At 39.2% G+C, this 57,671-nt stretch carries 56 protein-coding genes (1 of these 56 running past the window's edge); 54 read left to right on the plus strand and 2 right to left on the minus strand.

What is annotated here, in order from left to right; translation table 11 throughout:
- The 6 genes from GXZ13_02830 to GXZ13_02855 all read left to right on the plus strand — a co-directional run.
- Positions 1–694, plus strand: a 694-nt coding sequence (locus tag GXZ13_02830) for a branched-chain amino acid ABC transporter permease (protein NLX74771.1), incomplete at its 5' end; no start/stop codon positions are given.
- Positions 678–1,442 carry an ABC transporter ATP-binding protein gene (locus GXZ13_02835; GenBank protein NLX74772.1) on the plus strand — a complete coding sequence of 255 codons (765 nt, stop codon included), beginning with the start codon at positions 678–680 and terminating at the stop codon, positions 1,440–1,442. The genes GXZ13_02830 and GXZ13_02835, both read left to right, overlap by 17 nt.
- A gap of 6 nt (positions 1,443–1,448) precedes the next feature.
- The gene (locus tag GXZ13_02840) at positions 1,449–2,180 is read left to right on the plus strand and encodes an ABC transporter ATP-binding protein (protein NLX74773.1); all 732 of its coding nucleotides are present in this window, start codon (positions 1,449–1,451) and stop codon (positions 2,178–2,180) included.
- 191 nt (positions 2,181–2,371) lie between these two features.
- Positions 2,372–3,238, plus strand: coding sequence for a methyltransferase (locus tag GXZ13_02845; protein NLX74774.1), 867 nt, complete (start codon positions 2,372–2,374; stop codon positions 3,236–3,238).
- Positions 3,213–3,929 (plus strand): 16S rRNA (uracil(1498)-N(3))-methyltransferase, encoded by a 717-nt coding sequence (locus GXZ13_02850; protein ID NLX74775.1) that lies wholly within the window; start codon positions 3,213–3,215, stop codon positions 3,927–3,929. The genes GXZ13_02845 and GXZ13_02850 overlap by 26 nt, the downstream gene beginning before the upstream one ends.
- 17 nt (positions 3,930–3,946) lie before the next feature.
- Positions 3,947–5,236 (plus strand): MiaB/RimO family radical SAM methylthiotransferase, encoded by a 1,290-nt coding sequence (locus GXZ13_02855; protein ID NLX74776.1) that lies wholly within the window; start codon positions 3,947–3,949, stop codon positions 5,234–5,236.
- A gap of 28 nt (positions 5,237–5,264) precedes the next feature.
- Here GXZ13_02855 and GXZ13_02860 read toward each other — a convergent pair whose 3' ends face one another.
- Complete coding sequence (locus tag GXZ13_02860) at positions 5,265–6,320, minus strand: asparaginase (protein ID NLX74777.1); 1,056 nt, start codon at positions 6,318–6,320, stop codon at positions 5,265–5,267.
- Positions 6,321–6,565: 245 nt separating this feature from the next.
- Here GXZ13_02860 and GXZ13_02865 point away from each other — a divergent pair, with 245 nt between their 5' ends.
- The 7 genes from GXZ13_02865 (at position 6,566) to GXZ13_02895 (ending at position 12,870) form a co-directional block, all read left to right on the plus strand.
- The gene (locus GXZ13_02865; GenBank protein NLX74778.1) at positions 6,566–6,754 is read left to right on the plus strand and encodes a 30S ribosomal protein S21; all 189 of its coding nucleotides are present in this window, start codon (positions 6,566–6,568) and stop codon (positions 6,752–6,754) included.
- A gap of 2 nt (positions 6,755–6,756) precedes the next feature.
- Positions 6,757–7,218, plus strand: coding sequence for a GatB/YqeY domain-containing protein (locus tag GXZ13_02870; protein NLX74779.1), 462 nt, complete (start codon positions 6,757–6,759; stop codon positions 7,216–7,218).
- 184 nt (positions 7,219–7,402) lie between these two features.
- Positions 7,403–7,888 carry a transcriptional regulator NrdR gene (gene nrdR, locus GXZ13_02875; protein NLX74780.1) on the plus strand — a complete coding sequence of 162 codons (486 nt, stop codon included), beginning with the start codon at positions 7,403–7,405 and terminating at the stop codon, positions 7,886–7,888.
- Positions 7,872–10,022 (plus strand): anaerobic ribonucleoside-triphosphate reductase, encoded by a 2,151-nt coding sequence (gene nrdD, locus GXZ13_02880; protein NLX74781.1) that lies wholly within the window; start codon positions 7,872–7,874, stop codon positions 10,020–10,022. Before nrdR ends, nrdD begins: the two co-directional genes overlap by 17 nt.
- Positions 10,023–10,073: 51 nt before the next feature.
- Positions 10,074–10,754 carry an anaerobic ribonucleoside-triphosphate reductase activating protein gene (locus GXZ13_02885; protein ID NLX74782.1) on the plus strand — a complete coding sequence of 227 codons (681 nt, stop codon included), beginning with the start codon at positions 10,074–10,076 and terminating at the stop codon, positions 10,752–10,754.
- Positions 10,755–10,942: 188 nt separating this feature from the next.
- A complete protein-coding gene (locus GXZ13_02890; protein NLX74783.1) occupies positions 10,943–11,962 on the plus strand; it encodes an HD domain-containing protein in 1,020 nt (339 codons plus the stop codon).
- 8 nt (positions 11,963–11,970) lie between these two features.
- On the plus strand, positions 11,971–12,870 hold the full coding sequence (locus GXZ13_02895; protein ID NLX74784.1) for an RluA family pseudouridine synthase: 900 nt from the start codon (positions 11,971–11,973) through the stop codon (positions 12,868–12,870).
- Positions 12,871–12,929: 59 nt separating this feature from the next.
- Here GXZ13_02895 and GXZ13_02900 read toward each other — a convergent pair whose 3' ends face one another.
- Positions 12,930–13,283: a DUF805 domain-containing protein gene (locus tag GXZ13_02900; protein ID NLX74785.1), complete on the minus strand. Its 354-nt coding sequence runs from the start codon at positions 13,281–13,283 to the stop codon at positions 12,930–12,932.
- Between the two features lie 231 nt (positions 13,284–13,514).
- Between GXZ13_02900 and rpsO the strand changes: the two genes are divergently transcribed.
- The 41 genes from rpsO to grdB form a co-directional block, all read left to right on the plus strand.
- Positions 13,515–13,781 carry a 30S ribosomal protein S15 gene (rpsO, locus tag GXZ13_02905; protein ID NLX74786.1) on the plus strand — a complete coding sequence of 89 codons (267 nt, stop codon included), beginning with the start codon at positions 13,515–13,517 and terminating at the stop codon, positions 13,779–13,781.
- A 117-nt stretch (positions 13,782–13,898) separates the two neighbouring features.
- Positions 13,899–16,184: a polyribonucleotide nucleotidyltransferase gene (locus GXZ13_02910; protein ID NLX74787.1), complete on the plus strand. Its 2,286-nt coding sequence runs from the start codon at positions 13,899–13,901 to the stop codon at positions 16,182–16,184.
- Positions 16,185–16,194: 10 nt separating this feature from the next.
- Complete coding sequence (dut, locus tag GXZ13_02915) at positions 16,195–16,632, plus strand: dUTP diphosphatase (protein ID NLX74788.1); 438 nt, start codon at positions 16,195–16,197, stop codon at positions 16,630–16,632.
- Positions 16,633–16,975: 343 nt separating this feature from the next.
- Positions 16,976–18,874: a threonine--tRNA ligase gene (thrS, locus tag GXZ13_02920; GenBank protein ID NLX74789.1), complete on the plus strand. Its 1,899-nt coding sequence runs from the start codon at positions 16,976–16,978 to the stop codon at positions 18,872–18,874.
- A gap of 119 nt (positions 18,875–18,993) precedes the next feature.
- The gene (locus GXZ13_02925) at positions 18,994–19,758 is read left to right on the plus strand and encodes a translation initiation factor IF-3 (protein ID NLX74790.1); all 765 of its coding nucleotides are present in this window, start codon (positions 18,994–18,996) and stop codon (positions 19,756–19,758) included.
- A 51-nt stretch (positions 19,759–19,809) separates the two neighbouring features.
- A complete protein-coding gene (gene rpmI, locus GXZ13_02930; protein ID NLX74791.1) occupies positions 19,810–20,007 on the plus strand; it encodes a 50S ribosomal protein L35 in 198 nt (65 codons plus the stop codon).
- A gap of 42 nt (positions 20,008–20,049) precedes the next feature.
- Positions 20,050–20,400, plus strand: a complete 351-nt coding sequence (gene rplT / locus GXZ13_02935) for a 50S ribosomal protein L20 (GenBank protein ID NLX74792.1) — start codon at positions 20,050–20,052, stop codon at positions 20,398–20,400.
- Positions 20,401–20,500: 100 nt separating this feature from the next.
- Positions 20,501–21,739: a potassium transporter Trk gene (locus GXZ13_02940; GenBank protein ID NLX74793.1), complete on the plus strand. Its 1,239-nt coding sequence runs from the start codon at positions 20,501–20,503 to the stop codon at positions 21,737–21,739.
- Positions 21,740–21,790: 51 nt separating this feature from the next.
- Complete coding sequence (locus GXZ13_02945; GenBank protein ID NLX74794.1) at positions 21,791–22,456, plus strand: TrkA family potassium uptake protein; 666 nt, start codon at positions 21,791–21,793, stop codon at positions 22,454–22,456.
- Positions 22,457–22,597: 141 nt separating this feature from the next.
- Complete coding sequence (gene pheS / locus GXZ13_02950; protein NLX74795.1) at positions 22,598–23,623, plus strand: phenylalanine--tRNA ligase subunit alpha; 1,026 nt, start codon at positions 22,598–22,600, stop codon at positions 23,621–23,623.
- Between the two features lie 12 nt (positions 23,624–23,635).
- On the plus strand, positions 23,636–26,062 hold the full coding sequence (locus GXZ13_02955; protein NLX74796.1) for a phenylalanine--tRNA ligase subunit beta: 2,427 nt from the start codon (positions 23,636–23,638) through the stop codon (positions 26,060–26,062).
- 53 nt (positions 26,063–26,115) lie between these two features.
- Positions 26,116–26,412 (plus strand): hypothetical protein, encoded by a 297-nt coding sequence (locus GXZ13_02960; GenBank protein ID NLX74797.1) that lies wholly within the window; start codon positions 26,116–26,118, stop codon positions 26,410–26,412.
- A 33-nt stretch (positions 26,413–26,445) separates the two neighbouring features.
- On the plus strand, positions 26,446–26,715 hold the full coding sequence (locus GXZ13_02965; protein ID NLX74798.1) for a cell division protein ZapA: 270 nt from the start codon (positions 26,446–26,448) through the stop codon (positions 26,713–26,715).
- Positions 26,715–27,302, plus strand: coding sequence for a CvpA family protein (locus GXZ13_02970; protein ID NLX74799.1), 588 nt, complete (start codon positions 26,715–26,717; stop codon positions 27,300–27,302). The genes GXZ13_02965 and GXZ13_02970 overlap by 1 nt, the downstream gene beginning before the upstream one ends.
- 38 nt (positions 27,303–27,340) lie before the next feature.
- The gene (locus tag GXZ13_02975; GenBank protein NLX74800.1) at positions 27,341–29,701 is read left to right on the plus strand and encodes an endonuclease MutS2; all 2,361 of its coding nucleotides are present in this window, start codon (positions 27,341–27,343) and stop codon (positions 29,699–29,701) included.
- A gap of 97 nt (positions 29,702–29,798) precedes the next feature.
- Positions 29,799–30,341, plus strand: coding sequence for a CDP-diacylglycerol--glycerol-3-phosphate 3-phosphatidyltransferase (gene pgsA, locus GXZ13_02980; GenBank protein NLX74801.1), 543 nt, complete (start codon positions 29,799–29,801; stop codon positions 30,339–30,341).
- 48 nt (positions 30,342–30,389) lie between these two features.
- On the plus strand, positions 30,390–31,610 hold the full coding sequence (locus GXZ13_02985; GenBank protein NLX74802.1) for a M20 family metallo-hydrolase: 1,221 nt from the start codon (positions 30,390–30,392) through the stop codon (positions 31,608–31,610).
- Between the two features lie 113 nt (positions 31,611–31,723).
- Positions 31,724–34,414, plus strand: coding sequence for a preprotein translocase subunit SecA (secA, locus tag GXZ13_02990; protein NLX74803.1), 2,691 nt, complete (start codon positions 31,724–31,726; stop codon positions 34,412–34,414).
- 16 nt (positions 34,415–34,430) lie between these two features.
- A complete protein-coding gene (locus GXZ13_02995) occupies positions 34,431–36,260 on the plus strand; it encodes a hypothetical protein (GenBank protein NLX74804.1) in 1,830 nt (609 codons plus the stop codon).
- Between the two features lie 28 nt (positions 36,261–36,288).
- A complete protein-coding gene (locus tag GXZ13_03000) occupies positions 36,289–37,965 on the plus strand; it encodes an arginine--tRNA ligase (protein NLX74805.1) in 1,677 nt (558 codons plus the stop codon).
- Positions 37,966–38,000: 35 nt separating this feature from the next.
- Positions 38,001–38,306 (plus strand): septum formation initiator, encoded by a 306-nt coding sequence (locus GXZ13_03005; protein ID NLX74806.1) that lies wholly within the window; start codon positions 38,001–38,003, stop codon positions 38,304–38,306.
- An 84-nt stretch (positions 38,307–38,390) separates the two neighbouring features.
- Positions 38,391–38,675: a 30S ribosomal protein S6 gene (gene rpsF / locus GXZ13_03010; protein NLX74807.1), complete on the plus strand. Its 285-nt coding sequence runs from the start codon at positions 38,391–38,393 to the stop codon at positions 38,673–38,675.
- Positions 38,676–38,680: 5 nt separating this feature from the next.
- The gene (ssb, locus tag GXZ13_03015; protein NLX74808.1) at positions 38,681–39,226 is read left to right on the plus strand and encodes a single-stranded DNA-binding protein; all 546 of its coding nucleotides are present in this window, start codon (positions 38,681–38,683) and stop codon (positions 39,224–39,226) included.
- Between the two features lie 18 nt (positions 39,227–39,244).
- Positions 39,245–39,484, plus strand: a complete 240-nt coding sequence (locus GXZ13_03020; protein ID NLX74809.1) for a 30S ribosomal protein S18 — start codon at positions 39,245–39,247, stop codon at positions 39,482–39,484.
- A 78-nt stretch (positions 39,485–39,562) separates the two neighbouring features.
- On the plus strand, positions 39,563–40,516 hold the full coding sequence (locus GXZ13_03025) for a DUF2232 domain-containing protein (GenBank protein NLX74810.1): 954 nt from the start codon (positions 39,563–39,565) through the stop codon (positions 40,514–40,516).
- Positions 40,513–40,959, plus strand: a complete 447-nt coding sequence (gene rplI / locus GXZ13_03030; GenBank protein ID NLX74811.1) for a 50S ribosomal protein L9 — start codon at positions 40,513–40,515, stop codon at positions 40,957–40,959. Before GXZ13_03025 ends, rplI begins: the two co-directional genes overlap by 4 nt.
- A gap of 1 nt (position 40,960) precedes the next feature.
- A complete protein-coding gene (gene dnaB, locus GXZ13_03035; GenBank protein NLX74812.1) occupies positions 40,961–42,322 on the plus strand; it encodes a replicative DNA helicase in 1,362 nt (453 codons plus the stop codon).
- A gap of 52 nt (positions 42,323–42,374) precedes the next feature.
- A complete protein-coding gene (locus tag GXZ13_03040; GenBank protein ID NLX74813.1) occupies positions 42,375–44,198 on the plus strand; it encodes an O-antigen ligase family protein in 1,824 nt (607 codons plus the stop codon).
- An 85-nt stretch (positions 44,199–44,283) separates the two neighbouring features.
- Positions 44,284–44,649: a 6-carboxytetrahydropterin synthase QueD gene (queD, locus tag GXZ13_03045; GenBank protein ID NLX74814.1), complete on the plus strand. Its 366-nt coding sequence runs from the start codon at positions 44,284–44,286 to the stop codon at positions 44,647–44,649.
- Positions 44,649–45,437 carry a GTP cyclohydrolase I FolE2 gene (locus GXZ13_03050; GenBank protein NLX74815.1) on the plus strand — a complete coding sequence of 263 codons (789 nt, stop codon included), beginning with the start codon at positions 44,649–44,651 and terminating at the stop codon, positions 45,435–45,437. The genes queD and GXZ13_03050 overlap by 1 nt, the downstream gene beginning before the upstream one ends.
- Before the next feature lie 47 nt (positions 45,438–45,484).
- Positions 45,485–46,129 (plus strand): HAD family hydrolase, encoded by a 645-nt coding sequence (locus GXZ13_03055; protein ID NLX74816.1) that lies wholly within the window; start codon positions 45,485–45,487, stop codon positions 46,127–46,129.
- 15 nt (positions 46,130–46,144) lie between these two features.
- Positions 46,145–47,092, plus strand: coding sequence for a hypothetical protein (locus GXZ13_03060; GenBank protein NLX74817.1), 948 nt, complete (start codon positions 46,145–46,147; stop codon positions 47,090–47,092).
- Positions 47,086–47,790, plus strand: coding sequence for a YggS family pyridoxal phosphate-dependent enzyme (locus tag GXZ13_03065; protein ID NLX74818.1), 705 nt, complete (start codon positions 47,086–47,088; stop codon positions 47,788–47,790). The genes GXZ13_03060 and GXZ13_03065 overlap by 7 nt, the downstream gene beginning before the upstream one ends.
- Positions 47,791–47,841: 51 nt before the next feature.
- Positions 47,842–48,552, plus strand: coding sequence for a DivIVA domain-containing protein (locus GXZ13_03070; GenBank protein NLX74819.1), 711 nt, complete (start codon positions 47,842–47,844; stop codon positions 48,550–48,552).
- 7 nt (positions 48,553–48,559) lie between these two features.
- Positions 48,560–50,614, plus strand: coding sequence for an ATP-dependent DNA helicase RecG (gene recG / locus GXZ13_03075; GenBank protein ID NLX74820.1), 2,055 nt, complete (start codon positions 48,560–48,562; stop codon positions 50,612–50,614).
- 175 nt (positions 50,615–50,789) lie between these two features.
- Positions 50,790–52,325, plus strand: coding sequence for a ribonuclease Y (gene rny / locus GXZ13_03080; protein NLX74821.1), 1,536 nt, complete (start codon positions 50,790–50,792; stop codon positions 52,323–52,325).
- 11 nt (positions 52,326–52,336) lie between these two features.
- Positions 52,337–53,110 (plus strand): TIGR00282 family metallophosphoesterase, encoded by a 774-nt coding sequence (locus tag GXZ13_03085; GenBank protein NLX74822.1) that lies wholly within the window; start codon positions 52,337–52,339, stop codon positions 53,108–53,110.
- Between the two features lie 180 nt (positions 53,111–53,290).
- Positions 53,291–54,625 carry a sodium-dependent transporter gene (locus GXZ13_03090; GenBank protein ID NLX74823.1) on the plus strand — a complete coding sequence of 445 codons (1,335 nt, stop codon included), beginning with the start codon at positions 53,291–53,293 and terminating at the stop codon, positions 54,623–54,625.
- 110 nt (positions 54,626–54,735) lie between these two features.
- On the plus strand, positions 54,736–55,152 hold the full coding sequence (locus tag GXZ13_03095; protein ID NLX74824.1) for a hypothetical protein: 417 nt from the start codon (positions 54,736–54,738) through the stop codon (positions 55,150–55,152).
- 64 nt (positions 55,153–55,216) lie between these two features.
- A complete protein-coding gene (locus GXZ13_03100; protein ID NLX74825.1) occupies positions 55,217–56,512 on the plus strand; it encodes a beta-aspartyl-peptidase in 1,296 nt (431 codons plus the stop codon).
- A 12-nt stretch (positions 56,513–56,524) separates the two neighbouring features.
- Positions 56,525–57,671, plus strand: partial view of a glycine reductase complex selenoprotein B gene (grdB, locus tag GXZ13_03105; GenBank protein ID NLX74826.1) — the 5' portion only. Its footprint extends 161 nt past the window's final position; the window shows 1,147 of its 1,308 coding nt (coding positions 1–1,147); its start codon is at positions 56,525–56,527; its stop codon lies beyond the right edge, outside the window.

A 57,671-nucleotide genomic window follows, 5' to 3' on the forward strand; every position in this document is an offset into this window, starting at 1 on the left:
AATGATAGTAGCTTATTTAATTGGAATTCCCACACTTAAACTGGTGGGGGATTATTATACTATAGCCTCTCTTGGTTTAGGGGAGGCTATACGTCTTATTATTGAAAATTGGGAAAGCGTAACACGCGGTGCGAGGGGATTCCCTGGTATAGCACCATATACTTCTCTTCCTGTGGCACTTGTTTTTCTGATAATAATGGCAGTTGCAATGTTTTTTATCGTAAATAGTAGTTATGGACGAGCATTCAAGGCTTGTCGCGACGATTACGTGGCCGCATCTCTTTTAGGTTTTAATACCGCTCATTATAGAGTACTCAGCCTGGCTGTATCAGGTTTTTACTGCGGTGTATCAGGTGCACTTCTTGCTGGTTTTATGTCATTTGTACAGCCTGTTATGTTTGATATGGCAAAATCGACAGAGCTTGTCTCTGTTGTTGTATTTGGAGGGCTAGGGTCTATAAGTGGTTCTCTTATAGGGGCAACTATTCTTACTTTAGTTACAGAACTTTTTCGTCCGATATCCCAATATCGCATGTTGATATATGGCTTGGTTCTTGTCTTTGTAATGGTATTCCGACCGGAAGGTATAATGGGCACGAATGAGCTTACTCTTAATTACATAAAAAATATCTTCTCTGCCAAAAAGAAAGCTTCTGAATTTGATAGGAGGACAACAGATGACTGTGCTTCTTGAATTAAAAGGAGTAAGTAAATCTTTTGGCGGCGTTCAAGCTGTGGAGAACATGTCCCTAAAGTTGGAAAAGGGGGAACTTACCGGATTGATAGGCCCTAATGGAGCGGGCAAAACCACCGTGTTCAACTTGATAACAGCAGTATATGACGTTACAAAAGGCGATATAGAATATAAAGGTATAAATATAAATAAACTAAAAACCTATCAAGTTGTTTCTTTAGGAATAGCCAGGACATTTCAAAACCTTAGATTATTTTCCGGCTCCTCTGTTTTAGAAAATGTAATGTCAGCGGCTCAACAGTCACATAAATATAGTTTCTGTGAAGCGATTACTCATCTTGGTCGATGGAATAAGTTTGAGAAAAAGATACAAGACGAAAGTATGCAACTGCTTGAGCGAGTTGGACTCGCAGACCGTGCACATCAGAGAGCAGCGACTCTTCCCTACGGATTGCAAAGACGTTTGGAAATTGCGAGAGCGTGTTCTCTTCGTCCGGAGTTATTGCTTCTTGATGAGCCGGCAGCTGGTATGAACTCTGAAGAAGTAGAACAACTTAACATTCTTATTCAAGATATACATAAAGATTATAATCTTACAATTTTACTGATAGAACATCATATGGATATGGTTATGGAAATTTGTCCCCATATCATTTGTATGAATTTCGGAGCTAAAATTGCTGAGGGATCCCCAGAGTGTATACAGAGCCACCCTGAAGTTTTGAAGGCTTACTTGGGAGAGGAGTAGTTCAAAATGGCTAGTGAGGAAGCGATTCTCTCAATTAGAAATCTAGTGGTAAATTATGGCGCCATAAGGGCTCTCAAGAGTGTCTCTTTGGATGTGTATCCGGGTGAAATAGTTGCGGTTATCGGAGCAAATGGTGCAGGTAAATCTACGATGATGAACGCTATAATGGGAGCAGTTGAAAGATCTGAAGGAACGATTTATTTCAATGGCACACCTCTTTCTAAAAAAAGCTATGAAGTTGTAACGTCTGGAGTGAGTTTGGTTCCTGAAGGAAGAAATGTCTTTGCTCCACTTACGGTAATGGAAAATTTAGAAATGGGTGCTTTCCCTCTTTCAAATCGCAAAGATATTGTCTATGAGCTTGAAAAAGTTTTCACTCTTTTCCCCCGTTTAAAAGAAAGAAAATCTCAATATGCCGGTACTTTGTCTGGTGGAGACCAGCAAATGTTGGCGATTGGGCGGGCTCTAATGGCAAAGCCCAAAGTCTTACTTCTTGATGAGCCATCGCTCGGCCTAGCCCCCATTATAATTAGTGAAATATTTAAAGAGCTAACAGAAATAAACGAGCAATTTGGTATGACAATAATGATAGTAGAACAAAATGCCAAGAAAGCCCTACTGCTTTCCCACAGAGCATACGTTTTACAGACGGGAAATATAGTAATGGAGGGAGAGTCTTCCCTTCTATTGCATAATCCTGAAATAGAAAAAGCGTATCTTGGGGGAAGAAAGGGATAGCATAAATCAACTTAAAATTAAATATAAATTTTATAAAGCGACGGTATTGAACAAGATTTTTCCTTACTGTCGTTTTTTATTTTAGGTTTTAAAATTCTAAAAAAAACCGAAGATATTTTGTGGGATTGTCATATTTATGAGTTACAATAAAAGACGCAATTTCTGGCAAGGAGCTGATTGTAATGAAAAAAATGGAAAAAAATTATTGGTGGTACATTACGATATCAGAAAATAATGGTGCTATAGACATATTGCATTCTCTGGCCGACATAACAGAAAGCATTGGAACCGAGTTGCAGGAGTTTCTTCAAGACAGAGATCATCTTAGAATGTATTACAGAAGTGACAAGGATCTTTCGTATTGGAAAGGTCTCTTATTGGACGCAATGAAAGAATTTCAGTCAGTAAAGATTGAAGATTTTGGAAAAATAGAGAATCAACCGTGGAACGTACAAGCAGAGGACGCGTTTCCTCCCTTACTTGTAGGCAAAGAGCTTGTGGTCCTTGCTCCGTGGCATAAGGGTAAAGAGCCAAAAAATAAATTACCACTCTACATAAATCCGGGGAGTGCCTTTGGTACAGGTTATCACGAAAGCACTCAAATAGCTCTGGAGTTGTTGGAGACCAATATAAAACAAAATGCTATTCTTGCTGATATAGGAACCGGCTCTGGCATTTTAACTATATGTGCTCTTAAAAAAGGTGCTATAAGAGCGTTTGCACGTGATATTGATCCCATGGTAATAGAAGAAGTTCATAAGAATCTAATGCTTAACGACCTTGATTTAGCGAAGATTAACCTCGCAACTGGTGATCTCTTAAAAGACTTTAAGCACAAAGTTGACATATTAACAGCTAATATTCTTATAGGCCCCCTATCAAGCATGCTTTCAGATGTGCCATCTATTTTAAATGAAGATGGAGTTGCAATATTTTCCGGCATGTTAGAAAGAGAAAAACCTTTATTTTTAGAAGCATTAAAACAAGTCGACATGCAGCCAATCAAAGAACTCGTTAAGGGGGAGTGGTGGGGTGTCTCTGCCAAGGCTAAGGCTTGAAAATTGTACTTTTGATGGAAAAATCTGGACAATTGATGTCGAACAATCACACCATCTCGTTAAAGTAAGACGCTGCTACACAGGGTCTTTAGTCGAAGGTTTATTAAGTGGTGAAAGGATAAAATTAAAGCTTCTGTGCTATGGTAATTCGGTTTTTGCGGAAGAAATATCCAGAAAAACAGAAGCTCCTATAAAACCGCACCTTCATTTACTTCTTGCCTTATTAAAAAATGAACAATTTGATGATGCTCTCCGTTTTTCGGCAGAAATTGGTGTGCACACAATCCATATTCTATTGTGCGAAAGGTCTGTTCCCAAATATACGACAAAAAAGACTGAGGATAAAATGAACCGCTGGGAGAAAATACTGGAAGAAGCTACGAAACAAGCTGGTTCTACTAACCCCCCAATCCTGAATTATCCTACAGAAATAACAAAATTTAATTTTAATTTATTGCCAAAAAACAAATATATAACTCTTATCGGAGAAGAGGTCCAAAAAATAAAAGGAATAGAGATCCCTTCAGAATTGGCTGTAGCAATTGGTCCTGAGGGAGACTGGACGCACTCTGAAGTACAACTCTTTTTAGAAAACAGTTTTATACCAATAAGTCTTGGCAAAAGGATTCTACGCGCCAGTACAGCGGTAGCAGTTGCATGCGGTACTCTGATGTTATTGGGTAAAAAATAGTAGGTAAATAGACGAAAATGGAAAGATTAAAGGACAAAACATTTTCTGTAAACACATTTGGTTGCAGAACGAATCAGTATGAGGCCGAGGCTATAACTTTCGCACTTGAGGAAGCAGGAGCCGTATATAAGGAGGAAGAGCCGGATATCCTTATAGTTGTTTCCTGTACCATAACAGAAGCTGCAGAGAGAAAATGTCGTAAGCTTATAAGAAAAAGACTGAGAGAGAGGAGTTCCACGCTTGTAGTTGTTTGCGGTTGTTATGCCCAAAAAATCAACGAAAAAGAACGAAAAAAAATAGGGATTGATATTCTTGTAGGAAGTAGAATGAAACATCGATTGCCCGATATTTTAGCAGATTATTTCGAATTTCCTGAGAGATCCACACCCTACTTGCTTTCAGAAGAAAGTCTTCTGAAAGAAAAATCTTGGGATTTATTGAAGCTTGACAAACCACACCACAGAACAAGAGCCTTTCTTAAAGTACAGGATGGATGCAATCATTTTTGTAGTTATTGTGTGGTTCCGTATGTAAGGGGTTATCCTGTTTCGCGAAATCTAGCTGAAACGGTAGAAGAAGCGGCAAAAATAGTAGAATCTGGTTGCAATGAAATTGTATTGACTGGCGTACATCTAGGACTTTATGAGGAACTGGATGTTTTGGTAAGACGTATTGGCGAAATACCGGGATTGAAAAGATTGAGATTTGGCTCTATTGAGCCATTTGCAATTACTGATGAGCTTTTGAAAGCCCTTGTTGAAACAGAAGTCTTTTGTCCTCACCTTCACTTGCCGCTTCAAAGCGGAGACGATAAAGTGTTAAAGATGATGCGAAGAGGCTACAACACAGACGGATACCGGAAAATTGTAGAAAAAATTCGCAATATATTTGGTGACAGGCTTCACATAAGCACAGATTTGATGTTGGGTTTTCCCAGCGAAGATGATAGAGCTTTTAAAAATAGCATGAATTTTCTTAATGAAATTGAATTCGGGAAAGTACACGTGTTTCCATACTCACGTCGCCCCGGCACAAAGGCAGCGGAACTTCCTCTAATTTCTCAAGATATTATAAGGGAACGTAAAGGCGAGGCATTATCTCTGTCGAGAGAGTTGCTTAAAAAGTACTGCTTAAAATGTATAGGAGAACAGACGTCGATATTGGTTGAGGAAAAAAAGACTGCATTGATAAGCGGTCTTACTCCAACTTTCATCAGGCTTTATAAAAAGGATAATTCTGAAAATATTCTTGATATTGTAGAAGTGACTCCGAGAGAATACAAGAATGGAGCTCTCTATGCTGATTAAGTTAAAGTGAGAAAGCCAGGGGCACTTATCAATATTGATTGAAGAACCCTTGTATCTCCTCCAAAGAATTGGTTTTTGTAAGGGAAAGCATTAACAATATCCTTGCTTTCTGCGGAGTAAGATCGTCAGCCGTAAGGATGTCTATTTCCTTATATTTTTTCATTTGCTGCACAGCACCGCACATAGTTTTAGAGGAACGAACAAGTACGGGCAGAGATTTGGCAGATTTAAGATAAGAAATAGTATTTTTATTGAGACTTCCGTTTCCATTTCCCGCAAAAACGATACCCTGACACGATTTAATAGCATGTGAGATTAAACTTATAGAACTTCCTAAATATCCATATATTATCTCAACATTGGGCAGATCTTCTAAATCATAGATGTTAAAAGAACTCTTCCAAGTATGTTTTTTTATAGATTCGTAATAAAATCTTACAGTACCGCTTTGTACAGACCCTATGCAGCCATATTCACTTCCTTGAAAAGCATTAGCCTTATAAGTTGACGTTTTCCTTACATCTCGTGCACAATAAATCCCGTCATTTATGCAGATTAAAACACCCTTACCGACTGCTTCCTTATTGCACGCAACTAAAATTGCATTATATAAATTTAAAGGCCCATCGGCACTAATAGCAGAATCAGGTCTCATTGCACCAACAAGGACGATAGGTTTATTGCTCCTAACTGTTAAATTAAGAAAATAAGCAGCTTCTTCCATAGTATCTGTACCGTAAGTAAGAACTAGAGCATCTATTGTGTCTTTCATGAGAAGACTATTTATGTATTTGGATAATGCCAGCATCTCTTTTGTAGTAATGTCAGAGCTGTCAAGTTCTGAAAACTGCTCACTATCTATCTCGCACAGGGGCCCCAAATCAGGCAATGACCGAAGCAACTCGCGAATTGAACGCTGTGCAACGGTATAATCTGAAGTTTCAGCGTTGTTTTCTGCAGCAGCGGAGATGGTGCCACCTGTAGCTAAAACATAAACGCGTGGAGTTTTGTTAATTTCTGTTGCTGATACAATAGAAGGGTAGAAGAAAAAAAATACCAAAAGAACAAATAGGAAGTTTATCATTTAATTAACCTCAAATATCTGTAATATTTTTACATTTTTGTAATAAGGCTTTTTATGAATTCTATGTCTATAAAATACTGATGTCAATGAACCAGCGTATGGGAAAGAAAAAAACGAATTTACCTTTTATGCAATTTGAAAACTTGAAACGGAGTGAGTTTTAAGATATACTCACTTGGTATTTATCCCCGCTTGCACGTTTCTTATTTGTTTTGTAAGTGGCATTAGAAAGGGGGGGAATGTAGATGACCACCGTAAGAAGACGCGACAATGAGTCTATTGAGGATGCGCTGAAACGTTTTAAGCGTGAAATCAGAAAGGTGGGCGTGCTTCGTGATGCAAGAAAGCACGAACGTTACGAAAAACCCAGCGAAATCAAAAAACGTAAGAAGGCCGAATTGGCTCGAAATAAGGGTAGAAAGATTGAAAGATAATCATGTCTAAACTTGAAAACAGGCTCCAGGATGACATCGTAGCAGCAATGAAAGATAGAGACTCTTTGAAGCTTGCTGTTCTGCGTATGCTAAAATCTGCAGTCCAGCTGGCTCATATAGAAAAACGTTGTGAAGGATCTTTTACAGAAGAAGACTTTTTTGCAATAGTAAGAAGGCTCATTAAACAACGCCGAGAAGCAGCTGATATGTATGCATCAAATGGAGCTAGCGACCGAGCTGAATCAGAGCTCAAAGAAATAAAAGTACTTGAGGCCTATCAGCCCAAGCAAATGTCCGATGAGGAACTTGCAAGAATTGTTGAAGAAGCGGCATTACAACTTGCAATTTCAGACCCTAAGGATATGGGGAAGTTGATGGGGAAAGTTATTGCTTCTGTTAAGGGGCAGGCAGAAGGCAACAGAGTGAAGATTCAGGTACAGGCCTACATGTCATCTATTAAATGACGATATTTTTATTGTTCAACGCAAAAGAGCGCTAAACTTTGTTTAGCGCTCTTTTATATTTTTAAGGTTATAGTGCTATTATCTCTTACTCCATTTTTCAAAAAAACTCTTTAAATATTAATGCATGTAGTGTATACTAAAATAGTTGCATATATATAGCGTTACAGTCGTTTGGAGGAGTATTATGTACTGTCCTATTTGTGGAGCTTCGGATACCAGGGTAATAGAAACAAGAAGTGTAAATGAGGGTAAGGCTAATCGCCGCAGACGAGAATGCCCGATTTGTCAAGGCAGGTTTACAACTTATGAACGTTTGGAAGAAAAGCCATATCTTTGGGTTGCGAAGAAAAGTGGCCGCAGGGAAGCTTTTGACAGAGAAAAGTTAATAAAGGGAATCCAAAGATCATGTGAAAAACTTCCCATTTCTTTGGAGCAAATAGAAGAAGCTGTTGCTCATATTGAGTCGAGGTTGAGAGCCACCGGCCAGGGAGAGGTCGCAGCTGAGACAATCGGGAATTTTGTTTCTGATGAATTGCGCAAAATAAATAAGGTCGCGTACGTACGTTTTGCCTCTGTATACAGAGAGTTTACGGATATAGAAAGCTTTACAAAGGAAGTAGCTAAATTGAATGAGGACAAGGAGCCGGATTGTAATGACAAAGGAATTTAAGCAGGAATCGGAATTTTATTTGGGACGGCAAGCTCATTTATTTGATGGAAGCAAGGAATCAACTGATCTTGCCCTGATGGTAGATGCTCTTGCACAGGAAAAACGTACTCCTTGGGACACAGGCAAGATTCGTGATGCCCTTATCATAGAAGCTGGTGTTGATCCGGCAACAGCTGAAGAGATAGCCATTGAAGTAGAAGAGGTTTTACTTAGACAGAATAGAACTCATGTGACAACGACCATAATTAGAGAACTTGTTAACGTTAAGCTTTTTCAGCGCGGCTTGGATGCAAAACTTTTAGACCACAGCCGTATAGGTATTCCTGTTCACGATTTAGAAAAAATGATGTTGACCAAAAATAAGGAAAATAGCAATACTTCGCATAACCCAGAATCAATAAATCTTTCAATAGCGGAAATGGTGCTTAAAGAATATGCTCTGACAAAGATTTTTAGCAAAGATGTAGCTGACGCACATCTTAAGGGTGATATTCATTTACATGACTTGGGAATGGTAGATCGTCCTTACTGTTCGGGGCAAAGCATTGCTTATGTTGCAAGATTTGGTCTTAACATCCCCTCTATAACAAGTGTTTCTTCTCCTGCGAAACATGCCGATGTTCTTCTCGCTCATATTTTAAAAATGACGTCTGTTTTACAGAATCACTTTGCTGGGGCCATAGGATGGGATGCCATAAATATGTACTTTGCACCCTATATTGTTGGTTGGTCGTATGAACAGTGCAAACAATTGGCACAACAGCTTATATTTGAATTCAATCAGCTTGCGGGAGGCAGGGGCGGTCAGATAGCATTCACAGATATAAATGTATACTATGAAATCCCAAATCATTTCCGTGATGTTCCTGCGATTGGACCGGGTGGAAAATTTACCGGAAAAACATATGCCGAATACGATAAAGAGGCCAAATTATTTGTAAAAGCTTTATTTGATGTATTTATGGAAGGCGACAGCAGAGGGCAACCGTTCTTTTTCCCGAAGCCTTTGCTGCACATAACCGATTATTTCTTTGAGGAGGAAGGTTGGGAGGAGTTTTTGGATCTTTCTTGTCGCTTAGCTTCGGAGAAAGGTAATACATACTTTGTGTTTGATAGAGGTGGAGTAGCCAAGCTTTCTGAATGTTGTCGTCTCTCGTTTGAACTAACTCCGGAAGACTTGGAAGAAGCTAAACATCCTTGGAAAATGCGTTACTGTGCACTTCAGAACATAACATTAAATTTACCTAGAGCAGCATACAAAAGCAATGGAGATAGAGAATTGCTTTTTGACATAATAGATGAAGAAATGGAACTTGCAGCCAAGGCACATCTTCAGAAACGTGCATTTATCCAACTTATATTAGATCTTGGTAAGGATGGCCCGTTGGCAGCTCTTTGCTCCTCTCACGATGATGAGCCGTATCTAAGAATGCGGAAAGCCAGTCACCTCATTGGAATTCTCGGATTAAATGAAATGCTTCAAGCCATGACTGGATTTGAACTTCATGAGAGTCCAAAAGCAGAAGAGCTAGGGTTGGCCGTAATTCAATATATGGATCTCAAATGCCAACAGCTATCTGAACGCTTAGGATTAAAAATAGTTCTTGAACAGACTCCCGCGGAAAGTACTGCTTTACGTTTCGCTAAATTAGATCTTCGTTCATATCCACAAGAAGCACAAAAATATGTAAAGGGCAATAGTGAAACAGGTGAGATTTATTACACCAACAGTACACACCTAAATTATAAACATGCCAAAGATCCAATAGAGAAAGTGGTAAAAGAGAGCGTTTTTCACCCTATGATTAAAGCGGGTTCAATTACTCATCTTTGGATGGGCGAGCATAAGCCCGATCCAAGAGCATTGGCGTCATTTGTGATTAAAACGTTTAAAAATACAGAAAACGCACAAATTGCATTTAGCCCGGAATTTACGATATGTAATGATTGTGATCATATGCAGAGGGGGCTTGTGTCTACCTGTGAAATTTGTGGGTCGGAAAACGTGGATGGAATAACAAGAGTAACTGGCTATTTTACAAGAACATCTTCGTGGAACGCAGGAAAACGAGGCGAATTAAGAGACAGAGCCAGAGTTCCTATTTCAACGAATGAAAAGCTGTCCTCTAATTAATAACATAAATATTCTGAAATATTTTAATAAAATAGTTGGGCTGTGATAAATATGCAAAATATAAGTGCGGGGGGTTATCTCTCCGCTTCTTTTTTAGACTGGGAAGGACACGTTGCTGCAGTAATTTTTATGTCAGGCTGTAACTTTAAATGTCCATGGTGTCATAATTCAGATTTAGTTTTCAACAAAACCACACCTATAAAGGTTACAGAAATTATAGAAGACATAAAACGGAGAAAACTATTTCTAGATGGAGTAGTTATAAGCGGAGGAGAGCCTACTTGTTCATTAGGCCTCATATCAATGATTCGAGAAATGAAAAAAATTGGTTTGCCAATAAAGCTTGATACAAATGGTTCGCATCCTGAAGTTTTAAAGCGACTATTAGATGAAAAATTAGTGGAATTTATAGCAATGGACGTCAAATCCCCACTAAACGACCAAGATTTGATGAGAATGACAGGGGTTTCAATTTCTTCAGATTTATTAAAAGAGAGTATTGAGCTGATAAAAAGGTTAGCTCTAAATTATGAGTTCAGAACCACATATACTCCGGAGCTACTTTCTCAAGAAGAACTTTTAAAGATACGAAAAGAACTTAACGACGATGTACACTGGGTTGTACAATGTTTTAAGCCGGTGAACTGTATTGATGATAACTGTCTAAATTATAAAGAGGTTAAATCGGAAGATATAAAGAAAATTTTACCCGGTATAAAGATTAGAGGATAACTGTATATATCAAATTTTAAAGTGGCTCAGAGTTGGAGTTTATCTTTGCTTTACTGTTTACAAATATATTAAGTGATGTTTATGTTATACCGCTATAATTATTTTTATGCGAACGTTTTGACAGAGAAAGTATATGATAGATAATATTAGTATGCCAAAACACTCGAAGAAAGATGATAGGAGAAAAAATGAATCTAATTAAAATTGCCGAACTCTCAAAATTAACTCCAGGAGATTCCTTTAAATCAATATTCGTTATAACAGAACTATTTCAGAAGACTGATAAAAATGGAAGATCTTACTATGATGTTTCTGTCTCCGATTCTACAGGCAATATAGAAGCCAAAATATGGTCTGATGCAACCTGGATTGACAGATCCACAGCAGAAAAAGAAAGTTCTGACGAAATATTGTCTGAAGAACAGACACTTGAATTGCTGGGGAAAACTGTAGGAGTACATGGGAAAACTACAGAATACCGCAAACAATTGCAATTCAACTTTAGCAAAATAACACTCTTAAATCAGGATAAATTCCCTGCTGCACAGTATCTTCCCAGATCTCCCATTCCTATAGAAGAAATGCTAACGCGCTACGAAAGTTTAGTCGATTCATGTAGACCTCAAATAGCCAATTTTATAAAATATGTTTATAAAGATCAGGTTTGGCTGCAATTTAGAGATTGGCCTGCAGCTGTCTCGCACCACCATGCCTACGCCAATGGTTTGTTAGAACACACTCTTGCTGTTGCTGACTGTGCTAAATCGATGGCAGAATCAATGAGACGTTCCGGTTACGATATTGACGTTGATATTGTGGTTGCAGGCGGCCTTTTGCACGATTTAGGGAAGATAGATTCTTATAAAATGACGTCAATTCCTGAAATGACATTAGAGGGAGCAGTTATAGATCATGTGGCTAAGGGATATTTGCGTCTTATGCAGTATGCCGAAGAGTATAAATTGGATGAAAGTCTTAAACTTCATTTGGCTCACATAATGCTCAGCCATCACGGACAGAGAGATTTTGGTTCTCCAGTAGTACCAGCCACCCCGGAGGCTCTTATCGTATCCTCTGCTGATGAACTAGATTTTCGAATTTTTTGTTGGAATGAAAGCGTAAAAGATCTGCCGGACAATCAGCCTATATCTCAGTGGCACAACGCCACCGGAAGAAGATTCTGGAAAAGAGAGAGCTCCGAGGAATAAAAGCTGGTATGGGAAATGAGTTTTATATAACGATTGATCAGGCAGGACGTCGTATAGATAGGCTGCTGCGGACAACATATCCCCACGTCTCACTCGGTGCGATTATGAAGGCCATCAGAAAGGGAGAAGTTCGACTCAATGGTGAGAAAGTATCTGTAAGCACCAGGCTTGAGGAGGGGCAGTTCCTTCAAGTACCATGGCAGAAAAATGTTTCGGAATCTTTTTTTCATAATCATGCTCAAAATGAAACTAATCATTCCCCAATTGAAACTATCTATAAAGACAATCATATATGGGTGCTTAATAAACCTGCCGGCCTGCTGACTCAGCCCAATGTTAAGAATGGAGATTCTTTGATTACGAGGGCTCTATCAGAGTTAAATTGGACGAGAACAGATTTTTGTCCTGCCACTGTACAACGCCTTGACAGGAACACTTCTGGGTTGGTAATTATAGCAATGTCCGGGTTGACCCTGAGAGTGTTCTCTGAGGTTATAAGGTCACGTAATGTAAAAAAAATATATTATGCAGTGGTTTTAGGGGATATTCAGAATGAAGGAGAAATCGATGCTCCACTCCTCAAAGACCCTGAAAGCAATACAGTAAAAATAGATAAAGATGGACAAAATGCTTTAACACGCTATAAAAAACTTGCGTCAATAGGAAAGTTCAGTATCGTGGAAATAGAGCTTGTCACCGGGCGCCCTCACCAGGCTAGAGTACACATGTCATCAGTGGGACATCCTATACTAGGCGACAAAAAATACGGTGGAGGGAATCAGGCAGCACGCCCTATGCTTCACTCTTATTCAATTACCTTGCCTCAAGATTTGATTATTCCGGAAGAGTTGAGAAATAAAACTTTTGTTGCTCCAATTCCAAAAGATATGCTGTGCTTTTTTAACTAAAACACAGCATAAATGTTTGAAGGTTATGAATGTAAATTTATTTTTATACTAAATTGATACTATATCGTAGGAGCTCCGTTGTCTGCTATCGAAGGTTGACAGAGCAGCCACACAATCCAAAAAAAACCAATAATCGGGATTATTCCGACTAATATCCAGTACCACTCTTTTCCAGTGTCATTAAGGCGTCTAATAGTTACAGCTATCCCAGGTATTAGCACTGCTGCTCCGTATACATAGTTTAATAAGTTGGTTCTAAGTATGAATTGGCCGATAAGGCCCAAAATTGCGATAATTATAAAATTTACTAAAAATGCCATCCAATAGCCTTTAATATTTGTACGGTCGGTGAAATTAGTGGCGTTCTTCCACATTACAAAATACTCTTTACAAAAATCATTTAAAAAATCCATTGAAACTACCTCCTTCACAGTAATTTAGAAATAGTCGCTGTATTTCGTTCAGAATACAATCAGAGTGTTAGACTGTCAATAATTAACTTCAAATATGATGTTATTAAACAGTTGCAAGTATTAAGATTTTCTGTTATTATCACACAGCCTGTTACACGGACATGCGCATAACGTCGCAGCTCTGAGTTTCGGGAGAGTAGAGCGCAATAGGCTCAGATAGGAGTGATCACTATGATCAAAAAAGAAAAGAAGGAACAGTTAATCGAAGAGTATAAAGTACACGGAGCAGATACTGGCTCAACTGAAGTGCAGGTCGCTATTCTTACGGCTCGTATTCGTGAGTTGACAGACCATATGCGAATTCACAAAAAAGATTTCCATTCACGCAGAGGACTTCTGATTATGGTAGGGAAACGTCGTAAACTACTTCAGTACTTAAAGAAAAGAGACTTCGCTCGATATGAGTCTCTGATTCAGCGTTTAGGCTTACGTCACTAATCGCAAAAATATCAGTAGTAGCCTATTAATAATGGCGAAGGGGGTGCCCCTTCGCCATTTTGTTATTATTGTGCTAACATTCAAGAGTTGAAGATAGATTATAGGAGGAAAAATAGTATGAAAAAAGTGTATGAATTAGAACTATACGGAAAAAAGATTTCATTTGAAATAGGACGTCTTGCAAAACAGGCAAATGCAGCGGTATTGGCAAAACAGGGGAATACAGTGCTTTTGGTTACAGCAGTGCTTGCGGAAAAAGCAAGAGATGGATTGGATTTTTTCCCGCTTCTTGTCGACTATGAGGAGCGTTATTATGCTGCGGGTAAAGTTCCCGGCGGTTTTATAAAAAGAGAGGGGCGTCCTACTGAGGCTGCAATTCTCAGTGGTAGAATGATTGACCGTTCAATACGCTCACAATTTGACGATTGGATGAGAAATGACGTTCATGTTGTGGCTACAGTAATGTCAGTAGATCAGATGAACCCAGCCAATATACTTGGTATAAACGGAGCCTCTATGGCTCTTTCAATTTCTGACATACCTTGGAATGGTCCAGTAGGTGCTGTTCGCATAGGATGTTTGAATGGAGAGTTGGTTGTCAACCCTGACGAGTCAGAAATGTCTGAGAGTACTCTAGAGCTTGTTGTTTCAGGCAACCGTGACGGAATAACAATGGTAGAAGCAGGTGCTCAAGAAGTTTCAGAAGAAGTCTTAGTGGATGCTATCGAGCTGGCCAATGAGGCTATTCGTCAAATAATAGATTTTATTGACACAGTTCGCAACGAAATAGGAAAAGAAAAAGCGATACTTCCAACACCTGAAGTTATATCAGAAATAGATGAATGGATAGAGAGAGAAATTTACAACGACATTTACAGTGCGGTACAAATTAATGAGAAACAGCCGCGTAAAGCAGCTATTGCTGAGGCACAGAAAAAAGCAGAAGCTCAATTCTCAGAAGTTATGCCAGGTTCAGAGAGTTATATCGCATCAAAAATCGAAGAAACTGTAAAAAAATGTGTGAGACTACTTCTTGTTGAAGAAAAATTGAGAGCAGACGGACGTACAACGGATGAGCTTCGTAAGATTTCATGCGAGATTGATATCCTCCCAATGGCACATGGCTCAGCTCTTTTCACACGCGGTGAAACCCAATCTTTAGGTGTCACCACTTTAGGAATAGTGGGAACAGATGACCAGGTATTGGACGGCCTTAAATTAGACGAGCCTTCTAAGAGATTTATACTGCATTACAACTTCCCCCCTTATTCAGTTGGAGAGGTTAGACCTATGCGTGGCCCGGGACGAAGAGAGATAGGACATGGTGCTCTAGCTGAAAAAGCGTTGGCTCCCGTACTTCCTTCTGAAGCGGACTTCCCTTACGTTGTTCGTCAAGTCTCAGACATCTTGGAATCAAATGGTTCTAGTTCCATGGCAAGTGTTTGTAGCGGAAGTCTTTCCATGATGGCGGCAGGTGTACCAATAAAAAAACAGGTTGCAGGTATTGCAATGGGGCTTATCGCAGAAAATGGCAAGTATGAGATATTAACAGACATTCAAGGTCTTGAAGATCATTACGGAGATATGGACTTTAAAGTTGCTGGTACAAGAGAAGGAGTTACTGCACTTCAAATGGACAATAAGGCCGGTGGCATCAATAGAGAGATTTTGACAAAAGCACTCAGACAAGCCAATAAAGCAAGAGTTCAACTGTTGGATATTATGGATGAAGTTATATCAGAACCGAGATCAGATGTAGCGGAAGTTGCTCCGAAAATTACGACACTGCAGATTAACCCTGAAAAAATTCGGGATGTTATAGGCAAGGGCGGTGCTGTAATTCGCTCTTTGGTTCAGACATCAGGCGCAAAAATAGATATAGATGATAACGGTGTGGTGTCAATTGCGGCTGTAAATAATGAGTCCGCTCAAATCGCAATCAAATTAATTCAGGATATCGTACGCGAAGTTGAAGTTGGAGAAAACTATGTTGGGACCGTTACAAGGCTTATGACCTTTGGAGCGTTTGTTGAACTTCTTCCCGGTAAAGAAGGGTTGCTGCACATAAGTGAAGTAAGCGACCATCGTATTCCTAAAATAGAAAGTGCCCTAAATGTAGGAGACAAAGTTTTAGTCACGGTAAAAGAAATAGATGACATGAAAAGAGTGAACCTAAGCCGTAAACGTCTGTTAAGTATGTTGGACGAACTTTCACAAGATCCTAAATTTGAAGAACAAATTGAAATAGAAAAGCAAAGGGAAGAAGAATACGCAAATCTCCCCAAAAATGAAGATGGTGTCAGACATGAAAACATGGGGAGGTCACGCAAAGATTTCCCAAGCTCAGACAAAAATAGAGAAGCACGTCCGGCTAGGCGTTTTGACAGAGATAAGAGAAGGTAGAATTCACTAAATGGATAAAATAGTCATAAAAGTAAAAACTGAAAATAATATTTCTCTTCCTGCTTACGCAACTCCCGGATCGTCCGGAATGGATTTACGCGCCTCAGAATCAGCGAGAATTACAGCCGGCGAACGAGCTTGTGTTGGAACAGGGTTATTCTTAGAAATTCCTATTGGGTACGAAGCCCAAGTACGTCCGCGCAGTGGACTGGCGTTAAAAAAAGGAATAACTGTTCTCAATACACCTGGGACAATTGATTCTGATTATCGTGGGGAAATAAAAGTTATTCTTGCCAATCTTGGCAATGAAGACTTTATTGTTGAGCCGGGGGATAGAATAGCACAAATAGTGTTTGCGCCTGTAATGCAGGTCAGTCTCGTAAAAACAGATGAACTTGAAGATACAGACCGTTCATCCGGAGGGTTTGGAAGCACTGGGGTAAACTAGGCGTTTTAAGTCGCAGCATTTTACTCAACTTGACAATAAGCATGACGAGTAGTATAAAAATCTAAGATTTATCAATAGATACAATGCAATGAAGGGGAAAAGTATAAAACGGTCGTATCACAGAGAGGGAGTCCCATATTTAGGAAGTGAAAGATTCCTGATATGAATTTTTGAAAACCACCCCAGAGCAGATGTCGAAGCCAAATGGATAAGACATTAGGGTGCGCCCTGTATAGCGCGAAGAGGGCCTGTGAGCAGGTTGAATTGGAGTGGAACCGTGGTGATAGCCGCCTCCTGATTTTTCAGGATGGCGGTTTTGTATTTTTATAAAGGAGGTAATTTTATGGCATTTTTTACAACACCGGAAGGTAAACGCTATGAAGCAGACAGCGTATCAGTTCGCCAACTTTTCGAAATATGGCGTCTAAAAAAAGCTTTAGGAGCGAAAATTAATGGATCTTTTGTCTCTTTCGATAAAATACTAACAGAAGACACAGAGATTATTCCTATCTCAGCTGATATGGAGGAGGGCCTTGACATACTACGGCACTCAACGGCTCATCTTTTGGCTCATGCAGTTTTACGCCTATATCCGGAAGCAAAGTTTGGAATAGGGCCGTCAATAAAAGATGGTTTCTACTATGATATTAGATTCCCTAAACCGATATCTGATGAAGACCTTCCAAAAATTGAAGCTGAAATGAGAAGGATAGCACAAGAAAAAATCCCATTTATAAGAGAAGAGCTCCCAAAAGTAGAAGCTATAAAATTTTTCACAGAACGTGGAGAAGATTTGAAGGTAGAGATGATTCAAAATATAGACGAAGGTGAAGTTCTGTCTATTTATAAAGCAGGAGATTTTGCAGATTTATGCCGTGGCCCACACGTGCCGCACACTGGCAGTTGCAAGTTTTTTAAACTTCTCTCTCTTGCAGGTGCATATTGGCACGGAGATGAAAAAAATGAAATGCTTACAAGAATATATGGGACGGCTTTCGGAAGCGAAGATGAATTAAAGGAACATCTTCGTCGTTTGGAGGAAGCTAAAGCAAGAGATCACAGAAAATTAGGGCGAGAGCTTGGAATGTTTACTTTCCTCAAAGAAAGCCCCGGTTTTCCTTTCTTCCTTCCAAATGGCATGGCTGTCATGAATAAACTCATAGAATTTTGGAGAGTTGAGCATGCAAAGAGAGATTATGTAGAAATTAAGACACCCATGATACTTGACAGGGCTCTCTGGCTTAGATCTGGACATTGGGATCATTACAAAGACAACATGTATTTTACTACTATTGACGATGCTCCTTTTGCAATAAAACCGATGAACTGTCCCGGCGGGATACTTGTATACAAAAATGATATACACAGTTATCGAGAATTGCCTATGAGAGTGGCTGAACTGGGTTTCGTACACAGGCATGAACGCACGGGGGCATTGCATGGCCTATTGCGTGTTAGAGCCTTTACACAGGACGATGCCCATATTTATTGTACTCCCGAACAGATAAAGGATGAAATAAAGGCGATTATGAGCTTAAGCAACTACATTTATAAAGACGTTTTCGGTTTTAATTATTATATTGAACTTTCAACAAGGCCGGAAGATTCGATGGGGGATCCAGCTCTTTGGGATTTAGCTGAAGAAAAATTAAAAGAGGCTTTAGAAGAAACAGGAACTCCTTTTAAGCTCAATCCAGGTGATGGCGCTTTCTATGGACCGAAGATAGATTTCCATCTGGAAGATTGCATAGGAAGAACTTGGCAGTGTGGAACCATCCAGCTGGATTTCCAAATGCCAGAAAAGTTTGAAATGACATATATCGGTGCTGACGGAGCGGAACATCGTCCAGTGATGATTCATAGAGCGGTATTGGGTAGTTTGGAAAGATTCATGGGCATACTCATTGAAAACTATGCAGGGGCCTTCCCTTTCTGGATCGCACCTGTTCAGTTGAGACTCCTTCAAGTCAGCTCTAACTTTGCCGATTACACTATGAAACTAAAGAAAGAGCTTCAAGCAAAGGGGCTCCGTATTGAAGTTGACGAAAGAGATGAAAAGCTTGGAAAGAAAATTAGGGATGCTCAACTTCAGAAAGTACCATATATGCTCATTATAGGTCAGAAAGAGGTAGATTCGGGAACAGTTTCTGTACGAGATAGGTCTAAAGGAGATATTGGCTCTATGGATATGGAAACGCTTTTGACACATTTGGGTGGAGAGTTTAATCCAATAAAAAATTAGGCCTTGATTTAATAATTAAATTAAGTAAATTTTACAAGCGACTTGCATAATTTGCATAATAAAAGTTAATATGTTATTATTCTCAAGTTGATAAATAATAATGGGTTTCTAAGCAGAGGATGCACCTCTCACCTGCCGATGTTTTCGGTTGTCAGGTTGACCCCCGTAGAAAGAGTCTGGGGCTTGGTGCATTTTGCATCGAGCCTCATTTTATTTGGAAAAAATATCTCAGGAGGTGTAACGCCATAGCAACAAACATAAAAGAAGACGAGTTTAGAGTTAATACGGAAATTAAGTCAGCAGAGATTCTTCTCATCGATGAGAAGGGCGAGAAGCGAGGTATAGTTAAAATAGCAGATGCACTACAGATGGCAGAGGATGCAGCACTAGACCTCGTTGAGGTCGCACCTACTGCAAAGCCGCCAGTATGTCGCATAATGAATTACGGCAAATATCGTTTTCAGCAGCAGAAAAAAGATAAGGATGCTCGAAAAAAACAAAAGAGTCATGTAGTAAAAGAAATAAAAATGCGTCCTAAAATTGACAAACATGATTACGACTTTAAGGTAAAAGCATTAAGAAAATTCCTTAAAGAGGGAAATAAAGTTAAAACATCGATTTTCTTTCGCGGACGTGAGATGGCCTTTCTGGATAGGGGACGGGAAGTCCTTAATAAAGTAATACTTGAGGTTGAAGAGCTAGGCAAGGTTGAGAGTGAACCTCGTATGGAAGGATCCTACATGAGAATCATGATAGCCCCTCTGCCCCCCGAAGTTATAGCTAAGGCCAAATCTGTAAAAGCAGTGCTCGCAGAAGAGGCGTCTGCGGCAGAAACAGCAATCAAAGAAGAGAATACAGATACTAATACGGAAACAGAAGCATAAAATTGACCACACACCCGACTATGGGTACGTATAAAAGAGGAGGAACAGGCAATGCCTAAACTGAAGACACATTCAGGCACAAAAAAACGCTTTAAACTTACGGGAACTGGCAAGGTAAGCTTTAAAAAAAGTGGAAGGGGTCACCTTCTATCAACAAAGAATTCTAAACGCTTGCGCCGCCTAAAGAAAAAGGGAATACTTCCGCTCGCAGTAGCATCACACGTTAAAAAAGTATTGCCCTACGATTAAACTTAAATAAAATTAGAAAGATAATTAGAGGAGTGACACAAAATGCGAGTAAAAGGTTCTAGCGCAAGTCGTAATAAATTAAAAAAATTATATAAAGTGACAAAAGGTTTCTGGGGGCAGAAGAAAAACGTAACACGTCGTGCTCGCGAAGCCTATCTGCATGCTTTATCAAGCTCATTTATAGATCGTAAAAGGAAAAAACGAGATTTTCGTAAGCTTTGGATTGTACGTATAAATGCAGCCGCACGAGCAAACGGTATGGCATACAGCGCTTTAATTAGTGGGCTTAAAAAAGGAAATATAGCAATAAATCGCAAAATGCTTGCCGATCTTGCAGTAAATGACATGGCTGCTTTTGCTCAGCTTGTCGAGAAGGCTAAAGCGGCCCTCTAAGCGAGGGAGTATCTTGCTTTTTCGCACTTCATATAGGATAGAAAGAGTTATTATACAGGGCTTCCTGCTAGTTATACTAGTGGGAGCCTTTCTGTTATATTTGTCTAATAAGTATATTTACAACATTCCGATTTCACCTGTAGATTCACTTTTTCTTGCAACATCAGGCGTATGTGTGACCGGTTTGACCACTGTAAATGTTGCGACAGAATTGGGGTTTTTATCACAAATCATCTTATTAATGCTGGTTCAGCTTGGTGGATTAGGATTTATGACTGGAATGATGTTCCTGGCTATGGCAGTAGGAAAGCGTATCGGTGTAAGAAACCGTATGTCATTTCTTTCCGGACTAGGTGTGGAAGGTCTACAAGGAGCAGTAAAACTTTTTAGGATAATAATTTACTATACTCTTTTTATAGAACTTACAGGAGCTCTCTTCCTTTTTTGGGGTTTTAGACTTCATGGAGACCCTTATCTGAATTCAATATATTACGCTATTTTTCACTCTATATGTGCTTTTTGTAGCGCAGGTTTTTCGCCAATAATAAATGGCATGCAGGTTTTTTCGTCCTCATATTTCATTCCCGGAATTATAATGATTCTTGTTACACTAGGTGGAATAGGGTTTCCTGTTGTAGTTGAATGTTGGCAGATGATCTCTAAGAAAAAGCAATTATCTTATTACTCTAAAATCGTCATTTTTATTTCACTTTCTCTTGTGTTCATAGGCACAATCCTAATTCTTATCTCTGATTGGAATGAGTCGTTGAAAGATCTCCCCTATCTTTCCAGGATTTGGAATGCTCTGTTTGCAAGTATAACTTGCAGAACTTCAGGATATGACACATTGTCTCCTGCACAATTCTCCACTTTGGGACGTATAGTAATGATAATATTAATGGTATTTGGAGCGTCTCCCTCCTCTACAGGTGGAGGAATTAAGACAACCACAGTTGGAGTGCTTGCTATATCAGTATGGAATGAGTTGCACAGCAGAAGAGAGACCACCTTTATGCATAAAACGATTCCTCATATCACTGAACGTCGAGCTCTGGCTTTAACAGTAGTATATGTTATGACTTTTTTTATTGCGGCTATACTCCTTACTTTTATTGAAGGACTTCCGTTTTCCGACATAATTTTTGAATCTGCATCTGCGATGGGAACTGTAGGATTAACCACAGGAATTACTGCAAAATTTTCTACTGCTGGTAAAATGATATTTGTTCTTCTTATGTTTTGGGGAAGGGTCGGAATCCTGACATTTTTTGCCTCAATAGTTTCTCGAGATAAGGGGCCAGAAGTAAAATATCCGGATATAAATATCCTAATAGGATAGAAAGGTTCAGGTAAACTCAAACTAAAAGACCAAAAGTTTGGAGGTTGTAACATGACAAACAATAAAAAGGTATATTTAATAATAGGACTGGGACGTTTTGGGATATCCTTTTCTGAAAAGCTTGTGGAGCTTGGACAAACAGTTATTGGAGTGGATAACCAGATAGCACCAGTTACAGAGATGGCTGAGAAAATAGACGTTGCTGCACAGATAGATGTAGAAGATGAAGCTTCCTTAATAAAAATCGGAGCCAAAGAAGTTGACGTAGCTGTTGTTGCAATAGGCGAATCAATAGAAGCTAGTATTTTATGCACATCTATATTAGTGGACATTGGTGTTCCATTAGTAATTGCCAGGGCATCTAATGCCGTACATGCAAAGGTATTAAATCGTGTTGGCGCTCACTCTGTTATTATGCCCGAGAGGCAAATGGGACAGCACATGGCTGAAAATATGGTATACCCCTGGTATGATAGTTTCACAAAGATAGATGGAGGAGATTTCGTTTTGGGGAAGATTACTCCTACCAAAGATATGATTGGAAAAACAATAGCGGATTTGCGTTTTATGCAGAGATATGACGCTGTTGCTGTTTTGCTTGAACATAATGGGAAACAATTGGTTCCCCTACCTAACAGACCCTTTGAAACTGGAGATAAATTGTGGGTATTAGGGCACAAAGACTCCATGAATAAATTGGTATCAAAAGAACAGTAGAATAACATATAAGTTGTAATTTTTTAATGTGATAATATAAATTGCCTTAAAATATTGGGGGAAGACAAAGTGCTTAATACATCTAAAGAAAATAATCAGATAGAAAGGGACAGTTTGTTAAAAGACGATCTCTTTTCAAAACTGAAACAGATAAAAGAAGAAGGATTAGGGAGAATAAAGAACACTCTTGCTACAGATGAGCTCCAGATAGTTAGGGCCAAATTGCTAGGTCGCAAAGGAGAAGTTACGGAAATATTAAAAAGTATTGGACTGGCCGCTCCTGAGGTTAAGAAAATACTGGGACAAACAGCTAATGAAGTTAAACAAATATTAAGCAACGCAATAGAACAGCATCAAGAGCAGCTGCTAAGCAATGTTTCATCGGTTAAAGGAATTGTTGATATTACTTTACCTGGCATAGAACCTTCAAATGGGGGACTTCATCCCATAACTCAAATGTGTTATGACCTAAATGATGCTTTTAATTCGCTAGGTTTTGAAGTTTACAATGGGCCTGAGATAACAAGTGAACTTTTTGCTTTTGATAATTTAAATTTCCCCCCGGAACATCCGGCAAGGGAGAGCATGGATACATATTGGATAAAAGATCATGATAGGGGGCATGGAGCGAAACGTTTATGTTTGCGGCCCCACCTAACAGGAGCCAGTGTCCGTTATCTGCAAAAACATGGAGCCCCCGCTAGGTTCGTATATCCGGGGCGAGTCTACCGCAGTGAGACGACCGATGCCCGTCATGAAAGAGCTTTCTTTCAGTATGAGGCTTTAATAATAGATAAAGACTTTTCCTTCGCTTCGGGTAAAATATTAGTCAAAACAATTCTAGATAAAGTATTTGGCCGGGATGTAAAAGTGAGAATGAGAGCAGGTTATTTCCCTTTTGTTGAGCCAGGTTTTGAAATAGATATGGAATGTCTGGTGTGTGAAGGGGTGGGGTGCAAAGTATGTAAGCATGTTGGTTGGATAGAAGTAATGCCGGGCGGCACACCTCATCCGAACGTGCTTCGTGCAGCAGGCTTAGATCCTTCTATCTGGTCGGGTTTTTATATTAATATAGGTCTGGATCGTCTCGTAATGATGCGTTATGGTGTTGATGATGTAAGGTTGTTCCACAGTGCCGACCTTCGTTTTCTTAATCAGTTTAAATAGGAGATAACAATAATGAAACTTTCTTTGAATTGGATAAAAAAATATGTAGATCTTCCTGAAGAGCTTTCAAAGGAAAAACTTGCTCACGACCTTACTATGTGTACGGTTGAAGTTGAGGAAGTGATAAGTATTGCAGAGAAATTTGAAAATATTGTAGTGGGACGGATATTAACGGTAGAACCACATCCAAATGCAGATAAACTTAGAGTTTGCAAGGTAGATATTGGAGAAAATGAACCAAGTATCATAGTCTGTGGAGGATCCAACCTTAAACAGAATCAGTTGACAGTAGTGGCAACGCCGGGAGCTAAAGTTGCTTGGCACGGGATGAACGATATTGTAGAAATAAAACCAACAAAACTCCGTGGCGTGGAAAGTAACGGCATGATTTGCTCTTCTTCGGAAATAGGTTTAGAGGAGCTTTTTCCAATAACCCAACCTGCAGAAATTATGGATATATCAGACTTTGACGTAAAGCCGGGAACATCCGTGGCAGATGCTCTTGATATAAACGACATCATTTTTGATATCGATAACAAGTCACTGACAAATCGCCCTGATTTGTGGGGACATTATGGAATGGCAAGAGAATTTGCAGCCATATACAATTGTGAATTGAAGCCTTTTAAAAAAGTAGATTTGCCGGATAAGTCAGACGGCTTGGAAATATGTATTGAATCAGAGGCACGTTGTCCTCGTTATGCAGCCTTGATTATAAAAAATATCAAGAACATTCCATCCTCTTTTGAAATCCAAAGCCTTCTTTGGAGAGTGGGTGTTAGACCTATAAATCTTCCGGTAGATATAACAAATTATGCCATGATGGTTACCGGACAGCCTACTCATGCTTTTGACCGAACCCATGTGACCGGAAATATCAATATAAGATTGGCTTCCCCGGATGAAAAACTAGAATTGCTTGATGGAGAAGTGTTAGAGCTGACAACAGAAGATCTTGTAATTGCGGATGACAAAGGGCCTATTGCTTTGGCAGGGGTTATGGGTGGGGAATTAAGTTCGGTACTGAGCGACACTACAGAATTGATAATAGAGATAGCTAATTTCAACGCACTTTCAGTACGCAGAACAGCAAAGCGCTTTGATAAGAGAACAGAAGCTTCTTCACGCTACGAAAAGGCTATTGACCCGCAAAGAGTTGATGATGCAGTGGCTATTACAGCAGAACTTTTTAAAAGCGAGTTCCCAGAATCCCAAATAATCGGTTTTGTCGATAGATATCCTTCCTCATTAGAAAATTCTAAAATTGAAGTAAGTTTGAACTTCCTGTATAAAAGGCTAGGAAAAGAACTTCCGGAAGACGACATAAAAAAATATCTAATGTCACTTGGTTTCAAAGTTTCATTTGCAGGAGATTCGATGTATGTTGAAGCGCCTTCCTGGAGATCAACGGGAGATATTTCTCTCCCCGATGATATATTGGAAGAAGTAGCTCGTATGATAGGGTACGAGAATTTCGATTTTATACCTCCAACTGTTTTATTAGATAAAGCAATAAATCAAAGAAGTATAGCAATGGAACGTTCAATACGAGAATATATGGCTTTTCGTTGTAATATGCAAGAAATCTTTACTTACCCATGGGTGGACGAGGAATATATTGTAGCATCTGGGATAGACGGTACTGATATGCTTGAACTAAGTGCACCTCCGGCTCCAAATGAAAGGCATTTGCGCTCCTCCCTTATTCCTGGATTATTAAAATCAGTGTTTATTAACTTACGTTACTATGAGAGCTTTCGCATATTTGAATTAACCCAAACCTTTAGAAACAACAAAGACAGTTCTAAGGATACAACCTCGGAAGTATTGCCTGACATGCCGCGCCATTTAGCGGCGGCTTTTGTGGGAAGTGATGGTAGAACACTTTTTAGAGAGGCTAAAGGTGTCATAGAATATATGCACAAAGTAGTTCAGATTGAAGAACTTTCATTCGCACACCTTAAAAAACCAGTTTGGTCGGATGAAAAACTTTGGGTTAATATCGTCAGTAATGATGAAATTATCGGTGACATAGGGCTTGTCTGTCAAAAGGTTGCTCATGATTCAGGAATAAAACGGAGTTTAACTGTTATTTTTGATCTGGATATTGAAACGCTTAAGTCCCTAGCGTCGCGGGACAATGTCTTTGTTCATTTACCCGAGTTCCCTCTGGTTAATTTCGATTTATCAATAATATTTGATGAAACAGTTGAGTGGCTAGAGATTCACAAGATAGTCTCTAAAACAGAACTCGTAAAAGATATTAGTTTTGTTGACGAGTATAGGAGTTCGCAAATTGGAGACGGTAAAAAGTCAGTAACCTTCCGCACGTGGATTGGTTCTGATGAAGGTACTCTAACGTCCGACAAGATTGAACTTATTACAAAGCAAATCACAAAGAATTTAAACAACAAATTAGGCGGAGAGATTCGAAGATAAAAATAGAAAAACCAATAATATTGCCTTATACTTCATATGGGGGTGTATAAATAATGCAGCAAATAGAAAATATAGAAAAGGCTATAGATAAAATTGACTCTTTTATGAAGAACTTGAAGGAAGAAAATAGCAGCCTTTTGCGAGAAAACAAAGAACTTCTCAGTGTCATTGAGGATAGAGATCTTGAGATTCTCCAGCTTCAAGAAGACTTATCCAGAAGAAGCAACGAAAATGAAGGAGAAAAGACTGAAATTACCAATAAGCTTCAAGGGTTATTGGGACGCATGCAGTCTATGATTCCTGATGAAAAAAAAGAAGAAGAGGAAGAGAAAGAGCATACGATTTTTTAGCGTTGAGATTTTGTAGAGAGGGGGCAGTCGCAGATGGGAGATATGTCGGAGATAAAAAAAACAGAAGACGGGAAATATTCCTTTGTAGTTGGTCGCCAAAGATATACACTAAGTACGCCTCTGGAAGAAAATTTTTTCTGTTCAATAGTTCGTACTGTCCAAGACGCAGTTTCTTCCTTCTCCCCCCAACTCACTCAAGAAGAGCGGCTTTTTCTTGCTCTAATGTCAATTTCCCATAAAAGCAACAGTATCGCACTGAAACTCAAGGGATTAATCGACAATATAGAGGAACTGGAAGACTGATGTTTGCTCACTGGCATGCATTAGATATTTTTTTTGTAATCTTAGGTTGTTATTTTGTAATAAGAGGGATTTTTCGAGGCTTTATTGGTGAGGCAATAACCTTATTGGGGCTTGTTTGCTCTATTTACCTTTCTTTTAAATTTTCCGGTACTTTGGGCACAGTCCTAGAAAGTATTTTGGGAATGAACAGCTATTTAGCGCAATTCATTGCAATAATCATTGTATGGCTCTTAACAACGATTATCATTGCAATTTTTAGAAGTGCTTTCAAAAGTGTAATTTCTGCGGCCAGTATGGGTGGAATGGATAAACTGCTTGGTTTTTTCTCTGGGTTGATAAAGACGGCTTTAGTCATATATGTTGTATTGATATCTGGGTTTCTACTCTCTCCCGTTGCAAGCCCTACATGGATGTCTTCAAGCGATATACTTCGTTATTCGGGAAGACATTGGCCAACTGTTAGGCATTTGCTAGTAGACTTTAAACTCTTTCCCAATGCTTCAAGCTTGCCGGAAGGTACACTTGAAGAAATACTTCGCCCCTATCGCACAGGCTCCAATTACCCTAAGAACGAAATGGAACATTAGTCATGCACGATTTTAATGTTCTCTGGAAGTAATTCGAAATGTATGTTGATGAAAAAGCGTTTAAAAACTTAGAGATTGATAAAGTTCTCTCCCTTATTTCAAAACAGTGTCGTAGCGAACTGGGAGTGAATGTCGCTTTAAAAGTAGAACCAGCGGAAGAGATTAATGAGTTAAGAAAAAGACAAAATCTTTTTATTGCAGTTAAAAGGTATTGTGAAAAAAACGGTGAACTGCCGTGGAATAAAGACTTAGCCTCCGTCATATCTCTTTTGGAAGAAGCATCAGATACAGGATTCCTTTCTGGCCCCGACCTTCTAAAAATAAAGATACTACTAATACTTGTTTCACGGTTAAGAATATGTTTCTTGTCAGAACTGGATAAATATCCGGAATTTTCTTATTTTACAAAGATTTTGCGTGATTTTGTGCATGAAATAGATGCTCTGAATGTGCTGGATCTCGATGGTAGATTATATGATAACGCTTCAGATAAGCTCAAAAAAGCGAGAGAAGCCTCTCGCTCTCTTCGAGATGCTATTCGCAAAAAAAGTCATTTTATTCTGAATAATCCATCTACTGCATCAATGTTGCAAGAACGAGTTCTAACCATCAGAAATGGCCGCTATACGGTTATAGTTCGAGAAGATGCTTTAAGTCTTTTCCCTGGCACAGTTGTAGATCGTTCAAGTTCCGGAAATAGCGTTTACATGGAACCGCACTCACTCTTAAAGCTTAATAATGAATACAGCACTGCCTTTAACGTTGAAACACAGGAAGAACAGCGTATTCTACGAGAATTAACAGGGATAATAACAAAAAGAATAAGAGCCATCCTTGATGCAGAGAGTGTTTTAGGAACATTGGATTTGTTTTTTGCACTATCAGAAATGCAAAGGCTGAATAATTGGCAAACTCCACAATTAACGGAGAATATAATGTTTGATTTTAAAGGAGCCAAACATCCACTGCTTGGGGAAAAAGCGGTTCCTATCGAAATAAATTGCGGTAAAAACTACCGTATCTTAGTAATAACAGGGCCCAATACCGGGGGCAAAACAGTTGCTCTAAAAACAGCTGGAATATGTATAACTTTGGGCTGGATGGGATTTCCAATCCCGGCAAGTGAAGGCTCTCTTATTGGCGATATAGGAGAACTGTTTGCAGATATTGGTGATGAGCAAAGCATAGAACAAAGCTTATCTACATTCAGTGGGCACGTTACTCACATAAAGGATATACTTAAAAAAGTTACACCAAAATCTCTTATAATTCTTGATGAACTTGGTGCGGGAACAGATCCAGAGGAAGGAGCTGCACTGGGCATTGCCCTGCTCGATTGGCTTCTTGAAAAAAAGGCCTTAGTTCTCGCTACTACGCATCACAACCCAATAAAGAAATATGCACTTTCAAAAGAATTGATAGAAACTGCAGGAGTAGAGTTTAACACGTCTACTCTTTCTCCAACTTATAAAATACTCATAGGTATTCCAGGCCGTAGCAACGCATTGTTGATAGCAGAAAAACTCGGATTACCTGAGGATATAGTAATGAGAGCGAGTGCGGTTATAAAAGACAATGAAGTGAATATGATTGAGCTTATTAATGAATTGCACACAAAAAATGAAAACTTAGAGCGAGAGAAAAATGAGGTTAATAAACTCAGGGGAACATTAGAAAGAGTTAGGAAAGAATACGAAAATAAAATTTCTGAAATAGTTGAAAAACGTGATGATTTAATAGGCAAAGCTGACCAAAAAGCGTTAAGCATAGTAAAAAATGCAGAAAACTCCGCTAAAGCTCTTATAAAAAAAATAGAGGATGCCAAGGTCGAATCTGAAGCAAGAAGAGAGCTTGAAAAAAAGAGATTGCACTTCAACAAAATACAAAAGTCAATAGAAGATAGAAACGAGAAAAAAATCGCAAAACAATCTGTCGTTGCTTCTAAAGAAAAACTAATGGTTGGAGATACAGTCAGCATAATAGGGACAAAAGGCAGCGCAACAGTGATTAACGTCAAGAGGAATAAAGCAAAGCTTAGAGTAGGAGCGTTAGAAATAGATGTTCCTTTGGCAAGATTAACGAAAATAACAGAGGAAAAAACAAAAAGGAATACCCCTAATTTTCAGATAAAAATACCACGCCCTACTGGAGTACCGAGTTCAATAATGGTTAGAAATATGACCAAAGATGAAGCTATCCCTATGGTAGAGCAGTACTTAGATAAGGCGTATAGAGCCGGGTATGATTCGGTAACAGTTATACATGGCAGAGGTGAGGGTATACTTAGAAAAGAAATTCAACTGTTATGCAAAAGCATTCCTTACGTCGTTGAACATAATCTGGGAGCTCCAGAAGAAGGCGGATATGGTGTTACAATTGTTAAATTCTCAAAAAAATAGTTATAAAATTATATGAGTTATTAATAAAAACTTATGAGTATTATTGTTTTTTAATAAATATATAAAGAAGAGAATAATTTTACGGAGGAGAATGTCAATGTCCCCATTAAATTTACCTAATATTTTGAGTCTATCACGAGTTTTTCTTGTTCCAGTCGTGATGGTTTTTTTGACATTGAGAACCCAGTTCGGTTTTATTGAAGGGGTAAGTATTGGAGATCTAATCGCGGGATTTATATTTATAGTAGCCTCAATCACAGATGCCGCTGATGGATATATTGCCAGAAAACAGGGACAAGTGACGACCCTTGGCAAATTCATTGATCCTCTTGCGGATAAAATAATGGTTGTAGCGGTGCTAGTTGCGTTGGTAGAATTGCATAGAATTCCAGCTTGGATGGTTGTAATTATTGTGGCCAGAGAGTTTATGGTGACGGGACTCAGAATGATAGCCGCTTCTGAGGGAGTGGTCATCGCAGCATCAAAGCTAGGCAAATACAAGACGATAAGTCAAATATTGGGGGTAATCGCCCTCATATTTAATTTGCCAGGAGCAATAATAGTAATGTGGATTGCTATGTTGTTGACGGTGCTCTCAGGTGCTGATTACCTCATAAAAAGTGTAGATATGCTTTACTAATTTGTAAAATTAGAAACGTTTAAATTAATTAAAAAAGGCAGAACTCAAGTGAAAGAAAAATTATTTAATACCATCGAGCTTTTTAAAACGGATATGATAAAAACTCTATCTGAATTGATATCAATTCCTGCGATTAATCCTATTGACGGCGGATTGGGCGAGTACAGAAAAGCGGAATATATATTGGAGAAACTCAAGCAACTCGGACTAGACGAAGTGAAGGTTTATAATTCGGAGGATTCTGCTGCTGAACGAGGTGTTCGTCCTAACATTATTGTCAAAATAAAGGGCAAGACAAAAAAACGGTTATGGATTATTTCTCATGTGGATGTTGTTCCGGCCGGCGACCTTTCTCTTTGGATGACAGACCCATTCCAAGCGTTTTTTAAAGATGGCAAGCTTTATGGTAGAGGTAGCAGCGACAATGGACAAGAGATAGTTGCATCACTCTATTCTCTACTTGCTTTGTTGGAAAACAAGGTGACTCCTCAATTTGAAATATGCCTCTGTTTTGTAGCTTCAGAAGAGGTTGGCAGTGAACATGGCATTCGTTATCTGATGAAACAGAATCTCTTCAACAAGGACGATCTTATAGTAGTTCCCGATGCAGGTAGCAGTGATGGTAGTTTCATTCAGATCGCTGAAAAAAGCACATGTTGGATTGAGTTTGAAGTTATCGGGGAACAGGTGCATGCTAGTACACCGAACCTCGGTAACAATTCTTGCCGAGTCGCAAATGAATTCTCAGTATCACTTGACATGGCTTTGCACTCAGCTTTCCCAGATATGAATAGCCTTTTTTCACCCTCTATTTCAACATTTGAACCGACACGTCGCATTACAAATGTTGAAAATATAAACACAGTCCCGGGCAGAGAGCTTTTCTGTTTTGATTGTAGAATTTTGCCCTCAATCAATATTGATAAAATTTCTAAGGTCATAGATTCAGAAATAAAGAAATTTTCAGATAGGACAAAAACTAAAATTCAGTACAAGTTTATACAAAAAGAGCAGGCCCCTGCAGCAACATCGCCAGATGCTCCTGTAGTGGATTTATTACAAAGGTCATTACTACAGGTAATACCGATAACTCCCAAAATAGGAGGCATTGGAGGCGGGACATGTGCTGCCTATTTGCGCAAAGAGGGGATCCCTGTTGTAGTCTGGGGACAAGAGGATGCGGTTGCTCATATGCCAAATGAATACTCAAAAATTGAACATATGTTAAATGAGACAAAAGTATTTGCTTTAATGATGGCCGGTTTATAACTTAAGCCGTTTTACTTTGACGGTCATACATACTAAAGGATATAATCACCGAACGACAAAAAGCAGTAATTATGAAGGTGTTTTGTTTTTGAAGGGTGGAATAGAGATTGGGCATTTTTAGCGGAATAATAAAAGCATTGGGTTACGATCCTAATGATCGAGCGATAGCTAAATATGAAAAAATAGCAGATATAATAGATTCTTATGAGGATAGAGTAAAAGAACTTACAGATCAAGAACTAGCACAGTCCGTCTCTATTTTTCGAACACGTTTAGAAAAAGGAGAAACTTTAGAAGATATTCTTCCTGAAGTTTTTGCAAGAGTTAGGGAGGTTTCAGTAAGAACGTTAGGCTTACGCCACTTTAAAGAACAGCTAATAGGCGGGATGGCTTTAAATGACGGCAGCATAGCTGAAATGAAAACAGGGGAAGGGAAAACGCTTGTGGCTACACTTGCCGTAGCACTAAATGCAATAGCAGGTAACGGTGTTCACGTAGTAACGGTTAATGATTACCTTGCAAAGCGAGATGCTGAGTGGATGACCCCTGTTTACAATGGGCTAGGACTTACTATAGGGATTTTGTCGCCTTTCATGACACAGGAAGAGCGTCTTGAAGCCTATAGTCAAGATATTACTTATGGAACAAACACTGAGTTTGGATTCGATTATCTAAGAGACAACATGGCAGTTCAAAAGGGACAACAAGTCCAAAGAGGATATGAATTCTGTATTGTTGACGAAGTTGACTCAATATTAATAGACGAAGCAAGAACTCCCCTCATAATATCTGGTCCCTCTGAAGACGATACAGATGCTTATAAAAGAGCGGACTCAGTAGCAAGAGATCTTGTTAAAGGTGTCGACTTCGAAGTAGAGGAAAAAGAACAAAACCTGGCTTTAACAGAGGCTGGTATTTTAAAAACAGAAAAAATCATGAATCTGCCCAATTTATTCACGGACTTTACGAATTCAGCATTGACACACAAGATTGTACAAGCTTTAAAGGCTCACCATCTTTTTCAGAGAGATGTACACTACGTAGTTAAAGACAATGAGATAATCATAGTGGATGAATTTACAGGGCGTCTTATGTTTGGCCGTAGATACTCTGATGGGCTTCACCAAGCAATAGAAGCAAAGGAACGTGTTACGGTTGGTTCAGAAAGCCAGACTTTGGCAACCATTACCCTTCAAAACTATTTTAGAATGTATAAAAAATTAGCAGGTATGACTGGAACTGCTCTTACAGAGGCAGAGGAATTCAAAGAAATATACGGTCTGAAAGTACTTGTAATCCCAACACACAAACCTATGATACGCATTGACAATCCGGATGCAATTTATAAAACAGTTCTTGAAAAGTATAACGCGGCTGCAGATGAAGTTGCCGAGTGTCACAGAAACGGACAGCCGGTTCTTGTCGGAACCACTTCAATTGAACATTCAGAGCAGATAAGCAAGCTTTTGAACGTTCGTAAAATAAAACACAACGTGTTAAACGCTAAAGTACACGATAAAGAAGCTATGATAATAGCTCAAGCGGGACGCCTAGGAGCCGTAACAGTAGCCACCAATATGGCGGGAAGAGGAACGGACATAATACTGGGAGGCAATCCCGAATCTCTGGCGAAGGAAGAATTGTTAAAGCAAGGGAAGGAACCAAAGACAGATTTAGAAGGATATAACCTGCTTCTCAACGAATTTCGTACTTCTTGTGCCGAGGAGGGTGCAAAAGTTCTGAGGGCTGGAGGACTAAGAGTTATTGGAACAGAGCGTCACGAATCTAGGCGCATTGATAACCAGCTTAGAGGACGCTCTGGAAGACAGGGAGACCCTGGCGAAAGTCGTTTCTATATAGCACTTGAGGATGATATCATACGCCTGTTTGGCGGAGAACGCATACAGGGAATTATGGAAAGGCTCGGAATGAGCGAAGGGGATTGTATTGAACACCCTCTTTTGACTAAAGCCATAGAGAATGCACAAAAAAAAGTAGAAGAGATGCATTTTGATATGAGAAAACAGCTGCTCGCTTTTGATAATGTAATGAATCAGCAGCGTGAAGCTATATACACGGAACGATCAGAGATTCTTAATGACGAGGACATTATAGAAAGAACAAAAGATATATTTCAAGACACAGCACGTGCACTACTTGAAAGAATATTCGCAGAAGGCGATGATGTTGAGTCAACTTTACAAGCTGTAAGTGTAAGGCTTAATGCTCTTTACTGGCCAGGTATATCAAAGCATATAGAAAATGTACAAACACAAGCAGATCTTGATGAATCGACTCCGCTTTTGCTTGATGAAATTGTCACTCGCTTTAACTTAAAGGTGCAAGAATTAGGAATAGAAGTTGCAAACAACATATTCCGATATATCTTTTTAGAAGTTCTTGACACAAACTGGAAAGAACACTTGCTAGCCATGGATGAGCTTAGAAGAGGAATAGGTCTAAGGGCGATAGGTCAGAAAGATCCGTTATTAGAATATCAGTTTGAGTCGTTCAATCTATTTCAAAATACTTTGGTGCAAATCAGAGAAGGTGTCACAGAATATGCACTCAAAGTTTCTGTTGTAACAGATAGAAGGGACGAAAAGAAAAATTGGACAGAGGGTCGAGATACTATTGATATATCAGGCTTTTCGGCTTATGGAGACGATATAGAGAACCCTGGAGCCTTAGCTACTGCACAGAGAACAAAGACGATAGTGAAAGAAAACAAAGTTGGTCGCAATGAGCCTTGTCCCTGTGGAAGCGGCAAAAAATATAAACAGTGTTGCGGCAGAGGAGACTAATAGGGGGTATCTTACCTTGAAAAAATATTTATTTTTTGGCCTAACCTTAAGTTTTTTAATTTCTTTAACATCCATATCTTTTGCTTGGGACGCAGCAACAGAAGTCAGGCGCTTAAACAAAGAGGCTCCGTCAATCGATGGGTTTTCCGGTTCTGGTGCTTTGATTTGGCTTAAAAATAATGAATTTAAAATGCTCAATGACGGAAGCATGGAAAACAATAGACAGACAATTATTTTAATAGGAGAGAATATTCCGGAAACATTGAAGACTATAAAACTGCCCGTTCCCGCAGAGGGATCCGTCGAAGTTTTGGAGGCTTCATGGTATAACCCAATGACGGGTTTGAAAGAAGGAACGCTTAACGTGCGAGACGAGCAGCTTGACGGAGGTGCCTTGGCAAAAGTTATCCAACCCACAAACGAGGTTGTTGGGAGAGCTATTGTTCTGAATGTGAAAGAGGTTCAAAAGAAAAGGTACGGTGTAGACAGCACAATTGAAATGGCCGGCATTCTTCCCGTTTGGGAGCAAGTGGTAACTGTTGAAACTCCAGAGGGGCTTGAACTTAACTGGATTGCAAGAGATGTAAAAGAACCAGTTATTATGAAAAACAAAGGGACTCAATCTTACAAGTGGCAAGTTATGAATCAGGCTCCTTGGGCAGGTAAGGGATTTGTTGTTTATAAAAGACCCTCATTGACCTTCAGTTCTAAAAAAGGCGTCGAACAAAGTTTGAAAGAGATGAAAGTTTTGGCAGATTCTATTCCCACTCTCCCCTTTCCCATTGAATTAAGTTCGAATGCGGAAAAAGCGGGGATATCCCTAATGGAATGGATGCAAAATCCATCACGTACTCTTACAAATTATCCCAGTAATTGGGTGCGTACCACAGAACAGATTCCGGCAAAAGGTCCTTGGACACCATGGGAAAAGACCTTAATACTCAATAAATGGTTAAAGAAATTAGGTTGGGACACAAAAGTGTGGTGGCAAACTGAAAGTGAGTTGGACAAAGATAGCCCCGCATCCCGAACAACATGGACGGCACCGGTCTTAAACATACATACGGCTAAGGGGAAGCAGGAACAGTATCAGGCCGGGCAGGCTGCAGATTTTGGTGTGATTGCTCCAAATCTTGTTGGCACAACGCTTTATGTTCACAACGATAAGGTAGAAGAAAAAGGGTATGAAAAAAAGAGGATATCTTCCGGGAATCCTTCGGATCATAAACTGGAGCTACTTTGGCTGTTGGAGATGGATGAAAATGGTGTTGCACAGGGGACACTAGATTTTACGGCAACAGGGGGTTGGACAGTTCTTTTATCCTCAGGAAATATGCCGGAAAAAGAAAATCTCAGTGAATTTATTTCATCTCATATCAACTTCGCCTTACCGGGACTGCAGTTGATTCCGATAGGCGTGTCTCCTAAAAAAACAGGTTACAACATGAAATTTAATGTAAAGTGTCCTGCAGGAATCCTACATGCGAACAATCTCCTTTTACGTCTTCCTGGGGGGATACCGGTCAGAGTGGGAGAGATGATTGTAGAAAGTACTAACTATACACTTCGCTTCCCCTTCATTATGGACCAGAAAGTGCGCATGCAAATGCCAAAAGGATATAACCTGCTCATGGAGCCATCCGTTAAGAAACTGGGAGTAGGAAGCAAGGCCGTGTTAAATGAATCCATTAATCATTGGCCAAAGAAAGCACAGCTTGTAGCGGACAGCACGTGGGTTGTAAAAACGACTTCAATAGACTCGAACTTGGCGTTAACTATGAGAGATGAGTTAAATGCTTGTTTGAGATGGCCGTTATTAGATCTTCCATTTAGAAAAGGGAAGTAAGTTTTAATATTTGAGGGAGTGTTAAGGTTTGCAACAGATAATTAAAGATTTAAAAGAACTATTAAATGACGCAGTATGTAAGGTGGCAAAAGAAAATAAAAGCGAGATTCCCAATAATTTTACGGTGGGATTAGAGCGACCGAAACAAGCAAGTCATGGAGATTGGGCTTCAAATATTGCGATGCAATTGGCCAAGCCCTTTGGCACAGCTCCAAGGCAGATTGCCGCTAAAATAATAGATGCACTTCCCCAAAACAATATCGTGAAAAACATAGAAGTGGCAGGTCCTGGTTTTTTAAATTTTACACTGAATACTACATGGATTACAGACACTGTTCAGACAGCCATAGAAAAGGGCGAAAACTACGGGAGAACCAACGACGGGGAATCACGAAAAATCCAAGTTGAATTTGTCAGTGCAAATCCAACGGGTCCCCTTCATTTGGGACACGGGAGAGGCGCTGCCGTCGGAGACATAACGGCATCCATTCTTGATTTTGCAGGATGGAATGTGGAGCGTGAATTTTACGTAAATGATGCAGGTCTCCAAATTGAATTGCTAGGAGAATCCGCCCGAGCTCGCTATTTCGAAGTGATTGGCCGAGGAGATGAGGCTCCCATTCCGGAAGATGGCTATCACGGAGAATATATGGAAGACATAGCCAAAAGACTAGTAGAAAAATATGGGAAAGCTTTGGCAGATAAACCTAAAGAAGAAGCCCTTAAAATATTTTCAGAAGAAACTGTCAAAATGGTTCTCGAAATGATCAAGAAAGATCTTGGAGATTTTGGCGTGAATTTTGACGTATGGTTTTCTGAAAAAACACTATACACAAATAATTTAATTGAACCAGCCATGGAGGCTCTCAAAAGTGGAGATTTCGCCTACGAACAGGATGGTGCTCTCTGGTTTAAGTCGACGTTATTCGGAGATGACAAAGATAGGGTATTAATAAGACAGAATGGTGTTCCTACCTACTTTACTTCTGATGTTGCTTATCTCAACAACAAGTTCGAACGTAAATTTGAAAAGCTTATCTACGTTTGGGGAGCAGATCATCATGGCTATGTCCCGCGTATAAAGTCTGCCAATAAAGCATTTGGCAATAAAGAAGATTCTTTAGAAGTGCTCTTAATACAGATGGTTAATTTATTACGAGATGGCAAACCGGTACAGATGTCAAAACGAGCCGGCACTATTATTACCTTACGAGAAATAATAGATGAGGTTGGAGTTGACGCCACCAGATTTTTCTTTGTAATGCGCCGTTGTGACAGCACCTTGGATTTCGATCTTGAACTCGCAAAGAAAGCGACATCAGAGAACCCAGTTTTTTATGTTCAATATGCATATGCACGCATTTGCAGCATATACAGAGAGCTTTCCGAAAGAAATATCGCAATGCCAGAAACAACAGATTTTGACGTATCAGTTTTAACCAGTCCGTTAGAGACAGCTCTTGCACGGGAGATATCGCGTTTCCCTGAAGAAATATCCAAGGCTGCAGAAGAGTTGGCCCCTCACCAGATCGCTTACTATGCAACCGATTTAGCCGAAGCATTCCATGCTTTTTACAATACAGAAAGAGTACTTGGTATGGAAGAGTCTATCATGAAAACTCGATTGTTATTAATTGAAGCAGCTCGTATTACATTGGGAAATGTATTAAAAATTCTTGGTGTGTCTGCACCTGAGAAAATGTAGCAATTTATCTAAAAAATCATAGGAGTAACTAAATTATGAGAGCACCTCGATTAAGATGGGTAATATATTCCGCTATAGTAACTTTTCTTCTAGTTGTTTTGTTAGCTTCCTTCTTTCGAGAAATAAAAAGAGTGGACACACTTTCAAAAGCATTGGACAGGAAAATGGAAGAACTTGTCCTTGAAAAGCGAAAGAGCCATCAGCTGCAACAAAAAATAGATTATTATAACTCACCTGAGGGCATTGCCAGATTAGCACGAGAACAGTTTGATCTTGTGCGTTCAGGTGAACAGATTTATAAAATAGAAATAGTTTCAAATGACAAAAACTTGCAAAGATAAGTTGTCAGTGTTAAAATATTTTGCTGTATGTCCCTGTCTCTTCAAAAAGAAGAGACCATAGACCAAGGGGAGGAGGTGTTATTCGTGCGATCTTATGAAATGGTAGTAATTCTTCAGGCAGATCTGGAGGACCACAATGCAGTCTCAGAAGAAATTGCAGAGGTCGTGCGTGGTTTAGGAGCTGAAGTAGAAAAAGTTGATCTTTGGGGTAAAAAGCGTTTTGCCTATCCTATCGAAAAACAAGTTGAGGGTTTTTACCTTCTCTACACATTCAAGCTCGATCCCGCGCAAATCAAGGAAATGGAACGAATCCTTAGATTGAAAAGCCAGGTTATTCGACACATGGTTGTTAATTTGGAGGAGAAGTAGACTTAATGGCACGAGGATTTAATCGAGTTGTTATAATGGGAAATCTTGCGAGAGACCCTGATGTGAGATTTACCCCTAACAAACAAAAATTTGCTCGTTTCACGGTAGCAGTTGGACGCCAGTGGAAGAACAGAGCAACCGGAGAACTACAGAATCAAACAGATTTTATTCCCGTTGTTTCGTGGGGCTTTACCGCAGATATCGTAGAAAAATATCTAAGCAAGGGGCGCCCTGTGCTAGTAGAAGGTCGCATTACTGTGAGAAGTTTTGACGATCCCAAAACAGGCCAACGTCGTTGGATGACTGAAGTAGTAGCTGAAAATGTAGTGCTCTTGGGATCAGGTAGAAGAGACAGCAATGATACATCCGATTATTCGGATCGCTCCTCAGCCGCTTCTTATCAAGGAGAATATGGACAGCATACTGATGCAGTGCCTTCCGGTGATATGGCGAGCTTGAGGGAAGAAGATGGATTTGAAGAAGAATTCCCATTAGATGTGTCAGAGATGGATGATTCAGATGGCCCGGGAGATGTAGAGATACCGTTCTAGGAAGAGGTGGAGTCTTAAATGGAAGGTTCATTTAACCGTAAGCGTCGCAAGCGTAGACCAAAAGTATGTAATTTTTGTGTCGAAAAGGCTGAACACGTAGATTATAAAGAAGTTGAAAAACTTAAAAAATTTGTGACAGAGCGTGGAAAAATTGTTCCGCGTAGAGTAACAGGAGCATGTGCGAAGCATCAGCGCCAAGTAACAAGAGCAATAAAACGTGCAAGATTAATCGCATTACTTCCGTTTTCACAGGATTAATTTTTAAATACAGCTGTTATAATGAGGAGAGGGCCTTTGGCTCTCTCTTTTTTTAGATAAATATTCGGAGGACTAGAAGTGGACAATAAAAAAATCATTGAACTCATTCTTTGGGTTTTTATAAGTATTTCTATGTTTGTTTTTACCATAGGATTTGCTCTCTCATCTACATTTTTTGTGCTTATCGCACCCGTTCCCTTTATGTTGATAACGAGAAGGTATGGCCATAAAATAGCGTTTTTATCAGCGTTTATTGCTTCAGGCATAGTCTTTTTTTTGTTAGATCCCGTTGCTTCGCTTATGTTTGCGTTACTATTTTGCCTAACAGGAATCGCCTTTGGTGTAATCTCAGTTAAAGTAAAAAGCGCTTCTGACTATATGCTAGCTGCTATTCTCGCATCTCTTTTTTCAAAAATGATACTCGTTGTTATTTTTTCAAAGATAATAGGGGTTAATCCTTTCGTTATAGATGCTGATGCTACGTCCGGAATAATTTCTTCTGTAATAAAAGTATTCCCAAAAGTTGGAGCACAACTTTCCGTTTCTTCTATTGAAGAACAGATAAAAACAATGGCTAATAACTTATCATTACTTATGCCCGCAATGCTTATACTTTTCTCGGCTATGGACAGCTTAGCTTCATATTACTGTTCATCGTACATAATAAAACGTCTGAAATATGTACCCCTTGTAAAAATGCCTCCATTTAGTGAATGGCGTTGTCCTCAGAATATTTTCTGGGCTTTGTTTGCTTCGCTAATCATAGATTTAACCAGTAGGGCTTATCCTGAAGTAAGACAGTTGACGGTAATATCTGTTAATCTTTTAGAAATATTAAGGGCTGTTTTTATAGTTCAGGGATTGTCTCTTGCTTGGTATTTTATGACATTACGTAAAGTTCACAGAGTCCTTAAGGTTATGTTTGTGATTTTATCCATAATTTTTGCACCTCTTTCATATATTTTATATATAGTTGGAATTTTTGATATCTGTTATGATTTACGCAAGTTAATAAGGAGGAAAATGAAATGAAAGTCATTTTAAAACAAGACGTTAAAAAAGTAGGAATAAAAGGAGAAATACTCGAGGTCTCAGATGGGTATGCACGTAATTACTTGATAGCCCGTGGATTAGCAGAAGAAGCTACATCGGGCAAGATTCGTGAAAACAAAGAGTTAAAAAAAGCCCAAAAAGAAAAAGACGATAAAAAACTAAGTCTTGCTGAAGCTGCAAAAAGTAAAATAACAGGCAAGGTTGTGCTTATAAAAAGTACTACAGGTGATGGAGAAAAACTGTTTGGAAGTGTTACGACTGCGCAAATTGCAGACCAAATAGCATCCTCATATTCTGTCATAGTAGATAAAAAAGATATCAAACTAGACGATGTAGTCAAGCAAGTAGGTACATATCCATTTAAAGTTCGGCTATACACAAATGTTGAAGCTGATATGACATTGAAAGTGGAGACTGAATAACTTGAACGTTGCCGGCGCAGCGGGAAGAATTCCCCCATTTAATCTTGAAGCAGAGCGCTCCGTGCTTGGTGCGTGTCTTCTTGAGAAAGAAGCTTTATGCTCTGTTGTTGAGGAGCTACTGCCCGAAGACTTTTATGATCCCAGACACCGTGTCGCTTTCGAATTGATGAGCGACATGTATGAAAAGGGTATTCCAGTGGATTCCCTTTCATTCAAAGATGAATTGACAAAACGCAACCTTGAAGAGAAGACGGGGGGATTGCCTTTCATCGCGGCCCTCTTGGATGCGGTGACCACAACAGCAAATGTTGATTATCACATAGGTATAGTACGAGATAAATCAGTACATAGAAACTTAATAAGAGTAGGAAGCGACATAACAAAGCTAGGTTTTGCAGAGGACAAAGAAGTTAATGAAATTCTAGAAACAGCAGAACAAAAGGTTTTTCAAATAGCACACAGCGGAGGAAGCACTACTACAATACGAGACTCAAAGCAGGTAGTGCAGTTAGCGTTAAGTGATATAGAAAAGAGACTGGTTAGCGGATTATCCATGACCGGTGTTCCAACAGGCTTTAAGGACTTCGATAAAATGTCGGGAGGACTTCAAGCAGGAAGCCTTTATATATTGGCGGCGAGACCCTCCATGGGAAAAACCGCATGGGCAATAAATGTCGCCCAGCATGTTGCACTACAGGAAGATATTCCTGCACTGGTCTTCAGTCTAGAGATGTCTGGAGAACAAATAGCACAACGGATGCTTTCCTCTGTTTCAAGAGTAAATTTGCGGCAACTGTATCTTTCGAAAAGCATTCAAAATGAACAGTGGAATAATCTTTCCACAGCTGCGAAAAATCTCTCTTCTGCACCAATCTTTATAGATGACAGCTCTACTTTAGATACAATGGAGCTAAGATCACGTTGTAGGAGATTTTTTGCTAAACAAAAAACGGGGAAGGGTTTAATCGTTTTAGACTACCTCCAACTAATGAATTCAGCAAGAAGAGCAGAAAACCGTCAGCAGGAAGTTTCAGAGATATCAAGAGCATTAAAGGGGATTGCAAAAGAATTTAAAGTACCTGTTCTTGCTCTTTCTCAACTTTCACGTGACGTTGAGAAACGGGGAGGAAGCAAGAAGCCTCAACTCTCAGATCTTCGTGACAGCGGTGCGATAGAGCAAGACGCAGACATGGTAATATTTCTTTACAGAGACGCATATTACGCACATGAAGAAAGCCAAGACTCGACTGCCGAAGTTATTATTGCAAAAAACAGATCCGGACCGACAGGGAGAGTCAATCTCGTCTTTTTTAAAGAATATTCAAGATTTGAAGATAGCATCGTGAGTGGATATTCTGAATAGTTGAAAATAACAAAACCTCGTCTTTTATAGTTTTAACAAAGGAGATTTTGTCTTGAATTTAAAAAACATTATAAATCATTCCGAACAACTGATTATCACTGAAGTTCAGAGTGTCTCTCTCATACCAAAATTTATTTTTTACTTTTTTGTTGTTTTTCTTTTATCAATACCAAACCTAATATTTTCTGGACCAAGCTGGTTTGATACCCTACATATAATGAAATGGACATATACAATGGTGCCGATTGCACTCCTGTCAATTATAGGAGGAGTCAACTTGTTTGTCTTTGGAGCAAATCGCACTAATTTTGAGTTAGACTTCTTCGGTTTAATATGGTTTTTAATGCTAAGTTATATCACGCTTCAACCTTTATGGGTTGAGATTACATCTTGGTCCACTTACTTAAAAGAATGGTATTTCTTTGCCAGTTTATTGAGCCTTTATATATTTTGCTACAACTTATTTAAAGAAGAGAAATATCACAAATTAGTTCTATGGATGGCGAACATGGCGGCCGCAGTAAATGTCTTGTTTGCCGAGTTGTTAATCAGAGATCTTAATGCACCTTTCTCATTTATAATGAACGTTCCCGGAAACTACATAGGCAACACAGGACAACAAGAAATGTTTGGCTTATGGATAGCCATGGCTGTAATGAACAGTATATATTTAAACACTCTCTATTCTTCAGATAAAACAACTTCCAGAACAGAAAAGATGCTCAAATATTTTAATCTTCTTTTGCTTGCATTTAATTCTTGGGGGATGTGGAACTCAACAACTCGTGCCGGTGTACTTTCCCTATTAACCGGAACTATAATTATCGCAATAATATTTTATACGGCACAAGACAGAGCTAAACTGAAAAAAGTTGCTCAAGCAGTTGTAATAGTAATGCTTGTTCTAGCTCTTAATATAGGACTTGCGAAGCTTGGATTGAGTAGAGCATACTACTTTTTAAACAAAACTATGGATATGTTCATGAACCCCGGTACATTTGGGAAAAGGGACGGCATTTGGAAAACAGCATTAAGCATGATAAGTGAAAACCCTATAAAAGGGGTTGGAATTGGACATTTTAAGTGGCACTACTTAAAAGCACAGATCATAGCCATGTCAAAATTTCCGTCAATGGAATGGCAATACACCTACTGGGCACATAGTGAGTATTTACAATGGGTTGCAGAGTTTGGACTTTTTGGAGGATTGCTACTTTTTTCTTTGGGAGCATGGTGGATTGTATCCTTCATAAAAGTTTTAGTCTCAAAAAAAAGATTATCAATGGAAGCAACATGGGCAATATCCATGGTATTTCTTATTTGGTTTGACGCCCTTTTCAGCAGACCCTTTCATAGAATAGAAATTACGGTATGGTTAGCCTTTGCCTTTGCAATATCAAACAGAGAAATTTTGCCTCAGAAGACAGATTGGTTGGAAGTAAAACATTCACAAATTTATAAAATTTTCGCAGCATTAGTGGTGTTTATTGCACTATCAGGACTAATTTTCTTAGGTGGCGGCCTTATAGGGGATAAGAACCTTAGAGCGGCAACTAAAACTAAGAATGCAAAATTACAGCGTTTAAGGATAGAAAGAGCTCTAATAATGCCGATGAAAAAAGATGAAGCACAAGAACAGTTAGCATATCATCTGCTTGCTGTTGCTAACTTCACTCAGAAAGATGAGGATTGGGATAACGCAATAAACCAACTCTATCACTCATTTAAAATTAGACCTAAAGCTAAACAGCTCAATGAACTGTTCTCATTAGCACAACAGACGGAAAATATAGAACTTTTGAGGGAGCTTTTGACCTATCTACAACCAGTCTCTGATGATTTAATAAAAAGTATATCTCCCACAAGCGGAGATTGATTTGAGTAGATGAACTAGGACAACAAGTATTCCTGCTATTAATGATAGAATTTAGATATAAAAATAAGTATAGGGAGTGAAAGACATTTTACTATGTAGAAAATTTAAATTTGATGCAGCACATAATCTAGTAAACTACAACGGAAAATGCGAAAAACTGCATGGTCATACATATCACTTATCTGTTGTATTAAAAGGTACACCTGACAGTGAGGGGATGGTCTTTGATTTCACTGAGGTTAAAAGAATTGTGAATGAACTTGTGATTTCAAAATTGGATCATTCTTACATAAATGATATTATTCCGCAGCCTACGGCCGAGTATATTGCACAGTGGATATTTAAGACAATAGATAAGGCTTTGATTCGTGATAATTGTGAACTATACGAAGTTCAAGTTTGGGAAACAGAAAATTCCTCTGTAATATGTCATCGAGAGGATATATCGTAATGAGAGATGTCCAAAGCGAACGTGACAATCGTAATTTATCCATTGACCAAGTTGGGATAAGCAATATTTCTTGGCCTATTCAGGTTCTTGACAGATCGTACGAAGTACAGGATACGGTTGCAGAAGTTAGCCTATCAGTGCACCTTCCAAAAGACCACAGAGGGACGCACATGAGTAGATTCATAGAAGTTCTGACAATGCAAGAAAAACGCGTAACTTTGCATAATATGGAAGAAACGTTAGAAAGTTTAAAAGAACGTCTCAATGCGAATGAAGCACATGCGGAATTTTACTTCCCTTATTTTATAACAAAAAAAGCTCCGATAAGTGGAGCAGAGGGACGAGTGAGATACGATGTAGCTTTTAAGGCAACTCTTAAAGGAAGCGAATTTGATTTAATTACGGAAGTAACCGCTCCTATCCAAACTCTTTGCCCCTGTTCAAAAGAAATTTCGGAATTTGGTGCTCACAGTCAGCGTGCTTATGCGAAAATTGAAGTGCGTATGAAGGAATGGATGTGGATAGAGGAGTTGGCAGAAATCGGAGATTCTTGTGGCTCCGCTCCTATTTACAGTATATTAAAACGAGAAGACGAAAAAGAAATTACTGAACGTGCATACAAAAATCCACGTTTTGTAGAGGATGCTGTTCGTGAACTAGCTCTTATTTTAGATCAAGACACGAGAGTGTCTTGGTTTCGTGTATCTGTAACTAGCCAAGAAAGCATTCATAACCACAACGCATTTGCCAGTATTGAAAGAGATAAATGCGAACAAAAAATAAATTAAGCACTATAAATAAAACAACAGGTGATGTTTATGAGAGTGGGTAAGAAATGAAAGAATTTGAGAAAATCGAAGCAATCCTATTCGATTTTGATATGACTCTTGTTGACAGCAGTTATGCCATACATCGCTGCATTAATCTCCTCGCCGAATATGCCGGTCTAAATTTGGTGCCAAGAGAGAAAGTATTGAAAAATATCGGATTAAAAATAGAAGACTGTTATATAAATTTTTGGGGAGAGTTTAAACAGGAATGGTTGGACTACTATAGAGAGCTTTTTATGGTTGAAGAGAAAGCAGGATTGATACTTTATCCAGGAGTCGTAGAAACGCTAAATGAATTAAAAGAAAAAGGGCTGAAAGTTGGTGTGGCATCAAACAGACACAATGTTACAACTGTTCTTGAAGCTACTAAGCTCTCAGAGTTCTTGGATGTATCGGTTGGACTTAATGATGTGAAAAACGCCAAACCAAACCCGGACATATTATACAAAGGGTTAGAAACACTCGGAGTTCCACATGAAAATAGCATATATGTAGGAGATACTGATATAGATATGCAAACAACAGTTGCTGCTGGAATAAGAGGGGTCGGCACAACAACCGGAAATTTTTCGGCCAAAGAGTTAAAAGAACATGGTGCTTGGAGAGTCATAGACGATATTAGAGAAATAATGACTCTGATACTGGAATAAATAAGAGGTACTCTAATGGTAAGGCAAATCTCCAGGAATGATGAAGAGCAAAGAGAATTTAGACTTGATTACTGGATAGCTGTCCTTGTAATAATAATTATTTGGGTATGGGGCGTTAAACTTTATTTCACTCGCTATGATTATTTACGCCCTGAAATAGCGTGGGCTACGCAAGGTATGAACACAGAAGTAGTCAAATCAGAGGGAGTCCTTTTATGGAGTGAATCCCTTCTGACATCTGAAAAAAACGGAGTAATTTCTTATCCTCAGGGGGTCGGTCCAGTAAGAGTTGGCAAAGGAACGGTTTTGGCGGTTATCACCTCAGGTTCTGTAACGACAAATATAAAAGCCCCCGACGTGGGCTATTTTATAGCCGGAACTGACGGTTTAGAGATGGGATGGAAATACTCTCAGCTTTGGCATGAAGACCTAAAACCATTTGAAACAAAAGCGTTGCAAATGAAAAAAAATAATGATGAAATAAATTCCGGAGAACCGATTGGCAAGCTGATAGCGCTGCCACAAGAGCTACGCTTTATAGGTAAAATAGATTTAGTGGGAGATCTAAATGAACAGATAAAAAACAAATCCTTAAGAATTATGTTAGACGAGATGGACATACTTTCAAGAGCGGCAGTAAGAGCTTCAAAAAACATTGGTAATAGCGTCAAAGTATACCTTACTCTGCCTTGGTTTCCACCGGAAATATTAAAAGACAGAAAATATACCTTAACAATTGAGGCTGGAAGAGCGTCAGGAGCATTAATACCATCAACATCAGTTGAAAGAAAGAACGGCACTCAGATAGTATATCTTGTCCGAGGCACAAGAGTTATGATTAAACAGGTTGAAGGCAAATATATCGAAGATGGCAAATTTCTCGCAACAAAGGGGATTTCAGTCGGAGATCCCGTAGTAAAAGATGCTTCCGGAGCGAGAGAGGGTAGGATACAATTATGGTAACAAATGATATCAAAAAAAATATAGAGATAATACGTCAAAGGATAGAACTTTCACTTAAAAAAAGTAATAGAAAAGAAAAAGAAGTAAAATTAATGGCAGTTTCCAAATTCCACCCGATAGAAAAAATGTTGATAGCTTCAAGTTTTGTCGATTTGTTTGGAGAAAATAGGGTGCAAGAAGCTGAAGATAAGTCTCTGTTATGGCCAGAAGAAAACAGTGTTCCTTGGCACCTGATAGGTCCACTTCAGCGCAATAAAGTGCGTAAAGCAGTAAGTATATTTGACCTTATAGAAAGCGTTGATACTCTAAAGTTGGCCGAAACAATAAATAGGGTTGCAAAAGAACAGAATGTTCGCAAATATCCGATATTCATAGAGGTGAATATGTCTGACGAAAGAAGTAAAATTGGGATAGCTCCGGAAGGAGCAGAAGAATTAATGAGCGATATTATGGAAAAATGCCCTCATATATCAATAGAAGGGCTTATGACAATAGGGCCAAATACCAACGATGTTAAGCTCATAAGAAAAGCATTTGAAGGATTAAGAAATAAAAGGGATTTTCTGCGAACTCAGTTAGGACTTGAATTGCCTGAACTTTCTATGGGGATGAGCGGAGATTTCGAATTTGCGATTGAAGCGGGAAGCACCATTGTTCGTTTAGGCACTTCTATATTCGGGGACAGAAATAACAATTAAGTGATATTTGCTTTTTTGAAAATAAAAGAAAAAGAGGAGGATAATAATAAAATGGTTGAAATTTTAACTTCACTTGATGTAGTAAACCAATCCTTTAAAAAAAGCTTAAGAGGGTACGATGTTGTTGAGGTTGATGAATTTCTAGATGCAATAGCAGAAACATTGCAATACTACGCTCAGGAAACAAAAGATCTAAGAAATGCTCTGTCCGAAAAAGAAGCAAGCTTAAATGAATATGAAAAAATGAAAAATGTGCTTCAAGAAGCCTTGATTCTAGCCCAAAAAAGTGCCGATGAGAGGGTTCGTTCAGCAAAAGAACAAGCTAAAAAAATAATAGCGGATGCAGAAAAAAAAGCTGAAATTACCTGTGCCGAGGCGGCAGGAGAAGCTGGAAGATTGAGGGAGGGCGTATATCAAATAAAAAACATACGTACTCTTTATGAACAAGAGGTAAGAGAACTCGTTGCAAAGTATGAGGAAATTATAGACAACATTGACTCTGACTCCAATATGAAGGAAGCTGTAGATAGTGTCCTTGAAGTTTATGAAGAAGAGAAAGCTCGTGACAAAGAAGCTTCTTCCGAATCTGGCGACGGGCAGGAATTAGAACTTGAGTTTACAGAAGAAACAATAGATAAAGAAGAACTTGCGGCAGCATATGACATGTTGGGTGTAAACCCTGATGAGATATTAAAAGAAGAGTTTGAAGAGGAAGAGAGTTTAGAAGAACAAGAAGAGGAAATTCTAGAGGAAGAAAATTAATTTAACAGTGTCAGAACCACTATCCGAATCTATAACAGCTCAACCTGGCGTAGGTATTAAGAGAGCGGCGCAGCTTGCTAACTTAGGAATCGCTACGCTAGAAGATTTGTTATGGTTTTTTCCCAGAAAATATATAGATAGAAGAAACATGGTGTCCATATCAAAGCTTGTACCGGGCTCTCCCTCAGTTTTAAATGTTAAAGTAATAAATATAAAACGCACAAAACTGAGAAAAAGAGGGTTGGAGTTAGTGACTGCGGAGTTAAGTGACGATACGGGAACTATAATTGCGACTTGGTTTAACAGAAGAGGGCTTGAATATATATTAAAAAATGAAACAGAGATTATTTTATTTGGCACAGCTTCTATACGAGGAAACTTTTTGGAATTTTCAAACCCTGAATTTGAAGTCATAAAAGATTTGTCAGATAGAGCAGCTTTTTGTGGGATTGTGCCTGTATATCCTTCTACAGCAGGATTGCAGAACAGATGGTTTCGGAAGTTTATATCAGAGAGAATAGAAGAGAATCTTCATTATATTAGAGAAACTCTTCCTCAATCTATAATAGAAAAAAGAAAATTCCCTACCCTTTCAGAAGCAATTAAAATAATGCACAGGCCTCCTACACCGGAAAAGTGGAAAGAAGCTAGAACCAGGCTGGCATATGAAGAATTTTTCATTATCCAAGCTACAATGGCACATCGTAGAAAAAAAATTAAAGACTTAAACACTTCTCCGGTAATAAGCCCCAATGGAAAGATCTACGAAAAATTCACAAAAGAGCTTGCCTTTAAACTCACAAAATCACAAGAAATAGCACTGGAAGAAATATTTAATGACACGTCTTTCACGATGCCAATGTCGCGTCTACTACAGGGTGATGTTGGTAGCGGAAAGACTATCATTGCAATTGCTTTGGCTGCAGCTGCTGTGGATTCAAATGCTCAGACTGCGCTACTTGCTCCAACAGAAGTCCTCGCAGATCAACTTTTTTCTCAGCTAAGTAAATATTTATCTTCTCAAGGTGTTTCAGTAGTTCTTCTTAAAGGAGCTTTAACAGATAGAGAAAAAAAAGAGATACTTAAGTCAATAAAAGATGGTTCTGCGAACGTAATTGTTGGTACTCAATCTTTACTTGAAGAAAAAGTGGAATTCTATAATTTAGGTGTAGTAATAATAGATGAACAGCACAGATTTGGGGTGAAACAGAGAGCAGCTCTGCTCAAACGTGAAAAAGTTCCCCATATACTACTGATGAGTGCAACTCCTATCCCGCGCACTCTAACTATGTGTTTGTTTGGAGATTTGGATATTTCGCTGCTTCAAGAGAAACCACACGGTCGAAAAAAAATTGAAACAAGAATCATAGACGAATCAAAAATGTCAAAATTGCTGCAATTCATAACGCAAGAAATAAAAAACGAAGGCAGAGTTTATTGGATATGTCCAAGAGTGGAAGGGGAAGAAGATCCTGACATAGCCTCCTCAAAAAAAAGATTTAAGTTGCTGCAGAAAGAGTTGCCTGAAATAAAAAGCGGCCTGCTTCATGGGCGTTTAGAGAGTAAAGAGAAAGAAAAAGTTCTTTCGATGTTTAGAGAAGGAACAATAAAATTATTGGTTTCTACGACAGTAATTGAAGTGGGAGTAGATGTATCTGAAGCTTCAATAATAGTGATAGAGTCTCCCGAATTTTTTGGTCTTTCCCAACTGCATCAACTTAGAGGAAGAGTAGGCAGAAGCGCTCGAAGAGGGGTATGTGTTCTTCTTACCACTTCCGGTACAGCTGTTCCGGAGAGATTAAAAATTATGTTAAAAAGCGATGATGGTTTTGAGATAGCAGAAGCGGATCTTTCTTTCCGTGGTTCAGGTGAAATAGATGGCGTCTCGCAACATGGTGAAACAAAATTTAAAGTAGCAGATCTTTTTAGAGATACAAAAATACTATTAGAAGCCAAAGAAGACGCTTATGAACTGATAAACAAGGATCCAAACTTTACAGAAATCCCACATCTTTTGGAAAAAATCCAATTGGACAAAGAGCAAACTCTGGGTATTGGATAAGCGTTTATAGTACAGAAATTAATTGCACTTGTGAATAAAACATTTGTTATGTACAATGTTATACATCGGCGTAAAATCATGTAACTTTAAATCAACCTATATTGAGTTAATTTTTGTTTGCAAAATTAAGAAAAGACAGATGTACCATGACAATTTAAATTGAGGTGACAAGTAGATGTTAATTACACTTTTATGTGTAATCACAGCTTCTGCCATTGGCGTGCTGTTTGGTTACACTTATCGAAAAAAAAGAGAAGTTCAAAAGTACAAAGGTGCTCTTTCAGAGTCTGAACGTTTGATTTCAGAAGCAGCTAAAAAAGCGGAACAACTCAAACGAGATTTACTCTTAGAAGGCAAAGACGAAATACTTAGATTAAGACAAGAAATTGAAAAAGAAATAAAAGAACGCCGCAGTGAAGTGCAACGATCAGAGCGACGTTTGGAACAAAAAGAAGACAACTTAGACAAAAAGATAGAAAACATAACAAGAAAAGAAGAAGAACTTCGTTTAGACGACGAAAAGATACAAGAAAAGCTAAGAGCTCTTTCAACACAAGAAGAAGAGTTTATATCAAAGCTTGAGCAGATAGCTCAGTTAAAACGCGAAGAAGCAACTGACATGTTGCTTGCGAAAGTTGAATCTGAGGCCAATCACCTAATAGGTCTTAGACTTATAGAACTTGAAGAAAAAGCTAAGCGAGAAGCCGATCGCAAAGCACAAGAAATTATAGCCACAGCCGTCCAGCGCTGCAGCGTAGAATTTACTTCGGATGCAGTAGTAAGTGTTGTCAATTTACCCACAGATGACATGAAAGGCCGCATTATAGGTCGTGAAGGACGTAATATAAGAACATTCGAAACGTTGACCGGAGTTGATTTAATAGTTGATGATACCCCGGAGGCAGTAACGCTAAGCAGTTTCGATCCAGTGAGACGCGAAGTAGCTCGTATGTCCCTGGAAAGGCTTGTAGTTGATGGTCGTATTCATCCCGCGCGTATCGAAGAAATAATAGAACGAGCAGAAAAGGATGTCCAGACAGAAATAGTCGAAGCGGCTGAACAAGCTTTAAAAGAAACCGGGATAAAAAATATGAACTACGATCTTACAAAAATAATAGGACAGCTCCGTTATCGTACAAGCTACGGTCAAAATGCACTGTCTCATAGTTTAGAGGTTGCGCATATAGCCGGGATAATGGCTGCAGAGTTGGGGTTAGACGACATAAAAGCTCGCAGAGCCGGACTTCTTCATGACATAGGCAAAGCGGTTGATCATCAGGTAGAGGGACCTCATGCAAGAATTGGTGCCGATTTAGCCAAAAGATACGGAGAAACAGCAGATATTGTCAATGCTATAGCGGCTCACCACGAAGACGAAGAGCCTGAGACAATATATGCCATTCTGGTTGCGGCTTCTGATGCAATCAGCGCATCTCGCCCTGGAGCTCGCAGAGAAAGCCACGATGCATATATAAAACGACTCGAAAAACTCGAAGAAATTGCAAAATCATTTGAGGGAGTTGGCAAAGCATATGCTATTCAGGCTGGACGAGAGCTGCGCATAGCAGTTGCTCCTACGGTTACGGATGAGGGAGAAATGGAAAAAATGGCCTATGACATAGCGCGTAAGATAGAAGAAGAAATGCGTTATCCTGGTCAAATTAAAGTTACTTTAATAAGGGAAACAAGAGCTATCGAATATGCAAAGTAGGTTGTTTATTAATGAAAATACTTTTTATAGGTGATATTATGGGGCGCCCGGGACGAGAAGCATTCGCCAGGGCGCTTCCTTCTATGCGCACAGAGTATGGTCCTTTTGATTTCATCGTTGCAAACGGGGAAAATAGTGCAGCGGGAAGAGGGCTTACAGAAAAAATCATGAATGAACTCTTCTCTATGGGGATAGATATCCTCACAAGTGGAAATCATATTTGGGATAAAAAAGATTTTATCCCTTACTTGGACTCTGAACCTAGAGTGCTTCGCCCTGCGAATTATCCTGAGGGAGCGCCTGGGAGAGGGTTTGGAGTCTATGAGAAAAACGGAGAAAAATTAGCTGTAATATGTTTACAAGGAAGAGCTTTCATGCCCCCTCTCGACTGTCCCTTTAAAGAGGCAGAAAGAATTTTAGAGCAAATTGAAACAACGGCCATATTTGTAGATATGCATGCAGAAGCATCTTCAGAAAAACGGGCGTTGGCGTTAAAGCTTGATGGCAAAGTCTCAGCCGTAGTTGGAACACATACACACGTACAAACAGCTGATGAAGAAGTTCTCCCCAGTGGGACTGCTTTTATCTCAGATGTAGGTATGACTGGTGGTCACGCTGGAGTTATTGGGATGACCTATGAATCTGTAATTCCAAAATTTTTGTATGGTACGCCCAGCAAATTTGAAATATGTAATGAGGGGATCAAATTACAGGCAGTTGCTATAAGTATAGACAACGAAACCGGAAGAGCTATGGATATAAAGAGAATTAATATATCGTTGTAACAAAATGACGAAAGCGTTTTAATGCTTTCGTCATTTTTTCTTTTTTATCAACATACAGTCAGTAATAAAACAAAAATTGCATATATTTACGTACTTAAACAAATATTATTGTATAATCATGAATTAAAGGTTTTTATATTGTTTAATACAAGCTTCTAAAATTCGAAAGGGGTTGCATTTATGTCTGAAAAAAGAGAACAGTGGGGCAGTAAGTTTGGTTTTATCATGGCTGCCGCAGGCTCCGCAATCGGTCTTGGAAATATCTGGCGTTTTCCCTATATAACAGGTAAATATGGTGGCGCCGCATTTGTATTAGTTTATTTAGCTATAGTTATTATTCTTGGAATGTCCCTAATGTTGGCTGAGTTTGCAATAGGACGCTGCGCGAAACAAGATGCAGTCGGTTCTTTTAAAAAGCTTGGCGGAGGACTCTGGCCCATAGTTGGTTGGATGGGTTTCTTTGTAGCTTTCGTGGTTCTTTCCTACTATTTAGTTATCTCTGGTTGGACAGTTGCCTATATATTTAAGTCTTTTACAGGTCTTATGGACTCCGCTGCTCTAGGCAAAACAGGCGAGGTATTTGTTAATTTTATTTCAAATCCTGTACAAGCCATAACCTATCACCTAATAGTTATGGGAATAGTAATCGGGATTGTGTACAAAGGTATCTCAGGAGGTATAGAAAAAAGCTGCAAGGTTCTTATGCCTGCTCTTTTTATTATATTGCTGGTACTTATTGTTCGTTCGTTAACCTTCCCAGGAGCTATGGCTGGGCTTGAGTTTTACCTAAAACCTGATTTTTCAAAATTAACCGGTGAAGCTATATTAGCTGCTGTTGGGCAAGGCTTCTTTTCTTTATCGCTTGCAATGGGCATAATGATTACATATGGAAGCTATATACCAAAAGAAGAGTATCTTCCCTCAGCTGTGCAAAAGGTTGTTTTCTTGGATACATTGGCGGCGATTTTAGCTGGATTGGTTATTTTTCCAGCAGCATTTGCTTTCGGTGTAGCGCCAAATAGCGGAGTAGGCCTTACATTCGTAACATTACCGGTTGTATTTTCAAAAATGCCGCTAGGATTCGCATTCTCTTCCGCATTCTTTGTTCTTCTTTTCATATCAGCATTGACCTCTGCTATTTCACTTTTTGAAGTTGTTGTTGCTTATGGCATTGACCAGCTTAAATGGAGCAGAATAAAATCAGTCATCATTATGGGGATTGCGATTGCGCTTTTCGGAATACCCTCAGCATTGGGTGAAGGTGGACATTTTATAAAAATAGCCGGAAAAACTTTCCTTGATTTTGCAGACTACATTACAAACAACGTGGTTATGCCGCTTGGCGGAATATTTATCTGTCTTTTTGTGGGATGGTTCTGGGTCAAGGGAGCGAAAGATGAGATTACCGACAACGGAAAAATCTCCTTCCCCTCGTACAACATTTGGCTCTGGATTTGTCGTATCCTCGCACCTATTACAAATGCTTTAATTTTCTATAATGGTCTTAAGTGGTAAAAAGTAAATAAACACACTAAAATAATTGTCGCAGTCTTGACTGCGACAATTATTTTTCTATTTATTTTAAAAAAACAAAAAATGTATTTAATTAAAAGTGAGGTAATTCTTTGCACCCTTCGCTTTTTTTGTATCTAACCGTAACGAATAATCCATATATCATAGAACGAGTCAAAGGTGCGAAGTTACTTAAAGGCACTGCTCTTGATGTCATGACAGAGGCTCGTAATTTAGTACACGCCGGTTGGAATTTAGTTACGAGCCCTCTATATGGAAATTTTAAACCCAATCAACAACCCTACAGAACTATTGTTTTAAGCAAGTGGAAGGGCGACAATAATATGCCTACGGACTTTGAATTCTTAAATTATTTGGAAGAAGCAATAAGTATTTATAAAGACGCTCCTATAATAAGGCAAGTTGGAGAATTCTCCGAGGAAATAGATATAGATTTTAGACAGCTCGACTTCATGTTAATGTCAAAAACATTTCAAAACTGCGGACTACTTCTTTCCCCGTTAAATTAAAATTAGGGGAGTATAATATAGAAAAGTATTCATGTGAAGCAAAATGCATAAAGGGGGAATTTTTGTGAAATTAGAACTGCAAAAAGCATTAGTAAAAGGGATAGTCTGGGGCAATAAGACAGAACTACTCAAAGATTCAACCCTTCAAATCAACAAAAATGAGCTTTTGGAGTTTGTTTCTGATGTGGAAAATTTTAGCGCCATAGACGCGGACTTGGCCAGACCTGGCGAAAAGGTCAGGATTGTGCCAGTAAAAGATGTCATTCAACCTCGCTACAAAATAGAGGGAAAGGGACAGGTCTTTCCCGGTATGATTAGCGACGTCGAAACTGTGGGAGAAGGCAAAACCTTTGTGCTTGAAGGTGCCGCAGTGGTAACTTGCGGAAAAATTATTAACTTTCAAGAGGGAATAATAGATATGTCGGGAGAAGGAGCCAAATACACTCCTTTTTCAAAAACAATGAATATGGTCCTTGTAGTAGAAAGAAAAGAGGGGCTTGAAAATCACGCATACGAAGAAGCGTGTAGAATGGCAGGTTTTAAGGCTGCCCTCTATCTCGCAAAAAAAGCATACGAGAGTGGAGCTAAAGCGGATAGTATAGAAACATATGAAATGCCGTCTCTTTCAGAAAGACTCTCAGAACATCCCCAACTTCCTAAGGTTGCCTACTTATATATGTTGCAAACTCAAGGCCTTCTACATGACAGCTATGTTTATGGTGTTGATGTCAAAAATATTATTCCCACTCTTATCAGCCCAACCGAAATTATGGATGGCGCAATAGTATCTGGGAATTGTGTTTCTGCTTGCGACAAAAATAGTACTTACACTCACCAAAATAATCCAGTAATAAATAAACTATACGAACATCACGGCAAGGACCTAAACTTCGTCGGAGTAATTATTACAAATGAAAATGTTACTTTGGCAGATAAAAGACGCAGCTCCTCCTACGCTGTTAAACTTGCAACAATGATAGGAGTAGACGGACTCATAATAAGTGAAGAAGGATTCGGGAACCCTGATGCAGATCTCATAATGAACTGTACAAAAGCAGAAAAAGTCGGAATAAAAACTGTTTTGATAACGGACGAATATGCCGGCCGCGATGGGGCAAGCCAATCGTTGGCAGATGCAGCTCCTGAAGCTGATGCAGTAGTAACAGCCGGCAACGCAAATGAAATAGTAGTTCTTCCCAAAATGGACAAGATTATAGGTTTCACAGAATATGTAGACATCATCGCAGGCGGATTTGACGGTTCTCTTCGTCCCGACGGAACAATAGAGGTAGAACTTCAAGCCATAACAGGTTCCACATCGGAACTTGGATTCACAAATATTGGCGCCAAGAGCTGGTAGGAGGGTAAGAAGATGACATATAGAGTCGTACATTATATCAATCAGTTTTTTGCCGGCATTGGAGGAGAAGAAAAAGCAGACATAGCTCCTGAATCTCGCCCAGGCGTAGTTGGCCCCGGTATGGCTTTAAAAGCATCATTCGGTTCACAAGCAGAAATTGTGGGGACCGTAATTTGTGGAGATGGCTACTTTGCTGAGAATATGGAGTCAGCCACAGATGAAGTGCTAAAACTAATAGCAGAATTTAAACCGGATGCTTTTGTAGCAGGCCCGGCTTTTAATGCCGGACGCTATGGTACGGCCTGTGGTGCTGTTTGCGAGGCTGTTTCAAGGCAGCTAAACATTCCGGTTGTTACAGGAATGTATCCTGAGAATCCCGGCGTTGATATGTATCGCAAGTCAGTATACATAGTTGAAACAGAGGGAAGTGCCAGAGGACTGAAAGATGCTGCTCCAGCAATGGCGAAACTCCTTCTCAAAGCACTTTCTCCTGAAGGATTAGGTAGTCCGCAAGATGATGGATACCTTTCTCGCGGAGTTCGTATTAACTGTTTCTTTGAAAAAACCGGAGCCACACGTGCTGTTGAGATGCTTATTAAAAAATTAAAGGGTGAAAAGTTTGAGACGGAATATCCCATGCCCTCATTTGACAGAGTGCCCCCTGCGGCTGCACTTACAGACTTGGAAGAAGCGACCATCGCTGTCATCACTTCTGGAGGGGTAGTCCCGAAAGGAAATCCTGATCGCATAGAATCGTCAAGTGCAAGTAAATTTGGCACATACAGTATATTGAACGTACAGTCTGCAAACAAAGAAAATTATCAGACTGCACATGGCGGATATGACCCGACATGCGTGAATGAAGATCCTAACAGAGCTCTTCCAGTTGACGTGCTACGTGAAATGGAAAGAGAGGGAGTATTCAAAAAACTTTACGAATACTTCTCGACAACCGTTGGGAATGGGACCTCTACAGCTAATGCAAAAAAGTTTGGGATAGCAATAGGAGAACAGCTCAAAAAAGATCATGTGGATGCAGTAATTCTTACTTCAACTTGAGGAACTTGCACTCGTTGCGGTGCAACGATGGTAAAAGCTATAGAAAGCTATGGGATTCCGGTAGTACACGTGTGTACAATCGTGCCAATTTCACAAACGG

This window comes from Synergistaceae bacterium (assembly GCA_012728235.1).
Taxonomy (GTDB): Bacteria; Synergistota; Synergistia; order Synergistales; family Synergistaceae; genus JAAYFL01.

Bases quoted from the DNA above. Each gene is read 5' to 3' on its own strand.
- GXZ13_02835 (NLX74772.1), top strand. From the start codon at position 678: ATGACTGTGCTTCTTGAATTAAAAGGAGTAAGTAAATCTTTTGGCGGC.
- GXZ13_02840 (NLX74773.1), top strand. From the start codon at position 1,449: ATGGCTAGTGAGGAAGCGATTCTCTCAATTAGAAATCTAGTGGTAAAT.
- GXZ13_02845 (NLX74774.1), top strand. From the start codon at position 2,372: ATGGAAAAAAATTATTGGTGGTACATTACGATATCAGAAAATAATGGT.
- GXZ13_02855 (NLX74776.1), top strand. From the start codon at position 3,947: ATGGAAAGATTAAAGGACAAAACATTTTCTGTAAACACATTTGGTTGC.
- GXZ13_02860 (NLX74777.1), bottom strand. From the start codon at position 6,320: ATGATAAACTTCCTATTTGTTCTTTTGGTATTTTTTTTCTTCTACCCT.
- GXZ13_02865 (NLX74778.1), top strand. From the start codon at position 6,566: ATGACCACCGTAAGAAGACGCGACAATGAGTCTATTGAGGATGCGCTG.
- GXZ13_02870 (NLX74779.1), top strand. From the start codon at position 6,757: ATGTCTAAACTTGAAAACAGGCTCCAGGATGACATCGTAGCAGCAATG.
- nrdR (NLX74780.1), top strand. From the start codon at position 7,403: ATGTACTGTCCTATTTGTGGAGCTTCGGATACCAGGGTAATAGAAACA.
- nrdD (NLX74781.1), top strand. From the start codon at position 7,872: ATGACAAAGGAATTTAAGCAGGAATCGGAATTTTATTTGGGACGGCAA.
- GXZ13_02885 (NLX74782.1), top strand. From the start codon at position 10,074: ATGCAAAATATAAGTGCGGGGGGTTATCTCTCCGCTTCTTTTTTAGAC.
- GXZ13_02890 (NLX74783.1), top strand. From the start codon at position 10,943: ATGAATCTAATTAAAATTGCCGAACTCTCAAAATTAACTCCAGGAGAT.
- GXZ13_02895 (NLX74784.1), top strand. From the start codon at position 11,971: ATGGGAAATGAGTTTTATATAACGATTGATCAGGCAGGACGTCGTATA.
- GXZ13_02900 (NLX74785.1), bottom strand. From the start codon at position 13,283: ATGGATTTTTTAAATGATTTTTGTAAAGAGTATTTTGTAATGTGGAAG.
- rpsO (NLX74786.1), top strand. From the start codon at position 13,515: ATGATCAAAAAAGAAAAGAAGGAACAGTTAATCGAAGAGTATAAAGTA.
- GXZ13_02910 (NLX74787.1), top strand. From the start codon at position 13,899: ATGAAAAAAGTGTATGAATTAGAACTATACGGAAAAAAGATTTCATTT.
- dut (NLX74788.1), top strand. From the start codon at position 16,195: ATGGATAAAATAGTCATAAAAGTAAAAACTGAAAATAATATTTCTCTT.
- thrS (NLX74789.1), top strand. From the start codon at position 16,976: ATGGCATTTTTTACAACACCGGAAGGTAAACGCTATGAAGCAGACAGC.
- GXZ13_02925 (NLX74790.1), top strand. From the start codon at position 18,994: ATGCACCTCTCACCTGCCGATGTTTTCGGTTGTCAGGTTGACCCCCGT.
- rpmI (NLX74791.1), top strand. From the start codon at position 19,810: ATGCCTAAACTGAAGACACATTCAGGCACAAAAAAACGCTTTAAACTT.
- rplT (NLX74792.1), top strand. From the start codon at position 20,050: ATGCGAGTAAAAGGTTCTAGCGCAAGTCGTAATAAATTAAAAAAATTA.
- GXZ13_02945 (NLX74794.1), top strand. From the start codon at position 21,791: ATGACAAACAATAAAAAGGTATATTTAATAATAGGACTGGGACGTTTT.
- GXZ13_02955 (NLX74796.1), top strand. From the start codon at position 23,636: ATGAAACTTTCTTTGAATTGGATAAAAAAATATGTAGATCTTCCTGAA.
- GXZ13_02960 (NLX74797.1), top strand. From the start codon at position 26,116: ATGCAGCAAATAGAAAATATAGAAAAGGCTATAGATAAAATTGACTCT.
- GXZ13_02965 (NLX74798.1), top strand. From the start codon at position 26,446: ATGGGAGATATGTCGGAGATAAAAAAAACAGAAGACGGGAAATATTCC.
- GXZ13_02970 (NLX74799.1), top strand. From the start codon at position 26,715: ATGTTTGCTCACTGGCATGCATTAGATATTTTTTTTGTAATCTTAGGT.
- GXZ13_02975 (NLX74800.1), top strand. From the start codon at position 27,341: ATGTATGTTGATGAAAAAGCGTTTAAAAACTTAGAGATTGATAAAGTT.
- pgsA (NLX74801.1), top strand. From the start codon at position 29,799: ATGTCCCCATTAAATTTACCTAATATTTTGAGTCTATCACGAGTTTTT.
- GXZ13_03005 (NLX74806.1), top strand. From the start codon at position 38,001: ATGAGAGCACCTCGATTAAGATGGGTAATATATTCCGCTATAGTAACT.
- ssb (NLX74808.1), top strand. From the start codon at position 38,681: ATGGCACGAGGATTTAATCGAGTTGTTATAATGGGAAATCTTGCGAGA.
- GXZ13_03020 (NLX74809.1), top strand. From the start codon at position 39,245: ATGGAAGGTTCATTTAACCGTAAGCGTCGCAAGCGTAGACCAAAAGTA.
- rplI (NLX74811.1), top strand. From the start codon at position 40,513: ATGAAAGTCATTTTAAAACAAGACGTTAAAAAAGTAGGAATAAAAGGA.
- GXZ13_03050 (NLX74815.1), top strand. From the start codon at position 44,649: ATGAGAGATGTCCAAAGCGAACGTGACAATCGTAATTTATCCATTGAC.
- GXZ13_03055 (NLX74816.1), top strand. From the start codon at position 45,485: ATGAAAGAATTTGAGAAAATCGAAGCAATCCTATTCGATTTTGATATG.
- GXZ13_03060 (NLX74817.1), top strand. From the start codon at position 46,145: ATGGTAAGGCAAATCTCCAGGAATGATGAAGAGCAAAGAGAATTTAGA.
- GXZ13_03065 (NLX74818.1), top strand. From the start codon at position 47,086: ATGGTAACAAATGATATCAAAAAAAATATAGAGATAATACGTCAAAGG.
- GXZ13_03070 (NLX74819.1), top strand. From the start codon at position 47,842: ATGGTTGAAATTTTAACTTCACTTGATGTAGTAAACCAATCCTTTAAA.
- rny (NLX74821.1), top strand. From the start codon at position 50,790: ATGTTAATTACACTTTTATGTGTAATCACAGCTTCTGCCATTGGCGTG.
- GXZ13_03085 (NLX74822.1), top strand. From the start codon at position 52,337: ATGAAAATACTTTTTATAGGTGATATTATGGGGCGCCCGGGACGAGAA.
- GXZ13_03090 (NLX74823.1), top strand. From the start codon at position 53,291: ATGTCTGAAAAAAGAGAACAGTGGGGCAGTAAGTTTGGTTTTATCATG.